Origin of the sequence: Kitasatospora sp. NPDC092286 (genome assembly GCF_044755565.1) — a bacterium.
Lineage (GTDB): Bacteria > Actinomycetota > Actinomycetes > Streptomycetales > Streptomycetaceae > Kitasatospora.
The window spans coordinates 1-56,256 of sequence record NZ_JBIVRD010000045.1; the positions used below are offsets into that span (position 1 = coordinate 1).

Genomic DNA, 56,256 nt, shown 5'->3' on the forward strand with positions numbered 1-56,256 from the left:
AGCTCCGAAGCCATGATCCACATCGCCTCGATCGACAACCTCGCCAAGCGCATAACGGACGAGACCACACCAACCTGGCGAGGGACTTACTAGGGCATAAAGGGCAATCCGTTCACATCAAACGCCCACTGAGTGCCTGACTGAAAACCGGTGACTGTGCAGATGGTCAGCGCCATTCGCCGACGACGAGGCCCGGGAGCGTCCAGGGAACTCCACCGCGCTGTACGGTCGGGCGAGTACCGCAGCTGTCGACACAGGAGCCGAGATGGGACCGGATCATGTTTCTGATTGGTTCTGGGAGGTCCTGGAAGCGACACGACCGCGTCTGTCTGCTCTGGAGTTGTGGTTGGAGTCCCACTCGCGGGAGGTGCTTGAAGCCTTCGCGCTCGCATACGAGTCCGCGGCGGAATCGCTGGCCGACTTCTCGGAAGGTGTGAGCGTGGATGGGGACGTCTGGTCCGAAGACAGCACCGAAGATCTGTGCATGTGGGTGGTCGGGCAGGGCTACGGGCTGTGGAGCTCGGTGGTTGTGGGAGAACTGCGGCTGGAAGAAGTCGCTCAGATGTATCTGGGCCGTGCTCCGCTGCTTCCAGAAGGCGTGGCGCCGTGGGACGGGGATGTCTCGGACCCTGAGCACAGGGGCTACCAGTCTCCCGGGGCCATCGTCCACGGCGTCTACCGGACGCGATTCGCCGAGGAGCTCCATGAACGGCTTGAGGGTATGTGAGGAGATTGCCCGGGCCGGGCGGGTAACGCGGGCGGGGCTCCTGGCGGATGCGGCGGCCCACTTCGGCCCGCTGCGGCAGTTCACCCTGGCCAACTCCCACCACCGCAGTCACCCCGCGCAAACCCAGGCACTGTACCGCTACCTGCGCTGGCGCAACACCAACGCCCGCCACCCCGACGTACTCGCCGCCCAACGCAAGGAACGTGCCCGCATCCGCAGCGAAAAGGGCATCCGCTGGGGCGGCGCCCCCTCAACACCGCAGCCTGACCAACCGCGAATAGCAGCCCCCGAACGCCGACGGGGCAGGTTCAGGAGAAGGACAAGCGACAGAAGGATGACTCAGGAGGCGAACGGCTCGATCTCCCCCGCAAAGACGATGACCTGGTCGATGAGGCTCCGCCGCAGATGGACGACATCCGTTCCCGCCAGGCGGGGGCCTCCATCGGGCGTGGTGAAGACCCACTGGTACCGGGCCCACTCGTCAGGCATGTCCACCGCTGAGCAGCGCAGCATCGTGCCGGTCCCCGCCGGGTGGCGCCGGATGTCCAGCACGAACCGCTCGACCGCCGCGATTCCTTCGATGCGGCCCAACGGCCCCCAGAAGACCACGTCTGAGGTCAGGGCCTGGGAGAGCAGGGCAGTCACATAGCTGTCGTCCGAGGCGTTGAACGCGGAGATGAACGTGTCGATCGCGGAGCGTGCGGTCTCTTCCTGCATGCCCCAGTAATACCAGCCGTTTCGCGTGCGCGCTCATCCCGCGAGCCGCCTTCCGATCACGGTGAACCATCCCGGTCACAGCACTAGGGCGGGTATCGGGTCGCGATCAATCTGTGGGAATCGCCCTCACGGCGAGGCCTGATCAGGTAGATCATGTCGCGTGACGCGAGTGCAACTGACGGATGCGGAATGGGAGTTCATCGAGCCGTACCTGCCGATCGGCGAGTACGGCCCGTACCCGGAGCGGCTGCGGCAGCAGTTCGGGGGCGTGATCTGGCGGTTCAGGACCGGAGGGCAGCGGCGGGAGATGCCGGCGGAGTTCGGCGCGTGGTCAACCGTCTCCGATCGCTTCCGGCAATGGCGTGACGCGGGCGTCTTCGAAGCCCTGCTGGAGGGCGCGATCGCGGAGGCCGCGAGGCGGGGCGAGAACGACGACGTGCCCGGCGGCGGCGCAGGCTCCGGCTGAAGGCCGCCCTGCCCGGACGCTCCGGAGGTGGGCAGACCGGCAGGATCCATGTCGCCGGTGAGCGGAAGTGCCGACCGCTGGTGTTCGTGCTGACCGAGGGACAGGCCGCCGACAGTCCGCAGTTCATCCCCGTGCTCAAGAAATTACGGGTTCACGGGCCGGTCGGCCGTCCCCGCACCCGGCCCGACGCGGTCGCCGGGGACAAGGCCTACTCGTCCTGCGGCAACCGCGCCCACCTGCGTCAACGCGCGATCAAGGCCGTCATCCCGGAGAAGGAGGACCAGGCCGTCAACCGGACGAGGAAGGGCAGCCGTGGCGGCCGGCCCGTCAGCCACGACGCCGACCTCTACAAGAGCGCAACACTGTCGAACGGCTGATCAACAAGTTGAAGGCCGGGCGAGGCATCGCCACCCGCTACGACAAGACGTCCGCCGGCTACCTCGCCGGCCTCCATCTCCGCGGCGCGATGATCTGGATCAAAGACCTCAACAGGATCATCCCTTGATCGCGACCAAATACGCTCCCTAGGCCGGTCGCATTTGCCAGGAGCTCCTTGTGTCCTTTGACCCTGCCGGGACTGGTGATGCCAACTCTGTCCCGGCTCCGGCGTGTTGTTGCGTGGCCTGCCGGTTCGGCCACGGTGGCGCGCACCCGCCGCGGCCGCGTCGGTATCCCTCGGACATGAGCGATGCGGAGTGGCTGGTCACGGAGCCGCTGCTGCCCCTGGCGGCGTGGCGGTGGGGGAAGGGCGGGCGTCCGGAAGAGCGCTGCCGCCGGGTGATCGTGGATGCGATCCGGTACGTGGTGGACAACGGCTGCAAGTGGCGGGCCCTGCCCGCGGACTTCCCGCCACACGCCACCGTCTACTCCTTCTTCGTTCGTTGGGAACGGGCCCAGGCCGTCGACGACCTGCACGATCGGCTCCGGGATCGGCTTCGCCGACGGGAGGGCCGCGATGCCGAGCCGAGCGCGGCGATCGTCGATTCGCAGTCGCTGCGGGCCGCCGAGACCGTGGCCACCACAGGCCGCGGCTGGGACGCAGGCCAGAAGGTGAACGGAACCAAGCGGCACGTCGCGGTGGACGCACGCCGCCCTCGCCCAGTACCCCGCCCACCCCGGCGACGAGGACGAGTCCGGGGATCAGGACGAGGACCAGGAGCACCAGCTGCTCGGCGACATCCGCACCCGGGTCCGGCGCCGGGCGGCCGGGCTCACCTGGCCGCGCCGCCGAGGCCGCCTACCAGGCCCGGCAGAGCGCCGATGCCGCGCACCGCCGACCCCCTCTACACGGCCCTCGGCCGCGCCGGCCTCCACACCCTCACGAGGTCTTCACGTTGGTCAGCGGTGTCGGGACGGTGTCGGTCACGGTGTAACCGCTGGAGTTACCGGGCCCGTTGTTCTTCACCGTCAGCGTGTACGTCACGGCCGCACCCGGCTTGACGATCTCCGGCCCAGGTGACACTGCCGGAGGCGCCGGTGATCGCCTTGTAGGGCCGGGTCGGCACGTCCTGCCCGATGAACACCTGCGGTTCGGCCGGATCGAACGGGTCACCGGCCGCCGCGTGCGACTGAGGCGCGATGACGACCGGGGCGCGAAGGCGCCTGCTCCGATGAGCAAGGCCATCAACAGCAGTCCTGTGAGCGAGCGGCGCGGGCGCCCTCTGTGCCGCCCTGAGCGGCGAACTATGGTGCTCATTCAGTACCTTCCGGTCTCTGTCGCGGTATCCCGCGAAGAACGTTTCGTGCTCGATGCAACTGCCCTCTGCCGGGCCACTCCGAGGCCTGCTCGGCGGCTGCGTCGGCAGAGGTCTCCGTTCGGCCGGAGGCCTCCGCGGGGACGGTCGTCGAAGACTCGGTGTCGTCCTGTGCCGCTTCCGGCGGCGGTGGCGTCGACGACGTGACGGGATCGGACATCGGCTGGACCGGCTCCGATACCTCCTCGGGTCGGCCTCGCCTGTCCGCGCCGGGCCGGGACTCCGGCTGCCGCGGTGGCGGTCTCTCCCCGGGTCCTTCGGCGCCAGCTCTCAACCACCGCTTCAACCAGCCCACTTACGGGACACCCTCCTGATAGGAAGCCACGGCGCGCGCAGCATCGGACCCCGTCCACGCACCGGAATCAGGCCGGCAAGCACCCGATTCTGAAGGGGAGTAAAGCACTGGTTTATTCAAACTTGTCGTATCTGCGCATGTTTTGCGTCTGCGTTTCGCCCCCCACTTGAGATCGCGGCGGGTTGAAACGATCCGCGTGTCATCGGCCGGCTGTCGAAAAGTGCCGAGGGGTGAGTGAACACCAATGGGGCACCGGGGAGTTCACCCCGCCGTGCGATCTCCGGCGACCGGTGCCGCCGTGCCCAGGGGGCAGGTGGGCGAACATGACGGCTGGCCGGTTTTTTCGGTTCTGCGTATGTTCCTTGGGGGGATCAGGGATGAGGAGGGCGATGTCATGGCTCGGCGTGATCGGCGTATGGGTCGCAATGAAGTACCCGGGGGGATCCAGAGGGCCGAGTCGGGGTGGCTCACTCGAAGGTCGGGTGGCCGGGCGCTCGTGATCCTCCTGCGACCAGGCAACGCCGGAGCGAACACCGCCGCCGACCACATCACGGTCGACGCCGCCCTCGCTCAGATCCCCGACGCCCACCGCCACGGCACCGAGATCCTCATCCGCGCCGACATCGCGGGCAGCGCCAAGGCATTCCCAACCCACCTGCGCACTCTCAGGCAGCGCGGCATCCCGACCACCTTCTCCCTCGGACGCGCCATCGCCGCCGAGTTCCGCAAAGCCATCCGCGCGCTGCCCGAGCAGCTCTGGCACCCCACCCTCGAACAGGACGGCTCCCTCCGCACCGGGGCCGAGGTCGCCGAACTGACCGGCATGGTCGACCTCGCCGGCCACCCGGACGGCACCCGGGCCATCGTGCGGCGCGAACGCCCCACCCCGGCGCCCAGCTCTCGCTCTTCGACTTGGACGAAGGGATGCGCCACCAGGTCTTCCTCGCCGACACACCCGCCGCCGGTGGAGGCTCGCCGCAACACCCGGAGGTCCGCCACCGCGCCCACGCCGGAGTCGAGGACCACATCCTCCCCCAGACTCCGTCCGGGGGACCCCCAGCGGCAAGACCACCGGCTTCGGGCGCCTCTCCTCACGCCACTTCGCCATCAACGCGGCCTGGCCGGAGCTCTCCCTGACCGCCATCGACCTGCTCGCCCGGGCGCGGACCCTGCTGCTGGACGGCGAGCCGGCCACCGCCGAGCCGAAGAAGCTCCGCTACCGGATCCTGCATACCGCCGCCCGGATCACCCGCGCCGCACGACGCATCCGCCTTCGAATCGCCTCCGCCTGGCCCTGGCGCCACGAGCTCACCCTCGCCTTCGCCCGCCTCGCAGCGCGGCCCCGCACGGTGACCTGACCCGACGACACCGCCACCGACCACCCACGACCCGAGGACCCAAGGAGCACCCGACCGCGCGTCGGGCCCTCGGCATGCCCACCCCGCCCCGAACAGGCCGAGCACCACCACCCCAAAGATCGACCCGGCTCGGCCAGCCCCAACCGAAACGCGAAGGCCAGGGCCGAACTCGGCCGAAAGAAGCAGAGGAAAGCAATAGTTGACGATCAGTCATACAGCTGTGGCGCGAGCCGCAGCGCGCCCGGCCACCCGGCCCGAGAAGAGGCAGCCGCCGAGGAAGGTGCCCTCCAGCGCGTTGTATCCGTGGACCCCGCCGCCCCCGAAACCGGCCACCTCACCCGCCGCGTACAGGCCTTCGACGGGCCGCCCGTTCGGGCCGAGGGCCCGGGAGTCGAGGTCGGTCTGGATGCCGCCGAGGGTCTTGCGAGTGAGGACGTGCAGCTTGACGCCGATCAGCGGGCCGGCCGCCGGGGCGAGGATGCGGTGCGGCGCGGCGGCGCGGCCGAGCCGGTCGTCGAGGTGGCGCCGGGCGTTGCGGATGCCCTGGACCTGCGAGTCCTTGCCGAAGGGGTTGGCCACCTGGAGGTCGCGCGCCTCGATCTGCCGGCGTAGCAGCGCCGCGTCGAGCAGGGGCTCGTCGGTGAGCGCGTTCATCCGCTCCACGAGCTCCTGCAGCGTGCGCGCGACCACGAAGTCCGCACCGCGCCGCTTGAACGCCTCGCCGCGCGCCGGCGCGCCCGTTGGGCCGGGCCGCGCGGGGATGGTTGAGTGTCCGCGTACCGGTGGCGGCGGTGTGGACGCGGGGTGGTGCGGGTGGCGGGCGAGGGCGGCTTCCCGTCGCGCGGGGTGTGGCGACGCCCCGCGCTGCGCTGGGTGGACGTGCTGGTGACGGCGGCCCTGCTCTCGCTGCTGTACGGACTGCTACGGCCGGCCTGTAGGGTTCCAAAAGTCCTGCACATGCGCTGAGCTGCGTGTTCGTCAGCTGCTCTGGTCTTCGTCAAGCGGTGTTGTGGTACTCGTGGATGAGTCCGTCGAGGACGTCGTGGCGCTGGATCCGCTGGGCTGGGAACGGGATGACGTCGGGGTTGTCGGCAGGAGCGCGAAGTTGCAGCGCTCGGTGCGGCCGGGCGGAGTTGTAGTGCCGGGCGTATTCGGCGAGCAGGTGCCGCAGGTGCTGCTCGTTGTAGATGAGCAGCCGGTCGGTGCACTCGGACCTGGCGGTGCGTATGAACCTCTCCGCGTGGGCGTTCATCCGTGGTGTCTGCGGCGCGCTCTTGAGGATTTCGATGCCGTCGGCGGTGAAGACGGCGTCGAATGCGTGGGTGTAGCGGCTGTCGCGGTACGAGGCGGGTAGCGGAAGCCTGCGGCCCGTTCGCCGAGGTCGGCGAGGAGGTTGCGGGCGAGCCGGGTGACCCGGGCGGCGGTCGGGTGGGCGCTCTGCCTGGCGCCGGTTGTTCGTTGAAGGTCTGTCGCGCGGTGCACGCCGGGTGCGCGATTCTCCGGCAGCGGGTGGTCTCGGTTCGTGCAGTCGGCGGCGCAAGTCGGTCGTCTGGGCGCCAGTTTCGAACATCGGCGGCTTTGCGGCGGGGGTGTGCGTTTCGCTCGTCCTCGTTGTCGTGATCCCGACCGAGGAGCTGACGGTGACGACAGGTGAGATCGGGACGGCCCGCCCGGGCGCGGCCCGCGGGCTGGAAGCGGTGGACGGGTTCGCGGCGGCCCGGGAGCGGGTGTGCGCGAGCCTGAGTGCGGCCGTCGGCCCGGACGGCGCGGTGCGCAGGCCGTGCACCAGCCGGACGCTGGAGTCGGCGCTGTTACTCGTACTGCTGCGCCGGCGCGGTGACCACCCGCGGCAGGAGCGGGAGCTCGCGGAGTTCCTGGCCGCCCCGCAGGCGCAGGCCGACGGGTTCGACGCGGCGTTGGTGCAGGCGGTCCTGCACGGCCGGACGGTCGGCGCCGATGTGGTCGGCGGTGAGCTGCTGGCCGGGTTCGACCACTTCTCGATGGCGCGCAAGCGGCTGCTGTTCGACGTCTGCCTGGCCGTGGCGGGTGCTGTGCCGTTCGACGCGTCGATGCTGTGCCCGCCACGCGCGGCGGACCGGGGCAGCGAGAACGGGGACAACACGGTCACCTGGGTCGAGATGATCATGCTGAGTGTGCGGGTCCTGGTCGCGCACGGTCTCGGTACGGGTGCGCAGGTCGACGCTGGGGAGCGCGAGCGCCTGCTGGAGCTGTTGGGCTCCAGCCGGGCGCCGGTGTGGGAGAACTACCCCGCCGCGCACCTGCTGGCGCTGCTGGCCGTCCAGGAGTTCGCCCCCGGCCACCGGCTGGTCGAAACCGGCGTGGCCGCGGTGCTGGTGTGCCGCAACCCGGACGGTGGGGTGCCGAGCATGTCGGACCTGGACGTGTTCAGCACCGCGCCCACCGGGATCGCCCTGACCCGGGCGGGAGCGGACCGCGCGCTGCTGCACCGCATGTGCGACTACCTGATCGGCCAGCAGATGCCGGACGGTGGCTGGGCGTTCGGTGAGCACATGCGGCACAACGACGTGGACGACACCTCCTACGTCGCGGCCTGCCTGGCAACCGTCGACCCGGTGCGCCACTGTGAGGCCCTGCTGCGCGCCGGCGGGTACCTGCGGGGCATCGTCGGACGGGACGGCGGGTTCCCGACCTACGTGAAGGGCGATCCGTCGGAGGTCGGCATGACCGCCGGCGCGGTCAGCGCGCTGGCATGGAACGGGACCGACCACGGCGACCTGCTGGACGGCGCGGCCCGCTGGCTGCTGGACTCCCAGCACGAGGACGGCACGTTCGAGCGCAGCTGGAGCCTGAGCGAGGCGAACACGATCTGGCGGGCGATGTGGGCGCTGCACTCGCTGCCCGAACCGACCCGCACCACCCTCCAGGAGCGCATCGCCGATGCGAGCGCCGCCTCCCACCGGTTCCTCGCCCGGGCGCAGAACGAGGACGGCGGCTGGGGCTACCGGCCCAAGGACCCCAGCGACACCACCAGCACCTGCTACTCGCTGATGGCCCTGGCCGCCATGGGCCGACGCCCGCAGGACGACGCCGTCGTGCGGGCGGGCGTGGCCCATCTGCTGTCCCGACAGGGACCCGACGGCGCTTTCACCGCACTGCCCGACCAGGTCGCCCCCCGCCCCCTGCTGTTCGACGCGCCCATCTTCACCGACACCTGGGTCCTGCTCGCCCTGACCGGCTGCGACAGCGACGAGACGCGGTGACCGGGCGCCCTGCACAGGCGAGTACCACCCGCGCACCGAGGCCCCTGCCCGTCGACCGCCCCTGCCCGCTGGACCCGCCCGCCGAACTCCAGTACCTGCGCACCGAACTGCCCGTGGCGCCGCTGGCCTTCCCCGACGGCCCACCGGGATGGCTGGTCACCCGCTACGACGACGTCCGCACCGCCCTCGCCGACCCCCGGCTCAGCTCGCGGCGCCCCCACCTCAACTCCCACATCCGGGCCAGCCTCATCACCCCCGCCGAAATGGCCGCACTGCGCCCCAGCGACCTGCTCACCAGCGACCCGCCCGAACACACCCGGCTGCGCCGCCTGGTCAACGGCCAGTTCACCACCCGCCGGATGGCCCTGCTGGCCCCGCGGATCCAGGACATCGTCGACCAGCACCTCGACGCCCTGGCCGCCGCCCCCCGCCCGGTGGACCTGATGACCACCGTCGCCCTGCCCGTCCCGTCCCTGGTGATCAGCGAACTCCTCGGCGTCCCCTACACCGACCGCGACCGCTACCAGCGCCTCACCGCCGAACTGCTCTCCCTCGACCGCACCCGCGAGCAACTCCTCTCCAGCAAGGCCGAGATGAAGGACTACCTGCTGCATCTGATCCGCACCAGACGCGCCGAGCCCGCCGACGACCTGCTCTCCGGCCTCCTCCAGGCCCAGGCCACCGACACCACGCTGACCGACGACGAGATCGCCGCCCTTGCCCAGCTCATCCTCATCGCCGGCCACGAGACCACCGCCAACGTCATCGGCCTCGCCACCCTCCTCCTGCTGCGCCCGCCCCGCCTGTGGGACACCGTCCGCCACCGACCCGACCTCGTCGACGGCGTCATCGAGGAAACCCTGCGCCACGCGACCGTCCTGCAGTTCGGCCTGCTCAGGGTCGCCCGCGAGCCCCTCACCCTCGCCGGACAGCCCATCGCGGCGGGCGAGCGGGTCGTCCTCCACCTGCCCGCCGCCAACCGCGACGGCGCCCGCTTCACCGACCCCGACCACTTCGACCCCCACCGCCCCGACGCCGCCAAGCACCTCAGCTTCGGCCACGGCCCCCACCACTGCATCGGCGACCAACTCGCCCGCACCGAACTGCGCACCCTGCTCACCACCATGCTGCACCGCTTCCCCGACCTGCGACTGGCCACCGACCCGGACGAGGTCGCCACCCACCGGCACCGGGTCGTCCACGGTCCGGCCCGCCTCCCGGTGGACTTCACCCCCTGACCCGTCACCCGCACAGCCGACCCACCAGGAAGGGACCACACGAACGGTGGCGACCACGACTCCTGCCGGCCACGACACGTACTCCGCCTACGCCTTCGACTTCGACGGCACCCTCGCGGACACGGCCGACATCAACCACGGCGCGGTACAGGCCTCACTCGCCGCCCACGGCATCACCGTCACCCTCACCTGGCTCGCCGCCGAACCCGCCTTCACCGCCGGCCAACTGCGCCGCCGCCTCGCCCTCCCACCCGCCGCCCTGCCCGAGGACACCTTCGTCCAGGCGGCCCGCGCCTACTGGTTCGCGAACACCGACCGGATCAAACCGATCTCCGCGGTCGCCACCGCCGCACGCACCGCCGCCGAACACGCCGCCCTCGCCGTCGTCTCCGCCAACTACAGCGACATCGTCCGCCACGGCCTGACCGTCATCGGACTCGACGACCTCCCCTGGACCATCGTCGGCCGCGACGACGTCGCCCAGCCCAAACCCGCCCCCGACGCCTACCTGCACGCCGCCCACCTGCTGCGAACCGAACCCGGTCACTGCCTCGCCCACGAGGACAGCGACGAGGGCATCACCGCCGCCACGGCCGCCGGCATGCGCGTCATCGACATCCGACACCGACCCTGGTGATGATCCCGGGCAAGTCCACCGGCCGGCAGGAGCATGCCTCGGCATGCAGCAGCTCATGCTCATGGTGCTCGTCGGCGTGCACCATGCTGGCTGCATAGGCCGGCGCCGGGGTTGGCTGGAAGCCTGCCACCCTCTCACCCACATGGCCCCACGCTGACGTGCAATGCGCGGCACACCTCTGCCAATGTGGCTGCGGCCAGATGGATCTTCAGGATCCTGATGATGACTGGAAGGACGCGCCATGACCGAAGCCGAGGCCAGGGAACTGTTCGCAAAGATCGACAGCGACTCCGACGGACAGATCAACGTCGTCGAACTCGCCAACCACTTCAAGAGCGAGGGCCACCAGGGGCAGCTCAAGGAGAAGGTCAAGGAGGCGATGGCGGCGGACAGCAACCGCGACCGCGTCCTCGACTTCGAGGAGTTCTACGCGCTGGTCAAGTAGCACGTGGGCGGACCGCCCCCGGGCGCAGGACAGGAACGAGTCCCGGGGTGATCGCCGGTTCCGCGCGCGGTCGGGTGCTGCTGATCGGGCCGGCAAGGCCGGCACGATCGCGGGGCACCTCCGTGCCGCCCGGGGGTGGTCCGTCGTGCGCCCTACTGGTGCACGTACTCGCGGCCTGGACGCACGTCAAGCACAGGTCAAGCCGCGGATCCGCGTGGACTCGCGGCCGAGCCACTGCTCGGCGCGTGCACCGGCCGCAACCCACGCCGAGTTCGCCGGCCTCCTGAGAGCGGCGGAAACCGCCCGGGACAGGTACATGGTGGCAATCACGGCCTGCTGCGCACCGCGCGTCGACCAGCTCGTGTCACTGATGCGCGAGGACACCCACTGCGTCCCGATCGGCCGGACCGTGCCGGGGCGCCCCTGTCTCCGGGGCCGCATCTCCGTCTGCGGAAGCGGGGCGGGCATCCGAAGGGCGCGGCCAACAAGAACCGCAGCATGGTCATCGTGCCCGTGCCGAGCGCGGTGGAGATGCTCTACGCCGACTGGCTGCGCGAGCGCGGACGGCGAAGACGGCGTCCTGCCACGATCCCCGCTCCTGCCACGTCATGGCCCCGTCGGTGCTCCGCTCGGCGGTGCACCGCAGGTTGACTCTCCGGGTCCTCCAGGCCGGCGACCCGCCCTGCGCCGATACGTCCAGGTCGACGACGTGGTTCCCGCTGCTGAACAGCCCTCCCGGTGCGTCCCAGTCGGGCCCGGTGACGGGCGCGGGGGCGCGGAGCAATCCCGTTTCGGTACCCGCCAGGACGGCTCCCTCGGCAACGGCCGGCGCCGTCACGGAGGCCGCGGCGACGCCGACGCGGTTGAAGGTTGACCTGCTCGGTGACGCGGTAGACGTCGTCGGCGACGATGTCGGCGAGGTTCACCGCGAAGGCCTCGCCGTTGCGCAGACCGCAGCCGCTCATCGGGTCGACCACCAGGAGGAAGGTGTCGTCGCCGGCGGTGCGTATCGCCTGGAGCTCGGCTGGGGAGGGTATGACGGCGCGCTTCGGGTCGTGCTGGGGCGGCTTGACGCCGTCGAACGGGTTCTCGTCGTGGAGGCCGAGGAGGTGGGCGTCGAGGAGGATCGACTTCAGCTTGTCGAAGGCGTTGGACTGGGTAGCGAGGCCGACGCCGTTGCGCTCCATGGTCTGGATGAAGGCCTCGACGACCTTGTGGTCGAAGGTGCCTATCCGGCGGCTGCGGAAGGCGGGGTAGAGGTGGCCGGTCCGGTGAGGAGGTCCAGCAGGCGCGGAGCGACTGGGAGACCCCCCGCTTCGGCGAGATGCACGGCTACGACGGTGCCCGACTGAGGGCTCCGGAGCTTCCCGACATCCCGCTGAAGGCGCGGGGTCGGGTGCGCTGAGCTGCGGTAGCGCCCGTATAGAGGTGCGCGTGTGAGGTTGCGGGTCTGGTCGCCCGGAGGTGCTGAGAGGCGGTCGCCCGGGTTGCCGTGCGGCCTTTCGGGCTCGGTTGGGATGGGTGTAGCAGGGTCACGTCGGAGGGGAGGTGGAGCTGCCCGGTGACGGTGGACGGGCCGTGGCCGGTCCGGGCGGCTGGCAGGGTGAGCGGCGGCAGGTCGTCGTCCTGGGCCGGCGAATGTCCGGTGCCGGATACGGGCGGCACGTATGGAGAAGCACGCGCGGGGCCGCGTCCGGAAAATGAACGCGGGATCGGATTGAGCGCGCTTCGGCAAGGAAGGGAATGGCCACATGACCGCAATGCAGGACGTCTGCGCCGACCTGGCGACGGAAGGGGCCGAACTCGCCCGGCTGGTGACGGGCCTGTCGCCCGACCAGTGGTCCGCGCCGAGCCCGGCCGCGGGCTGGACGGTCCGGCACCAGGTGGCGCACCTGGCGCTGGTCAGCCACCTGATCGACCTCGGGGTGCGCGACCCGGTCGCTTTCGAGGCCGAGACCGCGCCCATCCGGGAGGACTTCGGGACCGGCATGGCGGCCCGGCTCGCCGAAGGCCTCGCCGAGCCCGTCCCCGACCTGCTGCGCCGCTGGGCCGAGCAGAGGGCCGCCGCCGAGAAGGGGCTCGCCGCCGCTCCCCGGCGCGAACCGGTGCCGTGGCTGGCCGGTCCGCTGCCGGCCGGCGTGCTCGCCGCGGTCGCGTTGATGGAGCTGTTCGCGCACGGCCAGGACGTCCACGAGGCCCTGGGCGTCCCGTACGCCTTCACCGATCGGATCGGCCACATCGCCTTCCTCGGCACCAGGACCCGGGACCTGGCCTACCGGGCCCGCGGCCTGGAGCCCCCCGCCGAGCCGTTCCGGTTCGAGCTGACCGGCCCGTCCGGCGTCTCCTGGGCCTTCGGCCCCGAGGAGGCCGAGCAGCGGATCTGCGGCCCGGCCGCGGACTTCTGTCTGCTCGTCACCCGTCGCAGGCACCGCGACGACCTCGCGCTGACCGCCGTCGGCGCGGCGGCCGACCACTGGCTGGGCATCGCCCAGACCTACCTCGGCCCGCCCGGCGAGGGGCGCGGCCGCATTGGGCAATATCACGTATAGATCGGCCACTCGGCGGCTGGTTTCCTCGCTGTCGGGCCGGTTCGGCCCGCCCGCCACGAGGGACCGGGAGGCGCCGTGCCAGAACAACGGACGAGTCGGTGGCTGCCGGCCGGACGGGCCACGCCACGCTCCCGGCGGCCCGGCTCGCCGACGCCGTGCAGCGCTGGTGGGCCCGGCACATCCCGGCCGAGTTCGGCGCGGCCTGCACCTGCGTCCACGCGGTGCCCGCCGTGGCGGCCGCCACGGCCGGCGGCCCCGTGCCCCGGCCGGTCGAGGAGGCGGTGGCCGACACCGTCCACCGGCTGTACCGTACGGGTCTGCTGACGCGGCGCCAGGCGGGCGCCGCGGGCGAACTGACCACATCATGACGGCGGCGCCGCGCGACGCCCCGGAACCAGAGGAGACGACCGTGACAGCGGCGCAGACCCAGCACGATCCGGCCGAGCAGCACTTGGCCTACCGGCGCAGCCGGAAGGCGATCGCCACCCTGGTGGCCGGGCTGCCGGACCCGGCCGCCGTCGGTGTGTCCGCCTGTCCGAACTGGAGCGTGTGGGACCTGATCGGGCACCTGGTGCACATCTGCGAGTCGTTCGTCGCCCTGGAGGACAGCCAGATCGACCTGGGCCCGCTGGAGGGCGTCCCGGCGGCCGAACTGCTCGACCGCTGGGACGGGTTGGACGGCGCGCTGCTCGAGGCCCTGGGCCATACCCCGGAGCTGCGCCGGCGGATCCTGCTGCTCGACGTGTTCTCGCACGAGCTGGACCTGCGGCTGGGGCTGGACGCGCCCGCCGAGCCGACCGCGCACCCCGCGTTCGACGGTGCGCTGGACCTGAGCACCATGGGCTTCGGCCTGGCGGTGCACGGCGGCGGGCTGCCGGCGTTGCGGATCGAGACCCCCGGGCGGGCCTGGGTGGTGGGCGAGGGCGCCCCCGCCGCTACCGTGCGCGGGGTGGCGGTGGACGTGTTCCGGTCGCTGACCGGCCGCCGCACCTGGCCGCAGATCGAGGGCCTGGAGTGGTCCGGGGGATCGGCCGGGAAGTGGGCGGAGGCGTTCGCCTGGGGCCCGTTCGCGCCGCCCGCGGCCGAGGTGGAGCCGCTCGTCGGGCGCTGAGCGGGTCCGGCCGCCGCGCGCCGTGCGGCGGCCCCTCACGTCCCGGTCAGGGCGGGCTCGGGCACCGGTTCGGCGCCGACCCGGTCGACGGCCGCCGTGCCGCGGGCCGGCGCGTCGGCGATCCGCGGATCGGCCGCCGCCCGGTCCAGGTCCGGCGGCAGCGGCGCGGCCGGCAGCAGCGACAGCGACGTGCCCGGCGCGGCCGGCGCCCGGACGGACGCGCGCATCAGGCCGATCAGCACCCGGAGCACCGGGCCGAGCGCCTGGCCTGGCCTGGGCGTTCGGCGGCAGCGGGCCCAGGAAGATAGTGACGGAGGACATGCCGGTGCTGGAGGAGGCGCCAGTCAGCAGGACCGCGGGCGAGGGCCGCTCACCTGCCTTCCGCCAGGCGCTCCTCGGAGACGGTGGCGTCCTCCGGCTGCGAGGCGATCCGGCTGCGGGTCACCGAGTTGCCCAGGCCCAGGCCGTCCACCAGGCGGTTGATGAAGGCGAACAGGGCGGCGGTGAACACCGCCTCCAGCATCTCCTCGTTGCTCCAGCCGGCGGCCTCGGTCGCAGCCCAGTCCTCGTCGGTGATCCGGAAGGCGCCGGTGCCGACCTTGGTGACCAGGCGCATCAGCGCCTTGGTGCGCTCGTCGATCGGCAGCTCCTCCACCGAGGGGGAGTTCTCGATCGCGTCGGTCAGCTCCCGGGGGCCGCCGAACTGGGCCAGGAACCAGTTGTGGGTGCCGACGCAGTACGGGCAGCCGTTGACCTTGGAGCTCCAGGCGGAGATCATCTCGCGGGTCGCGCGCGGTAGCACCCCGTCGTTGAAGACTCCGCCGTATCCGGCGATCACGACCTCCAGCAGGTCGGGGCGGCTGGAGACCAGCCGGAACATGTCCGGCACGAAGGGGATGCCCATCCGCGACTTGATCGCGTCGTACAGCTCCTTCGTCCGGCCCTCGGCCTCGGCCTCCTCCACCAGCGGGACGCGAACCGTGCTCAGCACATTCGGATCGGTCATGGGTAATCGCCTTCCCTTTCGACGGTACGGGTCGCCCCGCAGGCCTTTCCGAATACCGGGGGGACGCGTGGAATTCCTGCCCGGCGGGCAACTTCGTGGTTCTCCCCATGGTGGCAGGAACACTGCGGGCTTCTCGTCTCTCAGATTGCCCTGGATGCGCCGGCCCCGGACGCTGTCCGCCCGGCCCGGCGGCACGGGACAGAGCCGCGGGGTCTCGGGATCGGGTCCGGTCGGCGGCCGGACCGGGGCCGGCGCATCCAGGGGCAACCGTCCCGTCGCCGAGGTGGGATACCGTGCACCGTCATCGAGGGGCGATACAGGGGTTTGTCATGGGACGACGGGTCGAGAGCGCGCAGCCGCAACTACGCCGTCAGCTGGGCGTGTTCGACGCGGTGGTTGTCGGGCTGGGGTCGATGATCGGCGCGGGGATCTTCGCCGCGCTGGCTCCGGCCGCCGCCGCGGCCGGGTCAGGCCTGCTGCTGGGACTGGCGCTCGCGGCGGTGGTGGCGTACTGCAACGCGACCTCCTCGGCGCGGCTGGCCGCCCGGTATCCGCAGTCCGGCGGGACGTACGTCTACGGGCGGGAGCGGCTGGGAGCGTTCTGGGGCTACCTGGCGGGCTGGGGGTTCGTCGTCGGCAAGACCGCGTCCTGCGCCGCGATGGCGCTGACGGTGGGCGGCTACGTGTGGCCCGGCCAGGCGCACGCGGTGGCGGTGGCCGCGGTGGTGGCGCTGACGGCGGTGAACTACGCGGGCGTGCAGAAGTCCGCATGGCTGACCCGGGTGATCGTCGCGATGGTGCTCGCGGTGCTCGCCGCCGTCGTGGCGGCCGCGCTGACTTCGGGCGGTGCGGACGCGGTCCGGCTGGACATCGGTGCGGACGCCACGGCGCACGGGGTGCTGCAGGCGGCCGGCCTGCTGTTCTTCGCGTTCGCCGGCTATGCCCGGATCGCCACCCTCGGGGAGGAGGTCCGCGACCCGGCCCGTACCATCCCCCGGGCCGTCCCGGTCGCGCTGGGCACGACGCTCGTCGTCTACGCCCTCGTCGCGGTCGCGGTCCTCCTGGTGCTCGGGTCCGAACGCCTGGCCGGCGCCGCTGCGCCGCTGGACGAGGCGGTGCGGGCGGCGGGCGCGGACTGGCTCACCCCGGTGGTACGGGCGGGGGCGGCCGTGGCCGCGCTCGGCTCGCTGCTCGCCCTGATCCTCGGGGTCTCCCGCACGACGCTCGCGATGGCCCGCGACCGGCACCTCCCGCACGCTCTGGCGGCGGTCCACCCCCGGTTCCAGGTGCCGTACCGTGCCGAGCTCGCGGTCGGCGCCGTCGTCGCGGTGGTGGCGGCGACCGCGGACGTGCGCGGGGCGATCGGGTTCTCGTCCTTCGGGGTGCTGACCTACTACGCCGTCGCGAACGCCTCGGCCTGGACGCTGACCCGGGCCGAGGGCCGCCCGCCGAGGCTGGTTCCCGTAGTCGGTCTGGCCGGCTGCCTGGTGCTGGCGTTCGCCCTGCCGGCGTCCGCGGTCGTCTCGGGCGCGGCTGTCCTGGCCGCAGGGGCCGCCGCCTACGCGGTGCGCCGGGGCGTCTCCTCGTAGGCCGGGGTCGTCGAGTGCGCCGGCCTGGGTTCCGGAGGCCGTCGCCCGGACGGTCGAGCTCCTCGGACGGCCCCGCCGCCGGGGCCGGACGGCCGCCCTGTGGGTGGGTCGCGCGGCCGAGCGGGTCTGGCCGTGAGGGGCACGTGAAAGGTGCGGTGGGGCGCCGGCATCGTTGCCGAGGCCGCCGCGGTCGCGACGGAGAGCCAACCCGGCCTCGATGAGTCGCCGGAGCCGGTCGTCGGTCGTCGGGCGTCGGGCGACCGTGTTCATCGGCGCGGGCCGGTCGCTCGGCCCGTCAGTCGGCGAAGAGGTGCGGGTTGAGCGGTACGGGCGCGGCGGGGGCCTCGTGCTCGTGGCGGAAGTGGTGGATCCGGGCGTCCGGGCCGGGGAAGTACTCCGTCACCCGGTCGCTGTCGGACCAGCGCACGTCGTACGGCGGGCTGCCGTCCGGGTGGTGCAGGCCGATGATCTCGCCGTCCCTCCTGGTGGCGCCCGGCCGGGTGCCCTGGACGATGATGCGGTCTCCCACGGCGGCTTTCATGCCGTCCTCCTGCGGTCGGTACGGGACGGGGCCGGCCGCCCGTACCTCCATGACACCACCGGAGGCCGGGCACGGCAGGGGCCGGAAGGTCCCGGGCCGGTGGCCCGTCCTCGCCTGGGACCTCGACGACGGCGGGCCACCGGCCGGCTGACCGCACCCCGGCCCACAGCGGAACGGCCGCCACCGGGCAGCGCGTGTGGCGGGGCAGCGCCGACAGGTCAGGACGGCGGGAACGGGGCGTTCGTGGCCGCGTCGGTGACACCGGCGCGGAGCAGTTGGTGTCCGAGGTCCACCAGGGCCCGCCCCGCCGCGTACTCGTCGCCGATCTCCGGTACGGGGTCGTCGTGGGGGTTGCGACGGGCCGTGGTCCGGCTCTCCAGCGTGTTGTCGCCGGTGTCGAGTACGGCGTGCACCTTGGTGACGTCCCCCTCCTCGAAGAGGTCCAGGCGAAGGGTCCACCGTTTGGTGCGGGCCGGCTGGGGTGCGGTGCCCTCGTTCATGTTCGCGTCCGTTCGTTCGGGGGCGGGCCACGCGGGCCCGTCCACGGGGACCGGTGCCGCCGGTGTGTCCGCGCGGCCCGCCGGGACGGGGGCGAGGCGTGTCCGGTACCTCCATCGTGGGACCACGGGCCGCGAGTCCGCGAGGGGAGCGGGCCCGGCGGCGGACGGACCGGCCGGGACCGCGACGCCGGTGGTCAGCGTCCGCCGCCCGGGGCGGAGGGCACCGTGACGACCGGGCAGTGGGCGCGGTGCAGCAGGCCGTGCGGGACGGACCCGAGCCGCATGCCGGTGAACCCGCCACGCCCACGACGCCCCACCACGACGGCGAGCGCGTGCTCGGAGGCTTTGGCGAGTTCCTCGACGGGGTGGCCGCGGATCACCTCGTGCGTGAGCGTGACATCGGGGTGGACGGCCCGGCGTCCGGCCGTGGTCTCGCCCAGCCGCCGCCGCAGGGTCTGGACGGTCGCGCCCTCGTCGACGTGGCCGTCCAGGTGCGACTGCCAGACCCAGACGGCGCGCAGCGCGGCCCGGCGGCTCGCGGCGAGACCGAAGGCGAAGTCCACGGCCGCCCCGGACGCCGGGCTGCCGTCCACACCGACCACCACGTACGGCGGCTCCTGGGTGACGTGCTCGGGTTCGCGGACGACCACCACCGGGCAGTGGGCCTGGGCGCTCACCGGGACGGTCACCGAGGACGTGCTCAGCACCTCCTCCAGCCGGTTCAGCCGGCGCGAGCCGAGGACGACGAGTGCGGCGTGGGCGGACTCCCGGCAGAGGAGCGGGGCGGGTGCCGCCTCCTTGACGGCGGTGGCCACCGACAGGTTCGGGTGCCGTCGGCGGGCGAAGGCCGCGGCATCGTCCAGGGCCCGGTCGCCGCGCTCCCGCAACTCCTTGAAGGCATGCGGATCCTCGGACACCGGCGGAAGGGCGTGGACCATCCGCAGAGAGAGTCTGCGGCGGTCGGCCTCGTCGGCCGCCCAGGCCACCACCATCCTCCCCGGGGTGAGGGTGTCCACGCCGAGGACGACCGGGCGGCGCTCGCTGGCGGATGTCATGGCTCCTCCACCGGATCGGCCGGCCGGTCCGTGACGACCGGCCCTGCTCCCACGGTAGGGAGACCGGGGCGTTCGGTGCGAGGGCCGTCCGGCCCCATGCGGGAGGGCCGGACCGCACGGGGCACCGGTTGTCCGGCCCGCAGCCGGTTCTCGATCAGCCGCCGGACGTCGCCGGTGTGCCGGCGCAGACGGCCGGAGACGGCCACGGCCGGCGGCTGCGGAGCGTTGATCCGACGTGCACCGGCGGGGAGCCGGGCCAGGTCGGTCGCGAAAGCGGCCCGGGCCCGGGCGAGCGGAGGCCGTGCGGCGGTCCGCTCACCGCCCGACATCACCGTCTCCAGCAGCGGGATGGTGTCCTCGGGCGCGGGCTCGTCCCGCAGTGCGACCGTGTTGGTGCCCCCGGCCCGCGATACACCTGCTCGGCCCCGGGCATCACCGCCAGTGGCGGACCGGACGAGTACGGCATCGACCGGCTGGTCCACGCCGGCGCACCGCACGTCGTACGGTGGACCGCTCCGGTCCGGCCGGCTCACAGAGTGAAGGTGTGTCTCTCACCGGGCCGGACGATGGTCGGCGCTCCCCGGAACCGGATCTGGACGGGCTCCTGGCGGCTCTGCCGCAGGCTCACCGTCACCGCCCGCCGGTCGGTGGCGATCACCACACCCCAGTGGCCGCGGTAGCGGAGTTCCAGCTCCAGGCGGCCAAGGGCGGACGGCAGACGGGGATCGAGCCAGAGTGCGTCCTCGCGGATCTCCAGGCCGGTGTAGCAGCGTTGCAGCAGGTCGACCGCGCCGGCCATCGCGCCGAGGTGGATGCCCTCGGCGGTGGTGCCGCCCTGGGCGTCCCGGAGGTCGGCCACCAGGGCGTCGCGGAAGTACCGCCAGGAGGCGCTGCGGTCGGAGCGGGTGAGCACCCAGGCATGCACCACGGAGCTGAGCGTCGAGCCGTGGACGGTACGCCGCAGGTAGTACCCGGTGGTGCGGCGCAGCAGCTCGTGCCCGGCAGGGTAGCCGAGCCGCCGGAGCAGGTCGCGGACCTCGCGGGCGGAGAACAGGTACCAGAGCATCAGCACGTCCGCCTGCTTGGACACCCGGTAGCGGTTGACGGTGTCGCCCTCGGCCTCCAGGATCCGGTCGAGCCGGCGCAGGTCGGGGTAGCGGCGCCGGTAGGCCGTCCAGTCGAGTTCGTCGAGCCGTTGGTAACCGTCGAACTGGCTGAGCACCCCGTCGTGGAAGGGGACGTGCAGACGCCGCCCGACGTCCTGCCAGCGGTCGAGCTCGGCGCTGTCCAGCGCCAGTCGTTCCAGCAGTTCGTCGCGGCGGTACTCCGGGAGGATCCGTACGGTGTCCAGGGCGCGGGCCAGCACCCAGGAGGCCAGCACATTGGTGTAGGCGTTGTCGTCCAGGCCGGGACCGGCCGCCCACGGGTAGGCGTCGTGGTACTCGTCCGGGCCGAGCACACCGCGGATCGAATAGCGTTTCCGCCGGGGGTCGTAGGTGGCGGTCGAGCACCAGAACCGGGCGATCTCCAACAGCATCTCGGCTCCGGCCTCGGCGAGGAAGTCCATGTCACCGGTGGCCTGGTAGTACTGCCAGACGTTGTAGGCGACCGCCGAGCCGACGTGCCGCTGGAGGTGGCTGCGGTCGGGCAGCCAGCGGCCGGAGAGCGGGTTCAGGTGCAGCCGCTGGGACTCCTCGCGGCCGTCGCTCGCGCTCTGCCACGGGTACATGGCGCCGCGCAGTCCTGCTTCGCGGGCGCTCTGCCGGGCGGCGCCCAGCCGCCGGTGGCGATAACGCAGGACGGCCCGGGCGAGTTCGGGGAAGCGCGGGTTGAGCAGTTGGAGGACGAACAGTTCGTCCCAGAAGACGTGGCCCCGGTACGCCTCGCCGTGCAGCCCGCGGGCCGGGATGCCGACGTCGAGGTCGGCGGAGTGCTCGGAGTACGTCTGGAGCAGGTGGAACAGGTTCAGGTGCAGCGGGCCGGCGCCGTCGAAGTCCGCCTCGATCCGGCAGCGGCCCCACAACTCCGCCCAGCGCACGGAGTGTTCGGTCAGCAGCCGGTCGAAGGCGGCGGCCTGCGCGGCCAGGAGCCGGGAGGCGGGCAGGGGCGCCTCGATCGCCGGGTCGCGGGAGGTGTGGACCGCGACGGTCTTCTCGATCGTCACCGGGCGGTTCCGCCGGATCTCCACCGCGAGGGTCTGGGCCGCCCGGCCGTCCCGGAACTCCTCGGTGCGGTGGGCCGGGACGGGCGCGCCGCCCGCGCGGTGCAGGCGGGTGCGGGCCGCGAGCGCGATGTGCAGCGGCGACCCGATGGCGGCGACCTCCAGCCAGAGCAGACCGTCCTCGTCCACGCCCTGGCCGACGGGGAGGAGGTGGCGGTCGGCCAGGCCGCGGTAGCGCGCGACTCCGGTGTTGGTGACGGTGCCGTCCAGCTCCGAGCGGATCTCCACCGGACCGGACCAGTTCTCCGCCGTCAGCGTGCACTGCAGGACGAGCAGGTGCGGTTGCGCCTGGCTGGCGATCCGCCGCTGGACAAGCCGGGTCCGGCGCCCGCCGGAGTCCACCACCAGGGCGGTCCGGGTCAGGACACCGCGCCGGAGGTCGAGCTCCAGGGCCTGCTCGGCGGGCGGGCCGGTGAACCACGTGCCGCCGACGGGGCGGAAGGTCAGGGGCAGCCAGTTCGGGGTGTTGATCAGGTCCTCGTTGGTGACCACCCGGCCCGCGACCGTCGAGGCGGCGCGGTCGTAACAGCCGGCCAGGTAGGTGCCCGGGTAGTGGACGCAGTCGGCGACCGACTCGGGTGCGGCGCCCCGGCTGACGAGGTAGCCGTTGCCGACCGCGCAGAGGACCTCCCGCAGCCCCTCCTCGGCCGGGTCGAAGCCCTGGTAGCACAGGGTCCACGGATCGGGCATCGCGGCGTTGGCCGCCGTCGTCGTGGCGGTGTCCGGTTCCACGCGCGGCCTCCGTGCTGTCGGCGTCCTTCCAGTCTGCGCAACGGGCCGTCGGGCCGCTCCCCGGCCGAGCCGAGCCGCTCGTCCACCGTTTCCGGTACCCGGTCGGGGCGGAGCCGGACGGCCGGTCCTTCTCCCCAGTGCGCTGCGGTGGTCCGGCGCGCAGAATCGGTGGGGAGAGGACACCAACACCCGGGGAGCCGGCGATGGACGTGACCGAGCCCGTGCAACCCGCCGAGTCCGCGGGGCCCGTGCGGGTGTTCCTGCTGGACGACCACGAGGTGGTCCGGCGTGGGGTGCGCGATCTGCTGGAAGCGGAAACCGACATCGAGGTCGTCGGTGAGGCCGGCAGCTGCGCGCAGGCGCTCGCCCGTATCCCGGCGCTGCGGCCGCAGGTCGCCGTCCTCGACGTCCGTCTGCCGGACGGTGACGGGGTCACCGTCTGCCGGGAGCTGCGCGACCGGATGCCGGATCTGGTCTGCCTGATGTTGACGTCCTTCGACGACGACGACGCCCTGCTGGACGCGATCATGGCGGGTGCCGCAGGCTATGTGCTGAAGCAGGTCAAGGGCGCCGACCTCGTGGGCGCGGTGCGGACGGTGGCCTCCGGTCAGTCCATGCTCGATCCGGCGACCACGCGCAAGCTCATGGAGAGTCTGCGCCACCACGAGGAGGCCGACACCGGGACGGTCCTGTCCCAGCTGACCCCGCGTGAGCGGGAGATCCTCGCCCTGGTGGGGGAGGGCAAGACCAATCGGCAGATCGGCCAGGAGCTCTACCTGGCCGAGAAGACCGTCAAGAACCACGTCTCGCGGCTGCTCGCCAAGCTGGGCGTGGAACGGCGTCTTCAGGCGGCGGTGCTCGCGGCCCACGCCGACCCGGAACACCGGTCCGACCGTTCGCGCTGAGGCCGACCGGCCCCGCCGACAGAGCCGGTCGGCCCAAGCGCGGAGCCGGGTCCGGGCAGCACGGTGGGGATGAGGCAACTGCCGGGGGACACCGTGCCCCGGCGGCGGACCGCCCTCCTGCTGACGGCACACCCCGGGAGACCGCCATGTCCACGCTCGCCCTCGACGCCACCGCCCTGGAGAAACTGGTCTCCGCCGCGGTCGCCGCCCCCTCGATCCACAACAGCCAGCCCTGGCACTTCCGGCTCCAGCCCGAAACCTCGATCCTGGAGGTGCGCGCCGTGCGGGAGCGTGCCGTGCCGGCCGCGGACCCCCAGGGGCGGGCGATGCACATCTCCGTCGGCGCGGCGGTACTCAATCTGCGGGTCGCCGCCCGCCACCTCGGCTGGGCACCCGTGGTGCGCCTGCTGCCCGACCCCGCCGAACCGGACCTGTTCGCCGGCGTCCGGCTGGACGAGGCGTCCCCCGTGCGGCTCCCCGGCACCGAGGAGCTGTACGACGCGATCTGGCACCGCCACTCCATCCGTACCCCGTTCACCGGACGGCCCGTCCCGGCGGACGTCCTGGACCAGTTGGTGGCGGCCGCGCGGGTGGAGGGGGCCACGCTCCAGCTGCCCGACCGGCAGGAGACGGCCCGGCTGCTGGAGATCACCACCGAGGCCGAGCGCCGCAGCACCACCGACCCCGCGCAGCGGGCCGAGAGCCGCAGCTGGATCCGGAGCGGGGACCAGCCGCCGTACGGAATCCCGGTCCACGCGCTGGGCCCGCAGGACCGGGCCGGCCGGCTGCCGATGCGGGACTTCTCCGCCATCCGTCCCACCGAGCACCAACCGTTCGCGTCGTTCGAACGCGAGCCGCGCATCGCGGTGCTCACCACCGAGCACGACCGCCCCGAGGACTGGCTGCGCACCGGGCTCGCCCTGGAGCACGTCCTGCTGACCGCCACCGTGCACGGTGTCCGGGCCTCGCTCCTGCACCAGGCGATGGAGTGGCCGCACCTGCGCTGGACCACCAGGGAGCCGCACCAGCGGCCGGGGCACGTGCAGATGCTGGTCCGGCTCGGCTACGGCCCCGAGGGCGCGCCCACGCCCCGCCTGGCGGCCGCCGATGTCCTGGACCGGGAAACCTAGGGCAGCGGGACGCGCCAGGCCAGTTCGGTGCCGCCGCCGGGCCGTGCCCGGGCGCTGAACGTGCCGCCGAGCTCGACGGCCCGTTCGGCCAGATTGGCCAGCCCGCTGCGTCGACCGTCCTCGGGGAGGCCCACGCCGTTGTCCGTGACGGTGAGTGTCAGGTCGGATCCTGCCGTCAGCGACACGTCGACCGCGCTCGCGACGGCATGCCGGGCGGCGTTGGACAGCGCCTCCTCCAGCACGGCGACCGTGCCCTCCACGATCCGCGGTGGCACCGTGACATCGAGCAGACCGGCCATCCGCAGACCCGGCGCGAAGCCGAGAGTCCGCGCCGCACGCTCGACCACCTGAACCACCTGGGAACGAAGCCCCTTCGACGCGGGGCCGGCTTCGCGGGCGCGCAGGCCGAAGATGGAGGCCCGGATGGTCTTCGCGGTCTCGTCGAGGTCGTCGATCGCCCGCAGGACCCGGTCGGCGGCCTCCGGGTGGTCGATGAAGCGGACGGCACCCTGGAGGGTCATCCCGGTGGCGAACAGCCGCTGGATGGCAAGGTCGTGCAGGTCGCGGGCGATCCTGTCACGCTCCTGGAGCAGCCCGACCTGTTCGGAGTCCCGACGCCGCTCACCCAGCTCCATGGCCACCGCAGCCTGGCCCGCGAAGCCCAGCAACGGCCCGGACTCGTCCTCACCGAACACGGGCGATCCTGTCGCGCGGGCCAGCATCAGCACCCCGCGCACCCCGTGCCCCGCAATGCCGATCGGTACCGCGACGGCGGGTCCCAAGCCCTCCCAACGCGGCGGACCGACGGTGATCCTCGGGTCGTTCCGTACATCGCAGCTCACCACGAGCCCGCCGGTCCGGGCGGCGGCGCCGACGAAGGAGCCGTCCAGCGGGAGGACCAGGTCGCGGTGCTGCTGTTCCCCGAGTCCGACGGCGGTCCGCACCTTCAGGTCGTCGGAGCCGGGCAGTGGCAGCGCGACCACCGCGAGGTCGGCGCCGGCGATCCCGGCCGCCCGGGCGAGCAGCAGGTCGAGCACCTGCTGCTCGGAACTTCCGGACAGCAGACTGCTGGTGATCTCCGCGTTGGCCGTCAGCCAGCGCTCGCGCAGCCTGGTCTGCGTGTACAGACGGGCGTTGTCGATCGCGACCCCGGCGGCCACGGCCAGAGTGGCGAGCACCGACTCGTCCTCGGCGTCGAACTCGCCGCCGCCCCGCTTCTCGGTCAGGTAGAGGTTGCCGAACACCTTGTCCCTGACCCGGATCGGCACCCCGAGGAAGCTCCGCATCGGCGGATGGTCGGCCGGGAACCCGTAGGACGACGGATGGTCCGAGATCCGGCCGAGCCGCAGTGGCACCGGGTTGCGGATCAGCTCGCCCAGGACCCCGTGACCGGACGGCAGCGCTCCGATCCGCTTCACCTGTTGGTCGGTCATACCGACCGGGATGAACTGGGAGAGCCGCTGGTCCTCACCGATCACCCCGAGTGCGCCGTACCCGGCGTCCACCAGGGTGACCGCCGCCTCGACGATGTGCTGCAGCGCCTGGGTCAGTTCCAGCTCCCGGCCCACCGCCAGGACCGCCTCCAGCAGGCTGTGCACCCGGTCCCGGGTGCCGCGCGCGGCGTTCAGCCTGGTCTGGAGCTCGTCCAGCAGGTCGTCCAGACGCAGGTGCGGCAGAGGAGTCGAACTCTCCGCTTCGCTGCCCACCGGTTCCTCCGAGACTCGCCGGGTGCCACTGCCCAGACTAGACGCGGCGGCCCGGGCGCGTCGTGTCCCGCTGGGCCACCAGGGCCCATCGGCCCCAGCCGCCGGCCCCGCCCGGCCCATGGCGATCACCCGTCGCCCGAGGAACGCTGGAAGGGAGGACGGGACGGCACCGCAGCCGTCGCGCTCCGGCAAGGTGCGACAGGAGTGACCAGGCCATGAAGGCGCTGACCTACCACGGACCGGGCCGTCGGACCTGGGGCGACGTCCCCGACCCCGCGGTGCGCGACCCCATCGAGGCGGTCGGCGTCCCCGCATCCTTCGAGCTGTGCACCCGCGCCTACGACATCTTCGCCGACGCGGACACCGACGGCGCCCTCAAGGTCGCACTCTTCCGGACGTGAACCCGACACCGGCGAGCCAAGGAGCACACGGTGAACCAGAACCTCCACAACGAAGCCGTCCGCCGCGTCGATCCCGCAGCCGTCGCGCGCAGGGTCGCCGATCGCTGTTCCCAACTCGGCCTGACCGATGAGGTGCTGGCGAACCAGGCGGCCATGGCGCCGCGCTACCTCAAGTACCTTCTGGAGACCGGACCGGACTTCGACCCGGGTGGCTTCCTGCGGATCGCCGCCGCCCTGCGGCTCACCTACCAGGAACTGGTCGAGGGGCGCGCCGACGCACCGCCGGGACAGCCGGACGCCGGGCCGCGTCCGCTGCTGGTCCACCTCACCACCGCCGAGTGCTGGGACAGGGTCGGTACCCACGGTGTGGGCCGGATCGCCCTGCCCGTCGAACCGGGCCCCGCGGTCTTCCCGGTCAACTACACCGTGGACGCCGCGACGATCGTCTACCGGACAGCCGCACAAGGCGCCGCGGCGCCGGACGACGGAGCCTCGGTAGCGTTCCAGGTCGACCGGATCGACGATCACCTGAGCCAGGGCTGGAGCGTCCTCATCCTCGGCAGAGCCGAGCACGTCGACGACCCCGACACCGTCCGTCACCTGCGGCGGCTGCCCGGCACCACGCCGTGGGCCGGCGGCGACCGACCGCTCTGGGTACGCGTCCGCACGGAGAAGATCACCGGCCGCCGGGTCGGCAGCGGCAGGTCGCCGACCCTGGCGGGCGACTTCTGACGCGCTGATTCGAAACGTCCGGGGAGACGTGGCGACCACCAGGGCGGGAACGGCAGCCCGGGAACGGGCGAGCGGGGACGACTCTCCGGTTACGGCCGACGCCGCCCCGGGCGCCGGTTCGCTCAGGCCTCAGGGACGGACAGCGCTGTCCCGCGCCGTCGAGGGGGGCACCCGGCACAGCGCGATCTCCGCCGCGATTCGGCCAGCGGTGCCACGACGGCCGCGACCGGTGCCGACAGACCGGTGCCCAAACTGCCGTCGGCTCCTTCGACGGCGCAGATGACGAGCTGCCGGGGGAGGCGGCCCAGCGCCCGGGCGAGTTCGACGGAGATACCCGACCCGCCAGGGCCGACCGGCCCACCCGTCCGGTACCGGCCAGCCCTGGCCGCAACGCCGGGCGCGGCGCTTCCCTGGGAGGCGAGAAGCATTCCGAGGGAGGCGCACCATGCCGCAGACCGAGGTCCCCTTCGAGCAGAGCCTGATGCACACCCGGAGCGGCCGTACGATCGCGATCTCCCGGTACGCCCCGGAAGTCCTGCCGTTGGACCAGGGCCGCATCGTCCTGGAAACCGCCTGTGAGCCGTACGACCGTGACGCGGTCTGGATCCTGTTGACCCCCGGCGAGGCCGGGGACCTGGCGTCGCTGCTGGTGCGGCAGGCCGCGGCCGTGTCGATCGCCCCGGAGCGGTAGCGATGCGGATCGCCGACGTGATGATCACCCCGCCGGTCACGGTGCCACCACGGGCGACCGCACGGCAGGCAGCGCGCCGGGTGGAGACCGAGGCGGTCGGCTGCGTGCTGGTCGCCGGTGACGACACCTTGCACGGCGTCGTCACCGGCCGGGACCTGGCCGTCCGGGTACTGTCCACGGGCACCGACCCGGAGACGCCGGTGTCGGAGTTCATGTCCGCACCTGCCGTCACGGTCGACGCGACCGACGATCTGGAAGCCGCCTACCGGGTCTTCCGCCGTACCGGGGTCAGGCGTCTGCCGGTACTCGACGGACACCGCCCGGTCGGCTTCTGTGGCTGACCGGACCACTTGGAGCACGTCGCCCCGACCGATGGCAGGCAGGCGCGGGGCACGCGAGTCTGGATGGTAGGAGCCATCGGCATGAGCGGCCCGGGACCGGCGACGTGGGCCCGTCGGCTCAGGAAAACCGGGCACTACGACGTTTCGCCACGACGATCTGGCAGGAGGAGCGATGAATGATCCGGTGATTGTGGGAGTGGACGGTTCCGGACGGAGCCTGCGCGCCCTCGTGTGGGCGGGAAACGAGGCGGTACTGCACGGCTGTCCGTTGCACATCGTGCATGTGCTGCCCGGCTGGGAGTTCGACGCCCCGTTCTTCCCGCCCGGACGCTCGCAGGGCCTCAGCCGACGGGGTGCGGGCATCCTGAAGGAGGCGGAGGCGATCATCAAGGAGAGCCATCCCGGTCTGGAGGTGGGGTCGGCCCAGTTCCCCGGTTCCCCCGCCGGGATCCTCCGCGCGATGTCCGAGCAGGCGCACAGTGTGGTGCTCGGCGCCCGGGGGGAGGGCGGTTTCTGGAACCTGCTGGTCGGTTCGGTCGGTCTGCAGGTCGCCGGGCCCGGTGGTGGTGGTCGGGCAGATCACCACGGGCCATCGCAGAGTGGTTGTCGGCACCGACGGTTCCCCGCATTCCGACAGCGCCCTGGAGTTCGGATTCGAGGAGGCGTCGCTGCGTGGGGCGCGTCTCCAGGTGTTGCGGGCGTGGAGCATGCCGAATCCGGCCGGCACCGACGGGGCCGAGGTCGACCCGGACGAGGAGGAGGCCCGGCAGCGGAGCGAAGTGGACGAACAGCTCGGCGACCTCGTCCAGCGGTTCCCCGATGTCGAGGTCGAGCGTGACGTGGTCCGCGGAGGAGCCGCGCCACTGCTGGTCCGTGCCTCCGACCGGGCCGATCTCGCGGTCGTCGGCTCGCGTGGCCGGGGCGGCTTCCACGGTCTTGCTCTCGGATCCGTCAGCCACGCTCTCCTGCACTACGGCATCTGCCCCGTGGCTGTCGTGCGCCCCCGCCCCCACAAGGTGCGGGAGTGACGGAGCGTCTGCGACAGGTTCAGGGCGACCCGATCGCCCGCTGACGTCCACCCGAGGGCTCCGGGTGGTGGGACGTTCCACCGTCCAGCCCCTGCCCGGGGCGCCGGCCGAGAGGTCGCTCCGGCGGCCGACCCGCGCTTGCACCCGCAGGATCGTCCTCCCGTGCCGGGTCGGCGTACGGACCCGGCAACGGTGACCGGATGTCCCGGGCCGGTGGGCCGACCGGCTCCGCCCGTCGCCCGCGCCGCCGACGGACCATGGGACGGGAGGCTCGAATGCATCGGATGATCGCACGCATGCTGGTTCCCGTTCTGCACGCGGCCGGAAAGTCCGGACCCGGGCCCGTGCGGCGGCCGTCGAAGCCTGGGCCGCCGACATCGGCGCCGCAGTCGCCGGGCTGGCGGCGATGGCTGCTGCCGGCCGTCCTCGCCGTCACGGTGCTGTCCCTCCTGCTGACGCACAGCCGTACCGGAACAGAACCCCGTTACGCCTACAGCGACTTCGCGGGCAGGGTGGACGCGGGCCAGGTCAAGACGGTCGACATCACCGACAAGGGCGCGATCACCGGCACGCTGAAGGACGGGACGAGGTTCACCACCCAGATCCCGACCGCACTGGACAACAGTCAGCTCACCAGACAGCTGCAGACCCAGCACGTCGCGATCACCGCGACCCAGAGCGGAGGCGGCTCGATCCTGTCGACGCTGTTCGTCTTCCTGCCGTTGATCGTCATCGCCGCGCTCTTCCTCTGGTCGGGGCGTGCGGTCTCAAGGACGATGACCGGTGGTCTGAGCGCGATCGGGCGGTCACGGGCGAAGATCATCGAGGCGGAACGGCCGAGTACCCGGTTCATCGATGTCGCGGGCTACGAGGGCGTCAAGCAGGAGGTCAGCGAGGTCGTGGACTTCCTGCGCAGCCCCGAGCGGTACGCCGCAGCCGGGGCCAAGGGACCCCGTGGCGTGATCATGGTCGGCCCGCCCGGCACCGGCAAGACCCTGCTCGCCCGCGCGGTCGCCGGAGAGGCCGAGGTCCCCTTCCTCTCGGTGACCGGCTCGGCTTTCGTCGAGATGTTCGTCGGCGTCGGGGCCTCCCGGGTCCGGGACCTGTTCGACGATGCCCGCAAGCGAGCCCCGTCGATCATCTTCATCGACGAGATCGACGCGGTCGGCGGTCGGCGCGGCGGCGGTAGCAGGCTGGGCGGCAACGACGAACGGGAGCAGACCCTCAACCAGCTGCTCGCCGAGATGGACGGCTTCGACCAGGGCACCGGCATCGTCGTCCTGGCCGCCACCAATCGCCCGGACGCGCTCGACCCGGCGCTGCTGCGGCCCGGCCGGTTCGACCGCCAGGTCACCGTGCCGCTGCCCAGCCAGGCCGAGCGGGCCGCGATCCTCGCGGTCCACGTCCACGGCAAGACGCTGGCCCCCGATGTCGACCTCGACCGCATCGCCCGCGGCACCCCCGGTTTCTCCGGCGCCGACCTGGCCAACCTGGTGAACGAGGCCGCCATCAACGCGGTACGCGCCGAGCGCGCCACCATCAGCGCGCAGGACCTCGACACCGCCCGCGACCGGGTGCTCCTCGGCCGCCGCGAGTCCTCCAACGCGCTGCTCCCGGAGGAACGCCGCTCGGTCGCCGTCCACGAGTCCGGGCACGCCCTGATGGCCGCGTTGTGCGCACACGCGGACCCGGTCGCCAAGGTGACCATCCTGCCCGCCGGCGTCACCCTCGGTGCCACCGAGCAGCTGCCCGAGGCGGAGCGGCACCTGTACAGCGAGAGCTACCTGACCGACCTGCTCACCGTCAAGCTCGGCGGCCGGGCCGCGGAACTGGTGGTCTTCGGGGAGGGATCGACCGGCGCGGCGAACGATCTGGCCAACGCCACCGCGCTCGCCACCCGGATGGTCCGCGAGTTCGGCCTGTCCAGCGAACTCGGGCCGGTGGGATACGCCATCACCACCCCGCAGCACCTCGGCGAGAGCCCGGAGGACCTGCTGCGCCGGCCCTACTCGGAGCAGACCCAGCGCACGGTCGACCAGGAGGTGGCCCGGCTGCTCCGGGAGGCCGAGGCACGGGCGGTCGGGCTGCTGCGCGGTCACCGCCGCGAGCTGGAGGAGCTGGCCGGGCTGCTGGTGGAGCAGGAGACGGTGGACGGCAAGGTCGTTCTCGGCATCGTGAACGGGAGCCCACGGCCGGCGCAGCCCCGCCGGCCGCAGGAAGGTCGGAGGTGACGGGCGGAGCGTCGACGGGCGGAGCGTCGACGGAGCAACGCCCGCAGTACTCGGTCCGCACGCAGGACCACCATGAGGGAGCGGCGCCCGCTGCCCGAGCCCCGGATTCCGCGAGACTCCCCTCGGGCGGCCCACGAGGGACCCTCGGCAGCCGTACGACGAGGTGCTCGCCTTCGCCTTCGAGGAGGCCTCGGTGTGTTCGGTGCCACTGCGGGTGGTCCATGCCTGGAGCCCGCCGGGTGGCAGGGCACACCTGTCCTTCGGAAGCGGCGGCGGCCAGGAGAAGGACTTGGCGGCTGCCGAGGAGCGGGCCCTCGCGCAGATGCCGGCACCCTGGCGCGAGCGCTGTCCGAACGTGGAGGTCGCGACAGCTTTGGTGTCCGGCAGTCCGGAGGTCGCTCTGGTGGAGTCGGCGTCGCGGGCCGGGCTCCTGGTGGTCGGCCGCCACGTCCGGCGCGTGCCCGTCGGACCGCACCTGGGTGCGGTCGCACATGCGGCGATCCACCATGCGCTCTGCCCCGTCGCGGTCGTGCCGTTCAGCTGACCTGACGCCGGGTTCTGCCGGTCGTTCGACCGGACCGGCATCCGCGCCGCGGTTGCCGGATCTGCCGGTCAACCGGTTGACCGGCGTCCCTGGTCCACAGGCCGCCGCGGCCGGCGGTGCCGATCGGACGGCCTTCCCCGGTCCGGGCGGTCCGCGGGTGGCGTGGTGCGCCGATTCACGCAGCCGAGGCCTCGGGCGCGGGCGGCACGACGACGACGGGAACGTGGGCGTGGTGGATGACCTCGGTGCTGGTCGAGCCGAGCGCGAGGCGACCCCAGATGCCGGCGCCCCGGGTGCCCACCACGAGCAGGCTCGCGTCCCGGCTCGCGTGCAGCAGGACCTGCGTGGGCCGGCCGCGCTCGCAGTGGACCTCGACCTCGACGAACGGCTCGCCGACCTGTCGGCGTAGCTCGTCGACCGAGTCCGTCACCTCGCGCGCGACGATGTCGTGCAGGTGCGTCGGAAACTCGCCGCTCGTGCGGGGCCAGGCAGCCCCGCCCAGATCCGACCGCCCGGTGTGGCTGGAGCCGTAGGCGCAGACGGCCCGCACGGTGACGCCGCGCACCTGTGCCTCGCGGAGGGCGAAGAGCACGGCGCGACGGGCGGGCTCCGAGCCGTCCGTACCGACCACTACCGGGCCGGCGGAACCGTGAGTGGAAACGTTGCCCATGGTGACCTCCGACGGTGTGCGGCCGGTGAGCGGGCCGGCGGACTCCGCGACTCCGGTAGGTCCGAGGGAGGGCGCGGTCGCCGACCTGTCCGCTGTCCTCCATGGTCCTCCGCCTGTCTCGCCGTGGCACGTCCGTCCCCGTCGTGAGCTCGTGCTCCGTCGGATCAGCGGCATCGGGACGGCTCCGAGGGCGCCGTCGTTCGCGCGTGCCCTTGAGGCTCTTGCCCGGCGCCTGCCCGGATCCGGGCACCTTGATCCGGGCACCTTGACAGACGTAGCACAAGCGCGGTGAACCCGGGGGGAACATCGAGCCCGTGCGTTCGTGGTCGTGCACTGACGCCTCCGTCGGTGGCCGACCCGTGTACGAGGGCCTGGGAGCACGAGGGCCTGGGAGCACGAGGACTTGGGCGCGGCGTTCAGGATCAGTGCCTGAGCGCCGCGCTCTTCCTTGACGGTGGAAGAGCCCGCCGCCGTTGGCCCGGGAGGTCGCCGTCGCGGCCATGTCGGCCCCCTGGGGGGTCAGTTCGACTTCGAGAGGCCGTCGGATCGGGGGAGCGGTTTTCTAGAGGCCCTGGGCGAGCAGGAGTTCGTGGGCCAGGCGGGCGCTGCGGGCGGCCTGCTCGGGGTCGGGTTCCTGGTCGGGGATCTCCTCCATCCCCTGGACGAGGGTGCGGATCGCCTGCCCGAGGGCCTGGACCTGGGACTCCAGCATCTCCACGCGCTCAATGGCGCTTTCGAGGTCTCGACCGGGCGGGTGGAGGCCGTCGCCGGGTGAGTCGCTGGTGGCGGGGTCGGTGGTGGGGTGGGTCGTCATCGGTTGCTCCTGCGGGGGTGGTTGTGTCGGGGGGCTTGCCCGGCGGGTGGATGAGGCCGTAGCAGCCGTCGTAGCGGTGGCGGACGGGACGGGCCCGGGCGCGGCGACCAGCTCCAGGGCCTTGGTGTCGACCTCGGTTCCGGTTCTCATACGAGCCCTCCTCGGGCGGAACCGTGGCTCTTCGGGGCTGCCACACCGTGATGCAGCGCGGTACACCCGGCTGGAGCGCGAGGCAGGTGCGGCTGCCCGTACGGCTGACGGCATCCGGCGTGCCCACTCGGCCCCGGTACGGTTGCGTCCCGGTTTCCCGGGCCGACCGTGGACCACTCCGTACCCGACGCTAGTCCGGTTCGCGCCCAGAAGCGATGGCCGCGCGGCCCCGCCCGGTGGTCTGCTCCCGGGAGATCGTCAATTTCCGGGCCGCGCCTTGCGCTCGCCGAGATTCTCCGTGCCGGGCGCGGGCCCGGATGTCAGTCGTGCGGGATGACGGCGACGGGGCAGACCGCGTGGTGGATCGCGGCGTGGGCCACCGGGCCGATGCGTGGTCCCAGGCCGGTGCGGTACCCGCCGCGCCCCACTACGAGAAGGCTTGCGCCGGGTGCGATGTCCACGACGGCCCGGCCCGGGCCGTCGTGGCTGAGGTGCTCCACCACGTGGACGGTGGGGAACTTCTCGTGCCATGGGAGCAGCGCCTCGTGCAGTGCCTGCTGGTCCGACTGTTGCAGAGACTCCTTGGGCGGCCGGTCCCAGCTGAGGGCCACTGGCCGGCGAGTGGTGGCGTGGACGGCGAGCAGGGGCGTGCGGCGTCTGGCGGCGGCGCCGAAGGCGAACCCGACCGCGCCCTCGTACCCGGAGCGGAGACTCATGCCAACGGCCACCGCGCCGGGCCGCGCGGCGGGTGTGCGGGTGCCCTCCGGTTCCTCGCAGGCGCGGACCAGCACCACGGGCCGTTCGAACCGGGCGACGGCGTGCAGGGCGAGCGAGCCGAGCAGGTAGCCCTGGACGCTGCCCAGCCCCTGCGAACCGAGCACCAGCATCTCCGCGTTGCGGGCGGCGGGCAGCAGTGCCGTCGGCGTGTCCACGGGCAGGACTTCGCTGATGACGGGTACGTCGGGGTAGCGCTTGAGCAGGTCGCTCTCCGCGTCCTGGAGGATGCGCTGCGCTGCCCGGGCCTGTGGGTGCTCACCGGGGACGTTCTGCGCCGTCATGGAGCGCAGGATCCACAGGTGCAGCAGCCGTACCGGTAGCCCGCGCAGTTGCGCCTCCTGGGCTGCCCAACGGGCGGCGGACAGGCTCTCGGGGGAGCCGTCGAGGCCGACGGTGATCTCCGGTTGCATGGTGGTTGCCTCCGTGTCGTCATTTCTGCCCGATCTCTGCCGGACCGGACGGGCCGTGGCAGCTCAGACGGTGGAGCCGGCTTTCCCGCCCGGTGGGACCATGACGGTCGCGGTGTGCCCCGTGTGGCCGTCGGCTCCTCGCGGTACTGCCGTCCGAGCGCCCCGTGACAGCCTCCCGCACTTCACGGCGGTACCACGTCCAGCCTGGACAACGGCGGCACCGGTCGCACTTCGGGCGGCCGGGGCAGCCGCCTGTGGGAACGGTGAGACTGGGAAGTGATGGACCACTGCACGGCGGTGGTGAAGACGGCGGAGCCGGCCGGCCCGCCGGGAACGGGAGTCGACCGATGGCTGGGAACGGGCGCGACGGACAACGCCGGCTGACCGGCGAGCCGGCCGAGCTGGTCCGGCTGGCGGGCGCGGCAATGAGCGAGGTCATGGACGGGCTGACCGGCTCGGCCGCCGTGGCGGAGGGGGCGACGGCTGCCGACAAGGCGCTGGCAGAGCTGCGTGAGCGGATCGAGGAGGACGCGGCAGGCGTGTTGCCGGGCAGGACCGCGCAGAGGTCGGACCGGCACACGATCGTCGTCGGCGTGCATGTGGGTACCGAGGTGGAATGCCTGGCGGATCTCGCTGAGCAGCTGCTGCGACTGGCCTGGTCGCGCCAGTCGGCCGAGCCGTGGCCGGAGCGGCTGAGGCTGCCCCTGCGCGGAATGGGCGAGGTCGTGCTGGTGATGCTCGCCAAGGCCGCTGACACGCTGGAGGCCGAGGCCGCCGAAGCCCGCGCGGATCTGCTCGCGGAGCAGCACGAGGTCGCCCAGCGGCAGCGCCTGTTGTACGAGCTGCTGCTGTCCGGGGCCGAACCTGCCGGGGCCGGAGACAGCGCCGACGCGACCCTGCTGGCGTGCTACTACCAGCGCTGTGCCGACCACGCCGTCTCCGTCGCGCGCCATGCGGTCCTGTTTTCGGCGGCCGGGGGCCGGTGAGGCGGGCGAGTCTGCCGACCGCCAGTGCCGCGGTGGTGACCGCCGTCAGCGCGGCCTCGTGACCGTGACCGGTGGCCACCGGGGAAGGCCGCCCGTGCCTCCCGTCCGCCGTGGTCGAGTTTCCGGTCATGCGGTGCCGGCGGGGGCGGTGGCGTCGAGGATCAGCTGCCAGGTGGCCTGGTTCAGGACGCTGCCGCGGTGGGTCACCAGCAGGGCGGCCTGGAGCGGGTCGGTCGGATCGATCGCCGGTGGGCCGCCGCCACGGGTCAGATGCCGGAGGAGCGCCGTGACGTTGTGTGCGAAGGCGGTCGATGCGGTGGCGGGTACCTGCGACGGGAGGTTGCCGGCGCCCATCACCGTGACTCCGTCACCGACCGGCGTCGTGGTGTCCGGTTCGGCGCCCTCGACGTTGCCGCCCAGCGGGCCGACTGCCAGGTCGACCACGACCGAGCCGGGGCGCATCGCGCGCACCGCGTCGCCGATCAGCAGCGTCGGTGGTGGCCTGTCGGGCGGGTCGACGGAGGCGAAGACCAGGTCGAAGCCGGGGAGCGCGGCGGCCAGCCCGTGGCGCAGCTCGTCCTGCTCGGTGTCGAGGGCCTGGGCCAGTCCCGCCGCGCCGGTCACCGGGGGAAGGTTCGGCAGGTCGAGCAGGGTGGCGCCGAGCGCGACGGCCTCCGCCCGCTCGCGGCGCCGCAGCTCATGGACGTGGACGAGCGCGCCGAGGCGGCGGGCCGTGTCGACCGCCTGCAGGCCTGCGGCCCCGGCGCCGACAACCAGGGCCCGGACGGGCTCGAAGGACGCGGTCGTCGAGCCCCAGGGCGGCAGGCAGCGGTCCAGCCGGTCGGCCGCGGTCAGCACGGCCCGGTAGCCGGCGATCCGGGCCTGCGAGGTGCGGGCATCCATGGGGTATCCGTCGCTCATCTTCTCCGGTACCAGGTCGAGACCGATCGCGGTGAGGCCCTGGTCGGCCCATTGGCGGACCAGGAAGGGGATCAGGGTCGGCCGGAGCAGGGCGATCAGCAGCTGACCCGGGCGAAAGCGGTGGGTGAGACCGAGGTTGGGGCTCTGTACGCCGAGCAGGATGTCCGCGCGGCGCAGCAGGTCGGTGCGCGGAACGAGACGCGCGCCGACGGCGGTGTAGGCATCGTCGGGGCACCAGGCGCGGGTGCCGGCGCCGGGCTCCACCAGGACGGTCAGGCCCAGCGCGCCGACGGTGCGGACCAGTTCGGGGACGAGAGCCACCCGCCGCTCACCGGGTGCCGTCTCCCGCAGGACCCCCGCCGTCATAGCCGTCACAGCCGTTGCCACCGCCCTTCGGAGCAGGCCGACATGCCCAGTATGTCGCGTTTTGAGAGGCTGGATCCCCCGGACGGACCACCGGCAGCCGAGGAGCGGACGACCGGACGAGCGGACGACCGGACGAGTGGAGGGAGCCGGCGGTGGCAGGCAGGGGCTGGCAGTTCTGGGTGGACCGGGGCGGTACCTTCACCGACGTGGTCGCGCTCAGCCCGGACGGGCGGGTGCTGACCCACAAGCTGCTCTCGCACGACCCGGCGAGATACCGCGATCCCGCCGTCGCCGGAATCCGCGCGCTGCTGGGTCGCGAGGGCGGCCGGGCCGGTGCCGATCGGATCGAGGCGGTCCGGATGGGCACGACGGTGGCGACCAACGCCCTGCTGGAGCGCAAGGGCGAGCCGACGGCGCTGGTGATCACCCGCGGCTTCGCGGACGCGCTGCGGATCGGCTACCAGAACCGGCCGCACATCTTCGACCGTGAGATCAAGCTGCCCGAGCCGCTGTACGGCCGGGTGATCGAGGTGGACGAGCGGATCACGGCCGAGGGCACCGTACTGCGCGCGCCCGATCTGGAACGGCTCGCCCACGATCTGCGCCGCTGCTACCGGGACGGCATCCGTGCGGTCGCGGTGGTGTGCCTGCACAGCTACCTGCACCCCGCGCACGAGCGGGCGGTTGGTCGGCTCGCCGAGGAGATCGGCTTCCCGCAGGTCTCGCTCTCCAGCGAGGCCAGCCCGCTGATGAAGCTGGTGCCGCGCGGCGACACCGCCGTGGTGGACGCCTACCTGTCGCCGGGGCTGCGCCGCTATGTGCGGGAGGTGGCCGAGGAACTGCGCGGCGTGCGGCTGATGTTCATGCAGTCCAACGGCGGCCTTGCCGAGGCCGGGCACTTCCGCGGCAAGGACGCGATCCTCTCCGGGCCGGCCGGCGGCATCGTCGGCATGGTGCGGATGTCGCAGCTGGCCGGCTTCGACCGGGTGATCGGCTTCGACATGGGCGGCACATCCACCGACGTCTCGCACTACGCGGGCGAGTACGAGCGGGTGCTCACCACCCAGGTGGCGGGCGTGCGACTGCGCGCGCCGATGCTGGCCATCCACACCGTGGCGGCCGGCGGCGGTTCCGTCCTGCACTTCGACGGCAGCCGGCTCCGGGTCGGCCCCGACTCGGCCGGGGCCGACCCGGGACCGGCCGGCTACCGCGGCGGCGGACCACTGACCGTCACCGACGCCAACCTGGAACTCGGGCGGATCCAGCCCGAGTACTTTCCACAGGTCTTCGGCCCCGATGGCGACCGGTCGCTCGACCTCGACCTGGTGCGGCGCCAGTTCGCGCAGCTGGCAGAGGAGATCGGCGCCGCCACCGGAGAACGGCGCTCACCCGAGCAGATCGCCGAGGGGTTCCTGCGGATCGCGGTGGGCAACATCGCCAACGCCGTCAAGCGGATCTCGGTGCAGCAGGGCCGCGACGTCACCCGGTACGCGCTGACCACCTTCGGCGGGGCAGGAGGGCAGCACGCCTGTGCGGTGGCCGACGCGCTGGGCATCCGTACGGTGCTGGTGCCGCCGATGTCCGGGGTGCTCTCCGCGCTGGGTATCGGCCTGGCCGACACCACGGTCCTGCGGGAACGAGCGGTGGAGCGTGCGCTCGAACCCGCCTCGATGCCGGCGGTCCGGGAGATCGCCGGAGAGCTGGAGGCAGCGGCCCGGACCGAACTGCTCGACCAGGGCGCCGCTACCGAGCGGATCCGGGTGACGCACCGGGCACGGCTGCGCTACGACGGTACTGACACCACGCTCGCGGTCGAGCTGGCCGGGCCCACCAGGATGGCCGCCGCGTTCGAGGCCGTGCACCGCGCCACCTACTCGTTCCTGATGGACCGTCCGATCGTCGTCGAGGCCCTGCTGGTGGAGGCCACCGGCCTCAGCGAGCAGCCCGATCTCGGCGCCCTGGGCACACCGGGCGGACTTCCCGGCGAGGCGCACACGGTGCGGCTGTACACCGGTGGCGCCTGGCGCGAGGTGCCGCTGCTGGAACGAGAGCGGATGCGTCCGGCACACACCGTCACCGGCCCGGCGGTCATCGCCGAGGCCAACGCCACCACCGTGGTCGACGAGGGCTGGCGGGCGACGCTGGCCCCGACCGGGCACCTGTTGGTGGAACGCTCCGGCGCCCGCGCCGAACCGGGCGTCGGCACCGCAGCCGACCCGGTGCTGCTGGAGATCTTCAACAACCTCTTCATGGCGATCGCCCAGCAGATGGGCGCCCGGCTGGAGTCGACCGCCCAGTCGGTCAACATCAAGGAGCGGCTGGACTTCTCCTGCGCGCTCTTCGACCCCGACGGCAACCTGGTCGCCAACGCCCCGCACATCCCGGTGCACCTGGGCTCGATGGGCACCACCGTGAAGGAGGTGATCCGCCGCCGGGCCGGCGCCATGAGGCCGGGTGACGCCTACGCGGTCAACGACCCGTACCACGGTGGCACCCACCTGCCCGACATCACCGTGGTGACACCGGTCTTCGACAGCGATCGCGACGAGATCCTCTTCTTCGTCGCCTCCCGGGGCCACCATGCCGAGCTCGGCGGAATCTCCCCCGGCTCGATGCCGGCGACCAGCCGGGAGATCCACCAGGAGGGCGTGCTCTTCGACAACTGGCTCCTGGTGGCGGACGGCAGACTCCGCGAGGCCGAGACCCGGAAGCTGCTCACGGAGGGACCCCACCCCTCCCGCGACCCCGCCACCAACCTCGCCGACCTGCGCGCGCAGGTCGCCGCCAACCAGAAGGGCGTGGACGAAGTCGCCGCGATGATCGAGCACTTCGGGCTGGACGTGGTGCAGGCTTACATGCGGCACGTGCAGGACAACGCCGAGGAGGCCGTGCGCCGGGTCATCGACTCCCTCCAGGACGGGCAGTACCGGTACGAGACGGACTCCGGCGCGGTGATCGCGGTGCGGGTCGAGGTCGATCGCGCACAGCGCAGCGCCACGATCGACTTCACCGGTACCGCCGCTCAGCTCGACTCCAACCTCAACGCACCGTCGGCCGTCGTCACCGCCGCCGTGCTGTACGTCTTCCGCACCCTGGTCGCCGACGACATCCCGCTCAACGACGGCTGCCTGCGCCCGCTGCGCATCGTCGTACCGCCCGGCTCGATGCTCGCGCCCGTCTACCCGGCGGCGGTGGTCGCGGGGAACGTCGAGACCTCGCAGGCGATCGTCGGCGCACTCTACGCCGCACTCGGCGTCCAGGCCGAGGGCTCCGGGACGATGAACAACGTCAGCTTCGGCAACGAGCAGCACCAGTACTACGAGACGGTCGCCTCCGGCTCGGGAGCGGGCGAGGGCTTCGACGGTGCGAGCGTGGTGCAGACACACATGACCAACTCCCGCCTCACCGACCCCGAGGTCCTCGAATGGCGCCTGCCGGTCCTGCTGGAGGAGTTCGCCGTGCGCCACGGCAGCGGTGGTGCGGGCCGTTGGCGCGGTGGCGACGGAGCGGTGCGGCGGATCCGGTTCCGCGAGCCGATGACCGTGAGCATCCTGTCCGGGCACCGGCGGGTACCGCCCTACGGCATGGCAGGCGGAAAGCCCGGCACCCTTGGCACCAACCGGGTGCGCCGGGCAGACGGCAGCACGGTCCGGCTGGCCGGCTGCGACAGCGCCGACCTCGCGGCAGGGGACGTCCTGGAGATCGAGACTCCCGGCGGGGGAGGTTACGGGCCGGCCTGACGCACCGCCCGGTCGGCGAAGGCGTGCCGGATTCGGGCTTCGCCCGGGGCTTTCTCGCGCCCGTCGTGGGCGAAGGGGTTCGCAGGTAGGTGTGCGGGCCGGGGAGGGGCGTGGTGACGCGGCCGACGTCTGATCAGACCACGTCTCACTGCGGGCGTCAGCCGTCGCCCGTTCGTCACGGCGGATGAGCTGATCCAGGCAGCTCGGGGCGCGCGGTTGCTCGTGATGGGCAGCCGGGGCCCGGGCGGCTTCGCCGGGACCGTACTCGGCTCGGTCAGCCGGGCCCGCGTGGAGCACGCGAGCTGAAGCCGCGGGGAAGGATGCGCTGACCCGCCGCCCCGACTACACGGGCGGCTCGGGGTAGTACTGGATGCCGTGGCGCACCTGGCGCGCGCGTTCCACCGAGTGCAGGCGCGTCACGAGGTGCAGTGCCATGTCGATGCCGGCCGAGATGCCGGCCGAGGTGATGACGTCGCCGTCGTCGACGAAGCGGGCGTCCCGGTGGACTTCGGCGGTGGGCTCCAGTTCGGCGAGCAGGTCGAGGGACGCCCAGTGCGTGGTGACGGAACGGCCTTGCAGCAGGCCCGCCTTGGCCAGGACGAGCGCCCCGGTGCAGACGCTGGTCGTCAGCGACGCCCGTGCGTCGAGCCGGCGGACCCAGTCGAGATGGTCCTCGTCCTCCAGCAACGGGCGGGTGCCTTGGCCGCCGGGGTGCAGGACGACGTCGGCGGCCGGCATCCCGTCCCGGGAGAAGTGCGGCAGGACGGTGAGGCCCTTCGCGCACTCCGCCGGAGCGCCGTCCCGGGAGACGCAGTTCACCTGCCAGCCGTCCTCGGGGAACTTGCGCGTCCAATAGGAGAGAACCTCCCAGGGCCCGATGGCGTCCAGCTCCTCGACCTCCGGGAAGAGCAGGATCGCGATCTGACGAAGCCTTCTGTCGCTCATGGGCGCCATCAAAGCAGAGGTCCCGGAGCCGTCGCCAGTGGTACGGGAGCGTTGCGGGACAAACCGGAAGCGCGGGGCGGACGGATTCACCCGGCTGGTCTTACCGGCTTCCTCTGTTGTGTGACGTAGCGTCAAATCTCCTGTGCTTCAAGGTTTCTGACGATATTACAGATCGTTGACTTTGGTATAGACCTCTGAATAGATTGTGCGCCGTGCGGACGGGGTCGCCGTGCGGACCCACCGCCGGGTGTCCCGGTGCCCGCAGGTCGTGACCTGCCCCGATACCGCCGGATGTTTCGCGCCTTTCGCCACCCCTTGTCTCCGACGGAGGATGCTTTCAGGTGCTCGACCAGGAAGAAGTTCACCGACGATCGTTCTCCGCACGGGGCGGAACCGCTCCGCTGACCTGGGGGCAGCTCGCGATCTGGAAGACCATCGCGTGGATGGGGGACGAAGCGCACTATTTCAATGTGCGCCGGCTGATCGACCTCCCCGACGGCACCACGGTGGACCGCGCGGTGGAGGCGGTCCGCGAACTCGTCGTCCGGCACGAGGCGTTGCGGACCCGCTGGGAGGAAGACGAGGAGGAACCCACGCAGACGGTGCGGGCCGAGGGCGCCGTCGAGATCCTGGTCGTGCCCGTACCCGAGGGGGACGTCCGCGAGGCGGCGGAGGCCCGCACCCTTGTCCAGGCCGCCGAGCGGCTCCCCGGCGCCGAGGGGATGCCGGGCCGCTTCACGGTCTTCACCCGCGGCACCGAGGCGATGTGCGTCGGCCTGGTGGTCACCCACCAGGCCGTGGACGGCTGGTCGATGCGAATCCTGGAACGCCAACTGCGCGCCCTCGCCGCGGGCGAGCAACTCGCCGCCGACCCGTGGCAGCCGCGCGACCAGGCCGGCGTCGAGCGATCACCGGCCGGGCTCGCCCGCAGCCGGGGCGCGCTGCGCTACTGGGAGCGGACCATCGAGAAGGCTCCCCCCGCGATGTTCGGGCCGTCCCCGCAGAGCGCTGCCGACCCGGAGCGCTTCGTCCGGCTGGGGATGGACTCGCCCGCGCTCGCGCTCGCCGCCACCGCACTGGCCGACCACTGCAGGACGTCCGTCTCCACGGTCCTGCTCGCCGCGACGGCCGCCGTCGTGAGCCGCTTCGCGGAGCGCACCTCCGTGGTGCTCCAACTGATCGCCTTCAACCGGGTCGACCCGCGCACCGACGACCTGGTGGGCTCCATGACGGAGAACGCGCTGTTCACCGTCGACGTGGACGCGGCCGACTTCCCCTCCCTCGTCCGCGCGACCCACGAACGAGCCGCCATCGCCTACCAGAACGCCCGCTACCACCCCGTCGATCTCGACCGGGTACTGGACGGTGTCGCGCAGCGCCGCGGCGCCCGCCCCGACCTGGGCTGCTTCTTCAACGACGCGCGGTTCCAGGACCGGTGGCCCGACACGCTCGGCACGCTGCCCACCGAGGCCGGCGCCGTCGAGCGGCTCCGGGCCCGCACCCGCCTCCACGTCGAGGGCGCCTGGGCGGCCCAGGACGCGACCTTCTTCGCCCACACCGCCTACTCGCCCGACTCGGTCCGCTTCTTCGTCATGGCGGACACCCTCCTGCTGCCCCGGCCCGTCATCGAGGAGTGCCTGCGCGAGACCGAGCGGGTGGTCCTCGACAGCGCGCTCCGGCTCGCGGCAGCGCCTGTGCCGGGCGGAGAGGGCGCATGACCCCCGGACACCGCAATCCGGTCGCGTCCGTGCGCACCCGGGCGGCCCGGTGGGTGGCCATCGCCCGCCTGCTGCCGGCGGCCGGAGGGCCGCTTGTGACGCTCGCCCTCGCCGTGAACCTCGCACTGGGCCTGCTGCCCGTCGCGTTCATGGTCGCGACGGCCGTCGCGATCTCGCGGCTCCCCCGGGCGGCCGCCGCCGGCGGTGCCTGGGGCGTGGTGCTGCCCGCACTGCTGGTCGGCCTGTCCGCCTTCGTCGTCGCGCAGACACTGCGCCCGTTCCAGACCGCCGTGGCCGAGTCCGTCACCCGGGCCGTGGACGGCTACTGCGTCGACCGGCTGCTGACGGCGACCACCATTGACGCGCCGCCCTCCTCGCTGGACCGGCCGGAGGCGCTGGACCGTCTGGCGGACGCCCGGTCGGCGTTCGACCGCGCCATGCCCAGCCCCGGCGACGCCGTCGCGGGTCTGGTCGGCCTCGTCGCACGCTACGCCCAGCTCGCCGCCGCGCTGGTGGTCCTCGCCGTGGTGCTCCGGCCGTGGGCCGCCGTGCTGGCCGCCGTCACCGCGATCGCCGTCCGCTTCGGTCAGCGCGGCTCCCTCGCCGCCTTCGTCGAGTACTGGAAGGGGATGGCGGGCGAGCGCCGGAAGTCCGCCTACCTGCGGACCGCCGCGATCGAGGCGTCCGGCGGCAAGGAGATCCGTCTGCTCGGCGCCCTGCCCTGGTTCCGCGACCGCTACCGGGCCGAGGCCGTCGGCTACCTGGCGCAACTCTGGAAGGAGCGCCGTCGCCTGCTGCTGCTGCCGTTCGTCGGCCTCGCGGCAGTGGCGGCCGTCGGCGGCGGAGGGGTCTTCCTCGCCCTCGCGACCGGAGTCCCCCGGGGTACCGACGGCGCTCTGGCGCTGGCGCTGACCGTGCAGTGCCTGCTCGTCCCGCTGCGCTTCGGCGTCTACTTCCCGGAGAGCGACGTGCAGACCCAGTACGGCATGCTGGCCCACCGGGCGCTCACCGACTTCGAGGCACAGACGGGCCACGAGGCACGGCCGGAGCGGGCCAGGCCGGTACCCCGGCTGAGCGAGGGCATCGCGTTCCGGAAGGTCTCCTTCGGCTACCCCGGCGCGGACCGTCGGGTCTACGAGGAACTCGACCTGTTCCTGCCCGCCAACCGTTCCACGGCCGTCATCGGCCTCAACGGCGCGGGCAAGACGACCCTGGTCAAGCTGCTGGCACGGGTGCACGAACCGGGCTCCGGCCGGATCGAGGCCGACGGCGTGCCGCTGACCGACCTCGAACCGGCCGAGTGGCGCCGCCGACTCGCCGTCGTCTTCCAGGACTTCAACCGCTACGACCTGACCCTCGCGGAGAACGTCGCGCTGGGCGCCGCGCACCGGCCGATGGACCGGGACGCCGTCACCGCGGCCCTCGTCCGGGCCGGCGCCCGGGAGATTCTGGACGCCGTCGGACCGGACACCGCCCTCTCCGCCGCCTACCAGGGCGGGCGGGACCTCAGCGGTGGGCAGTGGCAGCGAGTGGCCCTCGCCCGCGCCCTCTACGCCGTCGACGCCGGGGCCGAGGTACTCGTCCTCGACGAGCCGACCGCCCAGCTCGACATCCGGGCCGAGGTGGCCTTCTACGACCGCTTCCTCGAACTCACCCGGGGGATCACCAGCGTGGTGATCTCGCACCGGTTCTCCACCGTCCGGCGCGCCGACAACATCGTCGTCATCGAGGACGGCGCCGTGATCGAGAACGGCGACCACGACAGCCTGCTCCGGGCCGGCGGGCGGTACGCGGAACTGTTCCGCCTCCAGGCCGACCGGTTCGACCGGGCCCCGGACGACCCGCAGGCGGACAGCACCGGTGACGGCCGGCCGGACGAGACCGCCCCCGACCGCCAGGGAGCTCTGCGATGAAGGATCTGTGGCTCGCCGTCGCGCACTTCATCCGGTTGTCCTGGCGCATCGACCGGCGCCGGCTGATCACCGGCCTGGGGCTGCTGCTGCTCGGCTGCCTGGCGACACCCGCTCTCGCCGTCGCCCTCAAGCACCTGACCGAGGCGGTGCTGGACGGCCACGGCGGCCCGGCCGTCGGTTTCGCGCTGGCGGCCGCGCTCCTCCTCGTCGGGGAGCAGATGCTGGGCCACTTCGCCCACCTGCACTACTTCGAGCTCGGCGAACTGGAGGAGGTCGAACTCCAGAGCCGTCTGCTCGACGCCGCCGGTGCCCCGGGCACCCTGGAACGGGTGGGCACCCCGGAGTTCGCCGACACCCTGCACCTCGTCCGCGAGGACGTGGTCAGAACGAGGTCGGCGCTGGAGGCGGTGCTGCAACTGGTCACCATCGGTTTCCAGACCGTGCTCACCATGGTGCTCCTGGCCCAGGTCCAGCCCGTCCTGGCCCTGCTGCCACTGCTCGCCGTGCCGCCGGTGCTGGTCGGCCACCGGGCCCAGGAGGTCGTGGAGCGCGCCAAGAAGCACAGCGCCGAGGACTCCCGGCGCACCCGCGACCTGCTCAGGCTCGCCACCGCACCCGGGCCGGCCGGGGAGATCCGCCTCTCCGGCGCCGGTCCCGAACTCCGCCGCCGGCAGGCCGAGTCCTGGCGGGCGGTGAGCGCGGTCCTGAACCGCGCACAGTGGAGCGCCGCCGCCCTGCGCGCCGTCGGACAGCTTCTGTTCGCGGCCGCCTACGCCGCCGCGCTGCTGATCACCGTCGGCGCGGCCCTCGACGGGCGGATCGGGCTCGGCGACGTCATCCTGGTCATCACCCTGACGGTGCAGATCAGCACCCAGACGGCCACCTTCCTGGGGCTGTTCGGCACGCTCCAGGGGGCCGGCCGGACCGTCCGCCGACTGGCCCGGCTCGGCGCGGAGGGAGACCGGGCGCCGGGCCCCGCCGCCGCTGAAGCCCCCGCGGGCACGGCCGCGGAGCCCGGTCCGGCAGCGGGCGCCGACCCGGCCGGGGCGCCGGGAACGGCCCCGCCCGTCGCCCGGCCCGGCCCGTCGGTCCCCGCACGGCTGCACGGCGGCATCCGCTTCGAACACGTCTCCTTCAGCTACCCCGGGGCGGCCGAGCCCGTCCTGGACGACATCGACCTGGAGATCCCGGCCGGTTCCACCATCGCCCTGGTCGGCGAGAACGGAGCCGGGAAGAGCACCCTGGTCAAGCTGCTCTGCGGCCTCTACCGCCCGACCCGGGGCCGGATCCTGGTCGACGGCACCGACCTCGCCGAGCTCGACCCCGTGGCCTGGCGGGCCCGGGTCGCCGCCCTGCTCCAGGACTTCGCCCGCTACGAACTGCCCCTGCGGCAGACCGTCGGACTCGGCGACCTCCGTCCCGGAGCACAACCCGGCGACGACACCGCCGCCCTCGCCGCCGCGCTGCGCTCGGCAGACGCCGAGAGCGTCGCCGCCGCCCTGCCCCGAGGCGTCGACCACCTGCTCGGCAAGGGCTACGGGGACGGTGCCGAACTCTCCGGCGGTCAGTGGCAGAAGCTGGGCCTCGCCCGCACCCTGCTGCGCCCGGCCCCGCTGCTGCTCATCCTCGACGAGCCGGCCTCGGCCCTGGACGCCGAGGCCGAGCACCTCCTGTTCGACGGATACGGCGCCACCGCCCGAACCAGGGCCCGGGCCCACGGCTCCGTCACGGTCCTGGTCACCCACCGCTTCTCCACCGTGAGCCGCGCCGAGAGAATCCTCGTCCTCACGGAGGGCCGGGTACGCGAATGGGGCACCCATGAGGAGCTCATGGCCCGCCCCGGACTCTACGCGGAGCTCTACACCCTGCAAGCCGCCGCATACGCCTAGAAAGGCAGGTACCTTGCACACCCGTGACCCCATCCACCGGTTCGAAGACCCCGCGACCGCGGAGGACGGCACCGAACTCGCCCGGATCTGGGCCGACCTGATCGCGATCTCGGCCCGTCCCGCACTCGCTGACGACGCCGCACCGGGACCAGGTCTGGCCAGGGCCCTGGCCGTGGTCGACAACGGCATCCTCAGCAGGGGATCCGGCGGTATCCGGTCCGTCCCCTCGGCCGGCGCGATCTTCCCCTACGACGTCCTCGCCCTGGACCGATCCGGCCCGGGCCCCGCCGTCCTCTACCGGCTCGATCTCGACCGCCGGCTCTGCGTCCGCACCGCCGGTGGCGCACCACTGGACGAGATCCTGGCCGAGGACGCCGACGACGAACGGTCCGTTCTCGTCCTGCTCGCCGTCCGCCCCTGGCTGTCGATCCGCAAGTACGGTCCGCGGGGCTACCTCTACGCGCAGATCGACACCGGACACGCGGCGACCAACATGCTGGGTACCGCGCTCGACCACGGCACCGCCCGGTTACGCCTCGCGGTGTCCCGGCAGCGGCTGGCCGCGGCACTCGCCGACCTCCTGCCGTACCGCGAGATCCACTCCGTCCTGGAGCTGGGACTCCCGGAGTCGCCCGACGCGCCCGTCCCGGAGGGCTGGAGCTACCTGTGCCAGGACCGGCCGGTCCCGATGGAGAACACCGGTCACCTGGAGGCGGTCTGCTGGTCCGGCATCCCCGACCTGCTCGCCACCGGGCAGGAACGGGCCCCGGTGGCGGCCCGTACCGTCGTCGACGCCGGCCCGGTGCTCCCGGCCTCGGCGCGGATCCGGCCCGGGGAGTGGACCGGTCTGTCCCGCCGGCGGCGCTCCTCCAAGCACTTCGGGCGCCGACCGCTCGACCCTGCCGTCCTGCTCGACACCGTCGGCACCCTGACGACCACACTGCCCTGCGACTTCGCCGGCGCCGGCCTCGGCGTCACGGTGCTCACCCCGCACGGCCGCCTCCCCGCCGGCCGACCGGAGCACCACGGCGAACCGCGCTTCCTGGGCACCGACTTCGTCACCGACGCCGAGGCGATCGCCCGCGCCTGCATGGGACAGCACCACCTGGCGGGCGCGGACACCTTCGTCCTGCTGCACGCCGACCGCGCCGGCACCCTCGGCAAGGGCCCCGCCCTGCTGCGCGAGGCCATCTTCCGGTCCGCGGCCGCCGCCCACCTGCTCTACCTGGGCGCCGCGCGCAACGCCATCGGGGTCACCGGCGTCGGCGGGTTCGACGCCGCCCGGTGGCGGGCCGCCGCCGAGCTGGACGACACCCGGGAACTGCTCTACATCGTCGCCCTCGGCAGCGACCGCGACGCCGGCCGCAAGCTGGACCGCGCCGAGATCGCCTACGCCCAGGGGGAAGGATGACCGGCCTGCTGTGGGAGCGCCTGCGCGAATCCCTGCACACCCACCGTGACCGGCCCGCCGTCACCGATCCGGACGGGACCGCCAGCTACGGTGAAATCCTCACCAGGGCAGTCGAGTTGAGCGAGAGTCTCGGGCTCGGTATCCGGCCCGGCCAGGACCGCCCCAGGATCGCCCTGAGCGCCGGCAACTCCGCGCACTACCCCGTCGCGCTGCTCGCCGCTCTGGGGAGCGGAGCGGTGCCCTTCCTCTTCGACCCGCAGTGGGGGGAGACGGAGATCGCCTCCGCCATCCGCAGCTGCGGCATCGACCTGCTGCTCCACGACCGCCCGCTGCCCGCCGGGTCGGCCGGCCCGGCCCGCCCACTGGCCGGGCCGCTACAGGTCAGCGAGGCCACCGGACCGCGCGAGCGCCCGGAGCTGCTGCCGACCACCGAACTGTGCCGCTACACCACCGGGAGCACCGGGTACCCGAGCTGCGTGGAGTTCTCCGGCACCGCCGTGACCGGCGCCGCCACCAGCTGGCTCGCCGGCACCGGTCTGCGGCCCGACGACCGCATCCTCTGCTTCGCGGGCCTCGCCAACGGCCTGGCCTTCAACACCTCGCTCGTCCCCGGCCTGCTCGCGGGCTCCGTCCTCCACCTGGCCGGTGGCCTGCCGACCGCCGGGCACGTGCTGCGGTACGTCCGGCAGACCGGGCCCACCCGGCTGACCGGGTTCCCGGCGCTGTACGCCTCGCTGCTGCGCCGCACCGCCCCCGCCCCGGAGCTCGCCGGAATCCGGGTGGCGATCTCCTCGGGCGCTCCGCTGCCGCCGGACGACGCCCGTGCCCTGATCGACCGGTACGGCCTTCCCGTCGCCAACTACTACGGCATCGCCGAGACCGGTCCGCTCACCTTCGACCGCGAGCCGGCCCTGGAGCGCGGCCTCGGCGCACCGCTGCCCGGCGTCGAGTTCCGGATCCCGCCCGGCGCGCGGGCCGGGGAGCCCGCCCCGATCTCGGTCCGCTCCTCGTCCATGGGCTCCCGGTACCTCAACGCACCCGGCCTCCTCGAACACCGCCTCGACCAGGACGGGTTCTACCTCACGGGCGACGAGGGCCACCTGGAGTCCGGGCTGCTGCACCTGTCCGGCCGCTCCGGCAAGCACATCAACGTCGGTGGCCGCAAGGTCGATCCCCACGAGGTGGCGGAAGTCCTGCGCACCGTGCCCGGTGTGACCGACGCCCTGGTCCTGGAGGTCACCAGGTCCGACGGCGACAAGGCGCTCGGCGCCCTGGTGGCCGCGCCGGCGCACGTGGGGACCGATGCCGTGCGCGCCCACTGCCGGGGCCTGCTGGCCCCCTACAAGGTGCCCGAGCGCCTCGCCGTGGTGGACCGGATCCCTGCCTCCAGCATCGGCAAGCCCCGGCTGGCCGCCGCGCGCGCCCTGCTGGAGGGCTGAGACCGGCGCGCCGGGGCGCCGGCCGGCCCGGCCGCCGTCCCGCCGCCTTGTCCGCACGTCCTCGTCCGCACGTCCTCGTCCGTACGCCCTTGTCCGTACGTCCTCGTCCGCACGCCCTTGTTCGCACGTCCGACCAGACCGTCCCCGCGAAACGGAGTGTCATGACCAACCCGTCCCCGCAGCCCAGCGCCCTGCACGATCGCGTCGCCGATCTCGCGGTGACCGCCTCCGACGGCGGGCTTCCCCTGGACGCCGTCCTGGTCGGCAGCTCCTCCTTCGCGGAGCTCGGCATGTCCTCCCTGTCCTTCCTGCGCCTGATCGACTCCCTGGAGAACGAGTTCGGCGTCTACATCGACCTGGAGGAGGCGGCCGGCACCCTCGGCACCGTGCGCGGCCTCGTGCGGTACATGGAGGACCAGGGAGTCGGCCCCCATGCCGGGTGAGACGTTCCGGGTCGCCCTGGTCGGCGCCCGGGGAAGGCTCGGTACGGCGGTGGCCGAGGCGTGCCGGGACGCCGGACACCACGTGCTGCCGACCGGCCAAGGCGGCGAGCTGCCGACCGGCGGCCGCCCCGACGTCGTGGTGGACGCCGCCCCGGCGGCCGCCACCGAGCGGACCGTCGCCCAGTGCCGGAGCGCCGGCCTGCCGCTGCTCAGCTGCGCCTCGGGGCTGACCCCACGGCACTTCGACGCTCTGCGGACCCTGGCGGCCGAACGGCCGGTCCTGCGGGCCGCCAATCTCTCGCTCGGCCACTGGCTCCAGCGCCGGGCGATCGCCGTGCTGGCCGAGGCCCTGGCCGGACACACCGACCGGCCGGAGGCCGTGGTGCGCGAGCGGCACACGGCGGCCAAGAAGGACAGCCCCAGCGCCTCCGCGCTGGCCCTGGCCGAGCTGTGGACCGCCCGGACCGGCGAGCCACCGACCGAGGTCGCGGCTCTGCGTTCCGGCCTGCCGGTCAGCGACCACACTTTCCAACTCACCTTTGAACAGCAAATTCTGACAATCAATCACGAGATCAGGTCACTGGCCGCGGCCGGCGCCGGCGCCCTGCTCGGGGTGCGCTGGCTCGCGCGGGCGGACGCCGGGCTGTGGTCGATGGACGACGTCTACGAGGCCGCGGCCCGAAGGAGCAGGCATGCCGATCAGCACCGATGAGACCGCTGCGGCCACGCCCGCGACCACACCCGCGACCGCCGGCCCGCCGGCCCCGACGCCCGCGCTGCTGCGGCTGCGCGGACACCTGGCGATCGGCGCCCGGTCGCTGTCGCTCGGCGGGCACGACGACTTCAACCAGGGCCAGGTCTCGGCCCGCCTCCCCGGCGGCGGGTCCTTCCAGATCAAGGGCGCCCTCACCGGCTTCGACGAGTGCCGGCCCGAGGACATCGTCCCCGCCGAGGTGGACCCAGACGCGCCGCCGCACCGCCTCGCCCCGCCCGAACTCCCCCTGCACCAGGCGGTGTACGCCGCCCGCCCCGACATCAACGCCATCGTGCACAGCCACGCGCCGTACACCCTGGTGTTCGGCGCGACCGACCTGGCGCTGCGCCCCGTCTCCCACGACGGTGCCTGCTTCGAGGACCGGTTGTCCCGCTTCACGGTCACCAGCAACACGATTCTGTCCATCGCCACCGGCCGCGCGGTCGCCGCCGCACTCGGGCCCGACCCGGCGCTGCTGCTCCGCAACCACGGCGGGCTGGTGGTCGGCAAGTCGCTCAAGCACGCCATCGTCCTCGCCCACCTGCTCGAACGGGCCTGCCGGTTGCAGCTCCTGGCGGAGTCGGCGCCCGGGGGCTACCACAGCTCCTCCGCCACCGACGTCGAGGCCAAGCGCGAGTTCATCTACGGCGACCTCGCGGTCCGGTCCTACTGGGAGCACTCCGTACGCGCCGTCGTACGGGCCTGGCCGGAGGCGGCGGGATGGTAAAGGTCGAACGGTCGTTCGCCGACGACACCCAGCGGGAGCTGTTCGCGCTGGTGGAGGAGATCGCGGACAAGGAACTCGCGCCGCGCGCCGCCGCGGAGGAGCGCTCGGGACGCTTCCCGAGGGAGCTGGTCGAACTCCTCGGCCGGGCCGGGCTGGTCGGCCTGCCGTTCCCGGAGCGCTGGGGCGGCGGGGACCAGCCGTACACGCTCTACCTCCAGGTGCTGGAACGGCTCGCGTACCGCTGGTTCGCCGTGGCCGAATCCGTCCACCTCCAGGTCCTCGCCTCGCACGGACTGGCCCGGTTCGGCGGCGACGAGCAGCGGGACAGATGGCTTCCGCGGCTGCTGAGCGGCGAGGTGCTCGGCGCGAACGCGCTGTCCGAGGCCGACGCCGGCTCGGACCTGGAGGGCATCAGGACGGCCGCCGTCCGGGAGGAGGGCGGCTACCGGATCTCCGGCACCAAGTCCTGGGTCAGCCACGGCGGTGTCGCCGGCCTCTACAACGTCTACTGCCGAACCGGCGGCGCCGGCCTGGGCGGGCTGACCTGCCTCATGGTGGACGCGCAGACTCCGGGCGTGCTGCCCCAGCGGCCCGAGCGCAAGATGGCGCTGGCCACCCTGCCGACCGCCCAGGTCGTCCTCCAGGACGTCCGGGTGCCGGAGTCCATGCGGCTCGGCCGCGAGAACCGGGGCATGCTGGTCGCGGCCTCGGTCTTCGACCACGGGCGGCTGGGCATCGCGGCCTGCGCGGTCGGCCTCGCTCAGGCGGCGCTGGACTACGCCGCCGACTACGCCAAAGGGCGAGTCCAGTTCGGCTCGCCGATCATCTCCTTCCAGGGCGTCGGCTTCCTGCTGGCCGACATGGCGACCCAGGTCGCGGCGGCCCGCGCCCTGCTGCTGGAGGCGGCCCTGATCCGGGACTCCGGGCGGCCGTTCGCGACCCAGGCCGCACAGGCCAAGCTCTTCGCGACCGACACCGCCATGCGGGTCACCACCGATGCCGTCCAGGTGCTCGGCGGCCACGGCTACGTCCAGGACCACCCCGTGGAGCGGTGGATGCGGGAGGCGAAGCTCCTGCAGATCATCGAGGGCACCAACCAGATCCAGCGAGCGGCGATCGCAAGGTCGCTGTGACCTCGGCGGGAACCTGCCAGGACCGCACGAACCGACACAGAGGATCACCATGCGCTTCGGCTGTTTCATCTCCCCCCTGCACCCGATCGGAGAGGACCCGACCCTCCTGTACCAGCGCGACCTCGAATTCGCCCAGGTGGTGGACTCGTTGAACTACGAGGAGCTGTGGATCGGGGAGCACCACTCGGCGGGCTGGGGCACCATCCCCGCGCCGGAGCTCCTCATCGCGGCCGCGGCCGAGCGCACCCGGCGAATCAAGTTCGCCACCGGGGTCACCGCGCTGCCGTACCACCACCCCTTCCTGGTCGCCGAACGGGCGATGCACCTCGACCACATGACCCGCGGCCGGTTCATCCTGGGCGGCGGGGCCGGGTCGGTGATCTCGGACATGCACATGTTCGGGATCGCGCCCGAGGACACCCGCGAGCGCACCGCCCAGGCGATGGAGACGATCGTCGCGCTGCTCGCGGGCGAGACGGTCACCCGGGACGAGGGCTGGTTCAGGCTCGTCGACGCCCGGCTGCAGCTGGGTCCGTTCAGCCCGGGCGGCCCGGAGGTCACCGTCGCCAGCGCCGCCACCCCGTTCGGCGTCCAGCTGGCCGGCCGGCTCGGCATCAGCGTGCTGTCCCACGCCGCACCGCCGTGGGGCGCCGTCCGGGCCGGGCACAGCCTGGGCATCGAACGGTTGGCGGACCAGTGGCGCCACCACGAGGAGGCGGCGGCCGAGGCCGGCCGACAGGTGTCCCGGGACGACTGGCGACTGGTCATACCCGTCCACGTGGGGCGGACCAGGGAGGAGGCACTGGAGGACATCCGGGAGGGGTGGCTGCGCCAGCGCGACGAACTCTGGATCGACACCATCGGCCTCCCGATGTCGCGCAACCCGCAGAGCGGCGCCAAGGCCTTCGAGGCCACCGTGGCGGCCAACGGGATCATCGTCGGCGACGTGGAGGACGTCGTCGGCGCGATCACCAAGCTGCAGGAGGTCACCGGCGGGTTCGGCACCCTGCTCATCTCCTGCCAGGACTGGGCGCCGTGGCCGGCCCAACTGCTGAGTGTGGACCTCTTCGCGCGGTTCGTGGCGCCCCGCTTCCGGGGCACGACCGACCGGCTGCGCGCCTCGAACGCGTGGGCGGCGGCCAACCGTACCGCCATGCAGGAAGCCGGTTTCGCGGCGCGGAACAAGGCCATGGCCGAGCACGGTGCGCCGGACGGCGGGGGCCAGGGGGAGCGCGAGCGCGTCTGACGGCGGCTCCGGCACGTTGCGCGCGCTCCGGGACGCCGTCGGCCCGCCCCTCGCCCGCCCTGCGCCGGGCGGAAGCCCTGCGGCCCGGGGCGGGCGACGTGCGAACCCTGCAGGGCTGATGACCACGGGCCGGGTTGTACTCGTGCGCGGTCATGCAGTCCGGTTGCAAGCCCTCCAGGGCAGATGACCACCTGCGACCGCGTCGGCCAGATGTACGTGATGGACCTGGCGTTGCAAGCCCTCCAGGGCAGATGACCACCTGACCACCACGGCGCCCGAGGCGGACTGGACCGTGTTGCAAGCCCTCCAGGGCAGATGACCACACCGGCCGCATCTACGGCGCCCCGATCCCCGGCGCCCTGTTGCAAGCCCTCCAGGGCAGATGACCACTGACAACCCCGGCCAGCACCACGTCGTCATCACCGCGTTGCAAGCCCTCCAGGGCAGATGACCACGCGGTTGAGCACGGCGCTTGCTGTGCGCGCCGCACTGTTGCAAGCCTTCCAGGGCAGATGACCACCGGCGGCCGGCACCAGGGGCAGGACCTGCCCGGCGTCGTTGCAAGCCCTCCAGGGCAGATGACCACTCGAGAGTCTCCAGCAGCGCCTGAAAGAGACCGCGTTGCAAGCCCTCCAGGGCAGATGACCACAGCGTCCCGTCGGGGAGCTGGGCCCACTCCCGGCTGCGTTGCAAGCCCTCCAGGGTAGATGACCACCCCGGCGCGCACGGTGGTGCGGTGGTCGGGAGCTGGTTGCAAGCCCTTCAGGGCAGATGACCACTGCGTGCGATCCCGTCAATGGTGGGCGGCTGCGCGCGTTGCAAGCCCTTCAGGGCAGATGACCACGGCCACCACCTGCATCCGGCAGACCGGCCACGGCGGGTTGCAAGCCCTTCAGGGCAGATGACCACCCCGGCCCAGACTCAACACGCGCTGGTCAACGTGGCGTTGCAAGCCCTTCAGGGCAGATGACCACTTGGGCCCCGGGGGTGGACTCCCCGAGAAGAACCCCCGTTGCAAGCCCTTCAGGGCAGATGACCACCCGGCACCAAGTGGGTTTCTACGTTGTAGATCCCGTTGCAAGCCCTTCAGGGCAGATGACCACGTGGTGACCACCACCAGGTCCGCGAGCGACAGCACGTTGCAAGCCCTTCAGGGCAGATGACCACCTTCCAGTTGCCGGCTATCGCCATGGCGGTCTGTCGTTGCAAGCCCTTCAGGGCAGATGACCACCCTCGAAAACGCAGTGTTCGAGGACCGGTTCTTCGCGTTGCAAGCCCTTCAGGGCAGATGACCACCCGAGGGTAAAGCACCAGGTCGCCGGGTGTATCGGGTGTGTGAGTGGCAGCTGTCCTGCGGTGACCGGTCGGTAGTGCATCACCGCAGGTCAGGGCGTTTTAGAGCGGCCCTACCTGTGGGTGCACGCTGTTCATGGGCTTGGTGGCGTCGTGGGTGTCGGTGCGGCCCCGCGACGTGGCTGTTGGGCGATCCGCGATGACGGCGAAGGCTTCCGCCAGCCTGGAACCTATAGCACATATAGATAATTATTGGCGCAAATAATGAGAAATGGAACCATCACTGTTCGTGTCCAACTAGGCTGCGCGACCAGCACGTTGGACGAGATGGCCGGCATATGGGTCTACGGGAGAGTGCGGTGCGAGTGAGGGTGGATGTCACGCCGGATACGCCGACCATGCGGTGGGACGACCTGCACGGCGCGGCCCGTGGTGTGGTGTATCAGCTGCTCCGTGGCCAGGACGAGGCGCTGGCTCAGGCGTTGCACGACGGCGGGTGGCGGGGGAAGCCGCTGAAGCCGGTCGGTGTGGCGGGGCCGTTGTTCATGGGAGCACCGCACCGCAAGGGCGTCTACACCACGTCGCGCGATGGGTCGGTGTGGTTCGGGTCGCCGGTCCC

At 72.6% G+C, this 56,256-nt stretch carries 50 protein-coding genes, 7 pseudogenes and 1 CRISPR repeat array (1 of these 58 only partly in view); of the genes and pseudogenes, 40 read left to right on the plus strand and 17 right to left on the minus strand.

The features are described 5' to 3' along the window. From ACIQIB_RS32765 to ACIQIB_RS32775, 3 genes and pseudogenes are all read left to right on the plus strand, one after another. A pseudogene (locus ACIQIB_RS32765) lies at positions 1-93 on the plus strand (IS5/IS1182 family transposase); the annotation flags it as partial. Between the two features lie 172 nt (positions 94-265). After that, the gene (locus ACIQIB_RS32770) at positions 266-727 is read left to right on the plus strand and encodes a hypothetical protein (protein WP_148836477.1); all 462 of its coding nucleotides are present in this window, start codon (positions 266-268) and stop codon (positions 725-727) included. Positions 728-782: 55 nt separating this feature from the next. Next, a pseudogene (locus tag ACIQIB_RS32775) lies at positions 783-971 on the plus strand (IS630 family transposase); the annotation flags it as partial. A 95-nt stretch (positions 972-1,066) separates the two neighbouring features. Here the strand turns inward: ACIQIB_RS32775 and ACIQIB_RS32780 are convergent. Then, positions 1,067-1,444, minus strand: a complete 378-nt coding sequence (locus tag ACIQIB_RS32780; protein WP_363612767.1) for a nuclear transport factor 2 family protein — start codon at positions 1,442-1,444, stop codon at positions 1,067-1,069. A 160-nt stretch (positions 1,445-1,604) separates the two neighbouring features. Here ACIQIB_RS32780 and ACIQIB_RS32785 point away from each other — a divergent pair. Together ACIQIB_RS32785 and ACIQIB_RS32790 are read left to right on the plus strand one after the other, a co-directional pair. Further along, a pseudogene (locus ACIQIB_RS32785) lies at positions 1,605-2,415 on the plus strand (IS5 family transposase). 176 nt (positions 2,416-2,591) lie between these two features. Continuing rightward, a complete protein-coding gene (locus ACIQIB_RS32790; RefSeq protein ID WP_400762510.1) occupies positions 2,592-3,350 on the plus strand; it encodes a transposase in 759 nt (252 codons plus the stop codon). Here the strand turns inward: ACIQIB_RS32790 and ACIQIB_RS32795 are convergent. Continuing rightward, a pseudogene (locus ACIQIB_RS32795) lies at positions 3,244-3,606 on the minus strand (hypothetical protein); the annotation flags it as partial. The gene ACIQIB_RS32790 and the pseudogene ACIQIB_RS32795 sit on opposite strands and share 107 nt — an antisense overlap. 837 nt (positions 3,607-4,443) lie before the next feature. Between ACIQIB_RS32795 and ACIQIB_RS32800 the strand changes: the two are divergent. After that, a pseudogene (locus ACIQIB_RS32800) lies at positions 4,444-5,317 on the plus strand (transposase); the annotation flags it as partial. A gap of 210 nt (positions 5,318-5,527) precedes the next feature. Here the strand turns inward: ACIQIB_RS32800 and ACIQIB_RS32805 are convergent. Further along, a pseudogene (locus ACIQIB_RS32805) lies at positions 5,528-6,055 on the minus strand (FAD-binding protein); the annotation flags it as partial. A gap of 30 nt (positions 6,056-6,085) precedes the next feature. Here ACIQIB_RS32805 and ACIQIB_RS32810 point away from each other — a divergent pair. Further along, complete coding sequence (locus ACIQIB_RS32810) at positions 6,086-6,283, plus strand: hypothetical protein (RefSeq protein WP_400762449.1); 198 nt, start codon at positions 6,086-6,088, stop codon at positions 6,281-6,283. Between the two features lie 31 nt (positions 6,284-6,314). Here ACIQIB_RS32810 and ACIQIB_RS32815 read toward each other — a convergent pair whose 3' ends face one another. Further along, positions 6,315-6,569 carry an integrase core domain-containing protein gene (locus tag ACIQIB_RS32815; RefSeq protein ID WP_363612781.1) on the minus strand — a complete coding sequence of 85 codons (255 nt, stop codon included), beginning with the start codon at positions 6,567-6,569 and terminating at the stop codon, positions 6,315-6,317. A 388-nt stretch (positions 6,570-6,957) separates the two neighbouring features. On the opposite strand from ACIQIB_RS32815, the gene ACIQIB_RS32820 reads away from it, so the two are divergent. The 8 genes from ACIQIB_RS32820 to ACIQIB_RS32855 all read left to right on the plus strand — a co-directional run bounded on the left by ACIQIB_RS32820 (position 6,958) and on the right by ACIQIB_RS32855 (position 14,539). Beyond that, a complete protein-coding gene (locus ACIQIB_RS32820; protein ID WP_400762450.1) occupies positions 6,958-8,559 on the plus strand; it encodes a prenyltransferase/squalene oxidase repeat-containing protein in 1,602 nt (533 codons plus the stop codon). Beyond that, positions 8,556-9,797 (plus strand): cytochrome P450, encoded by a 1,242-nt coding sequence (locus tag ACIQIB_RS32825; protein WP_400762452.1) that lies wholly within the window; start codon positions 8,556-8,558, stop codon positions 9,795-9,797. The genes ACIQIB_RS32820 and ACIQIB_RS32825 overlap by 4 nt, the downstream gene beginning before the upstream one ends. Before the next feature lie 46 nt (positions 9,798-9,843). Further along, positions 9,844-10,434, plus strand: coding sequence for an HAD family phosphatase (locus ACIQIB_RS32830; protein WP_363612787.1), 591 nt, complete (start codon positions 9,844-9,846; stop codon positions 10,432-10,434). A gap of 241 nt (positions 10,435-10,675) precedes the next feature. Beyond that, on the plus strand, positions 10,676-10,879 hold the full coding sequence (locus ACIQIB_RS32835; RefSeq protein ID WP_363612789.1) for an EF-hand domain-containing protein: 204 nt from the start codon (positions 10,676-10,678) through the stop codon (positions 10,877-10,879). Between the two features lie 863 nt (positions 10,880-11,742). Beyond that, positions 11,743-12,231, plus strand: a complete 489-nt coding sequence (locus ACIQIB_RS32840; RefSeq protein ID WP_400762454.1) for a hypothetical protein — start codon at positions 11,743-11,745, stop codon at positions 12,229-12,231. A 399-nt stretch (positions 12,232-12,630) separates the two neighbouring features. Beyond that, the gene (locus tag ACIQIB_RS32845; protein ID WP_363612796.1) at positions 12,631-13,428 is read left to right on the plus strand and encodes a TIGR03084 family metal-binding protein; all 798 of its coding nucleotides are present in this window, start codon (positions 12,631-12,633) and stop codon (positions 13,426-13,428) included. A gap of 98 nt (positions 13,429-13,526) precedes the next feature. After that, a complete protein-coding gene (locus ACIQIB_RS32850; RefSeq protein WP_400762456.1) occupies positions 13,527-13,796 on the plus strand; it encodes a hypothetical protein in 270 nt (89 codons plus the stop codon). Positions 13,797-13,837: 41 nt separating this feature from the next. Beyond that, positions 13,838-14,539, plus strand: a complete 702-nt coding sequence (locus tag ACIQIB_RS32855; protein ID WP_400762457.1) for a maleylpyruvate isomerase family mycothiol-dependent enzyme — start codon at positions 13,838-13,840, stop codon at positions 14,537-14,539. A gap of 35 nt (positions 14,540-14,574) precedes the next feature. Here the strand turns inward: ACIQIB_RS32855 and ACIQIB_RS32860 are convergent, their stop codons facing one another. Next, positions 14,575-14,790: a hypothetical protein gene (locus ACIQIB_RS32860; protein WP_400762459.1), complete on the minus strand. Its 216-nt coding sequence runs from the start codon at positions 14,788-14,790 to the stop codon at positions 14,575-14,577. A gap of 119 nt (positions 14,791-14,909) precedes the next feature. Beyond that, positions 14,910-15,545 carry a carboxymuconolactone decarboxylase family protein gene (locus ACIQIB_RS32865; protein ID WP_400762460.1) on the minus strand — a complete coding sequence of 212 codons (636 nt, stop codon included), beginning with the start codon at positions 15,543-15,545 and terminating at the stop codon, positions 14,910-14,912. 329 nt (positions 15,546-15,874) lie between these two features. Here ACIQIB_RS32865 and ACIQIB_RS32870 point away from each other — a divergent pair, with 329 nt between their 5' ends. After that, positions 15,875-17,134 (plus strand): APC family permease, encoded by a 1,260-nt coding sequence (locus tag ACIQIB_RS32870; protein WP_400762461.1) that lies wholly within the window; start codon positions 15,875-15,877, stop codon positions 17,132-17,134. A gap of 295 nt (positions 17,135-17,429) precedes the next feature. Here ACIQIB_RS32870 and ACIQIB_RS32875 read toward each other — a convergent pair whose 3' ends face one another. From ACIQIB_RS32875 to ACIQIB_RS32895, 5 genes are all read right to left on the minus strand, one after another. After that, entirely contained in the window at positions 17,430-17,675 is a 246-nt protein-coding gene (locus ACIQIB_RS32875) for a DUF1918 domain-containing protein (RefSeq protein ID WP_363612808.1), read from the minus strand. 218 nt (positions 17,676-17,893) lie between these two features. Next, positions 17,894-18,175: a dsRBD fold-containing protein gene (locus tag ACIQIB_RS32880; RefSeq protein ID WP_363612810.1), complete on the minus strand. Its 282-nt coding sequence runs from the start codon at positions 18,173-18,175 to the stop codon at positions 17,894-17,896. Positions 18,176-18,369: 194 nt separating this feature from the next. Continuing rightward, complete coding sequence (locus ACIQIB_RS32885) at positions 18,370-19,230, minus strand: universal stress protein (protein WP_400762463.1); 861 nt, start codon at positions 19,228-19,230, stop codon at positions 18,370-18,372. Then, entirely contained in the window at positions 19,227-19,712 is a 486-nt protein-coding gene (locus tag ACIQIB_RS32890) for a hypothetical protein (RefSeq protein ID WP_400762464.1), read from the minus strand. The genes ACIQIB_RS32885 and ACIQIB_RS32890 overlap by 4 nt, the downstream gene beginning before the upstream one ends. A 47-nt stretch (positions 19,713-19,759) precedes the next feature. Further along, on the minus strand, positions 19,760-22,183 hold the full coding sequence (locus ACIQIB_RS32895) for a glycoside hydrolase family 65 protein (protein WP_400762466.1): 2,424 nt from the start codon (positions 22,181-22,183) through the stop codon (positions 19,760-19,762). A gap of 203 nt (positions 22,184-22,386) precedes the next feature. Here ACIQIB_RS32895 and ACIQIB_RS32900 point away from each other — a divergent pair, with 203 nt between their 5' ends. Then, on the plus strand, positions 22,387-23,088 hold the full coding sequence (locus tag ACIQIB_RS32900; RefSeq protein ID WP_400651043.1) for a response regulator: 702 nt from the start codon (positions 22,387-22,389) through the stop codon (positions 23,086-23,088). A gap of 146 nt (positions 23,089-23,234) precedes the next feature. After that, positions 23,235-24,218: an Acg family FMN-binding oxidoreductase gene (locus ACIQIB_RS32905; RefSeq protein ID WP_363612820.1), complete on the plus strand. Its 984-nt coding sequence runs from the start codon at positions 23,235-23,237 to the stop codon at positions 24,216-24,218. Here ACIQIB_RS32905 and ACIQIB_RS32910 read toward each other — a convergent pair. Next, positions 24,215-25,924, minus strand: a complete 1,710-nt coding sequence (locus ACIQIB_RS32910; RefSeq protein ID WP_400762468.1) for a GAF domain-containing protein — start codon at positions 25,922-25,924, stop codon at positions 24,215-24,217. The genes ACIQIB_RS32905 and ACIQIB_RS32910 overlap by 4 nt on opposite strands. 215 nt (positions 25,925-26,139) lie before the next feature. Between ACIQIB_RS32910 and ACIQIB_RS32915 the strand changes: the two genes are divergently transcribed. The 8 genes and pseudogenes from ACIQIB_RS32915 (at position 26,140) to ACIQIB_RS32950 (ending at position 31,892) form a co-directional block, all read left to right on the plus strand. Then, a complete protein-coding gene (locus ACIQIB_RS32915; protein WP_400762470.1) occupies positions 26,140-26,325 on the plus strand; it encodes a hypothetical protein in 186 nt (61 codons plus the stop codon). 30 nt (positions 26,326-26,355) lie between these two features. Further along, a complete protein-coding gene (locus ACIQIB_RS32920; protein ID WP_400651032.1) occupies positions 26,356-27,057 on the plus strand; it encodes a pyridoxamine 5'-phosphate oxidase family protein in 702 nt (233 codons plus the stop codon). A 445-nt stretch (positions 27,058-27,502) separates the two neighbouring features. After that, positions 27,503-27,748, plus strand: coding sequence for a hypothetical protein (locus ACIQIB_RS32925; protein WP_363612828.1), 246 nt, complete (start codon positions 27,503-27,505; stop codon positions 27,746-27,748). 2 nt (positions 27,749-27,750) lie between these two features. Next, entirely contained in the window at positions 27,751-28,089 is a 339-nt protein-coding gene (locus ACIQIB_RS32930) for a cyclic nucleotide-binding/CBS domain-containing protein (RefSeq protein WP_400762471.1), read from the plus strand. 172 nt (positions 28,090-28,261) lie between these two features. Further along, positions 28,262-28,630, plus strand: a pseudogene (locus ACIQIB_RS32935) (universal stress protein); the annotation flags it as partial. Positions 28,631-28,688: 58 nt separating this feature from the next. Beyond that, the gene (locus ACIQIB_RS32940; RefSeq protein ID WP_363612832.1) at positions 28,689-29,117 is read left to right on the plus strand and encodes a universal stress protein; all 429 of its coding nucleotides are present in this window, start codon (positions 28,689-28,691) and stop codon (positions 29,115-29,117) included. A gap of 296 nt (positions 29,118-29,413) precedes the next feature. Continuing rightward, entirely contained in the window at positions 29,414-31,348 is a 1,935-nt protein-coding gene (gene ftsH, locus ACIQIB_RS32945; RefSeq protein ID WP_400762474.1) for an ATP-dependent zinc metalloprotease FtsH, read from the plus strand. Between the two features lie 163 nt (positions 31,349-31,511). After that, positions 31,512-31,892, plus strand: coding sequence for a universal stress protein (locus tag ACIQIB_RS32950; RefSeq protein ID WP_400762476.1), 381 nt, complete (start codon positions 31,512-31,514; stop codon positions 31,890-31,892). Between the two features lie 175 nt (positions 31,893-32,067). On the opposite strand, the gene ACIQIB_RS32955 is transcribed toward ACIQIB_RS32950, so the two are convergent. The 3 genes from ACIQIB_RS32955 to ACIQIB_RS32965 all read right to left on the minus strand — a co-directional run bounded on the left by ACIQIB_RS32955 (position 32,068) and on the right by ACIQIB_RS32965 (position 34,713). Continuing rightward, entirely contained in the window at positions 32,068-32,562 is a 495-nt protein-coding gene (locus tag ACIQIB_RS32955) for a universal stress protein (RefSeq protein WP_363612838.1), read from the minus strand. 562 nt (positions 32,563-33,124) lie between these two features. After that, positions 33,125-33,526, minus strand: coding sequence for a hypothetical protein (locus ACIQIB_RS32960; protein WP_400762478.1), 402 nt, complete (start codon positions 33,524-33,526; stop codon positions 33,125-33,127). Between the two features lie 320 nt (positions 33,527-33,846). Further along, entirely contained in the window at positions 33,847-34,713 is an 867-nt protein-coding gene (locus tag ACIQIB_RS32965; protein WP_363612842.1) for a universal stress protein, read from the minus strand. Between the two features lie 347 nt (positions 34,714-35,060). Here ACIQIB_RS32965 and ACIQIB_RS32970 point away from each other — a divergent pair, with 347 nt between their 5' ends. Further along, on the plus strand, positions 35,061-35,699 hold the full coding sequence (locus tag ACIQIB_RS32970; protein ID WP_400762480.1) for a PhoU domain-containing protein: 639 nt from the start codon (positions 35,061-35,063) through the stop codon (positions 35,697-35,699). Between the two features lie 126 nt (positions 35,700-35,825). Here the strand turns inward: ACIQIB_RS32970 and ACIQIB_RS32975 are convergent, their stop codons facing one another. Then, positions 35,826-36,986: an NAD(P) transhydrogenase subunit alpha gene (locus ACIQIB_RS32975; protein ID WP_400762512.1), complete on the minus strand. Its 1,161-nt coding sequence runs from the start codon at positions 36,984-36,986 to the stop codon at positions 35,826-35,828. Between the two features lie 152 nt (positions 36,987-37,138). Here ACIQIB_RS32975 and ACIQIB_RS32980 point away from each other — a divergent pair, with 152 nt between their 5' ends. Then, positions 37,139-40,726, plus strand: coding sequence for a hydantoinase B/oxoprolinase family protein (locus ACIQIB_RS32980; protein ID WP_400762482.1), 3,588 nt, complete (start codon positions 37,139-37,141; stop codon positions 40,724-40,726). A 192-nt stretch (positions 40,727-40,918) separates the two neighbouring features. Continuing rightward, entirely contained in the window at positions 40,919-41,032 is a 114-nt protein-coding gene (locus tag ACIQIB_RS32985) for a universal stress protein (RefSeq protein ID WP_400762514.1), read from the plus strand. 36 nt (positions 41,033-41,068) lie between these two features. Here the strand turns inward: ACIQIB_RS32985 and ACIQIB_RS32990 are convergent, their stop codons facing one another. Beyond that, positions 41,069-41,671, minus strand: coding sequence for a DJ-1/PfpI family protein (locus ACIQIB_RS32990; RefSeq protein ID WP_400650983.1), 603 nt, complete (start codon positions 41,669-41,671; stop codon positions 41,069-41,071). 341 nt (positions 41,672-42,012) lie between these two features. Between ACIQIB_RS32990 and ACIQIB_RS32995 the strand changes: the two genes are divergently transcribed. The 11 genes from ACIQIB_RS32995 to cas6 form a co-directional block, all read left to right on the plus strand. After that, entirely contained in the window at positions 42,013-43,389 is a 1,377-nt protein-coding gene (locus tag ACIQIB_RS32995) for a condensation domain-containing protein (RefSeq protein ID WP_400762484.1), read from the plus strand. Then, positions 43,386-45,302 carry an ATP-binding cassette domain-containing protein gene (locus tag ACIQIB_RS33000; RefSeq protein WP_400762486.1) on the plus strand — a complete coding sequence of 639 codons (1,917 nt, stop codon included), beginning with the start codon at positions 43,386-43,388 and terminating at the stop codon, positions 45,300-45,302. The genes ACIQIB_RS32995 and ACIQIB_RS33000 overlap by 4 nt, the downstream gene beginning before the upstream one ends. Continuing rightward, positions 45,299-47,191 carry an ATP-binding cassette domain-containing protein gene (locus ACIQIB_RS33005; RefSeq protein ID WP_400650976.1) on the plus strand — a complete coding sequence of 631 codons (1,893 nt, stop codon included), beginning with the start codon at positions 45,299-45,301 and terminating at the stop codon, positions 47,189-47,191. Before ACIQIB_RS33000 ends, ACIQIB_RS33005 begins: the two co-directional genes overlap by 4 nt. Positions 47,192-47,204: 13 nt before the next feature. After that, the gene (locus tag ACIQIB_RS33010; RefSeq protein ID WP_400650974.1) at positions 47,205-48,602 is read left to right on the plus strand and encodes a hypothetical protein; all 1,398 of its coding nucleotides are present in this window, start codon (positions 47,205-47,207) and stop codon (positions 48,600-48,602) included. Continuing rightward, positions 48,599-50,041 carry a class I adenylate-forming enzyme family protein gene (locus tag ACIQIB_RS33015; protein WP_400762488.1) on the plus strand — a complete coding sequence of 481 codons (1,443 nt, stop codon included), beginning with the start codon at positions 48,599-48,601 and terminating at the stop codon, positions 50,039-50,041. The genes ACIQIB_RS33010 and ACIQIB_RS33015 overlap by 4 nt, the downstream gene beginning before the upstream one ends. A 161-nt stretch (positions 50,042-50,202) precedes the next feature. Then, the gene (locus ACIQIB_RS33020) at positions 50,203-50,484 is read left to right on the plus strand and encodes an acyl carrier protein (RefSeq protein WP_400650968.1); all 282 of its coding nucleotides are present in this window, start codon (positions 50,203-50,205) and stop codon (positions 50,482-50,484) included. Then, the gene (locus ACIQIB_RS33025) at positions 50,474-51,196 is read left to right on the plus strand and encodes a dihydrodipicolinate reductase C-terminal domain-containing protein (RefSeq protein WP_400762490.1); all 723 of its coding nucleotides are present in this window, start codon (positions 50,474-50,476) and stop codon (positions 51,194-51,196) included. The genes ACIQIB_RS33020 and ACIQIB_RS33025 overlap by 11 nt, the downstream gene beginning before the upstream one ends. Further along, the gene (locus tag ACIQIB_RS33030) at positions 51,177-51,965 is read left to right on the plus strand and encodes a class II aldolase/adducin family protein (protein ID WP_400762491.1); all 789 of its coding nucleotides are present in this window, start codon (positions 51,177-51,179) and stop codon (positions 51,963-51,965) included. The genes ACIQIB_RS33025 and ACIQIB_RS33030 overlap by 20 nt, the downstream gene beginning before the upstream one ends. Beyond that, positions 51,959-53,098: an acyl-CoA dehydrogenase family protein gene (locus ACIQIB_RS33035; RefSeq protein WP_400650961.1), complete on the plus strand. Its 1,140-nt coding sequence runs from the start codon at positions 51,959-51,961 to the stop codon at positions 53,096-53,098. Before ACIQIB_RS33030 ends, ACIQIB_RS33035 begins: the two co-directional genes overlap by 7 nt. 49 nt (positions 53,099-53,147) lie before the next feature. Beyond that, on the plus strand, positions 53,148-54,344 hold the full coding sequence (locus tag ACIQIB_RS33040; RefSeq protein WP_400762493.1) for an LLM class flavin-dependent oxidoreductase: 1,197 nt from the start codon (positions 53,148-53,150) through the stop codon (positions 54,342-54,344). Positions 54,345-54,441: 97 nt separating this feature from the next. Continuing rightward, positions 54,442-55,640: direct repeats of the CRISPR family, unit length 29 nt; unit sequence GTTGCAAGCCCTTCAGGGCAGATGACCAC. 368 nt (positions 55,641-56,008) lie between these two features. Then, positions 56,009-56,256, plus strand: the 5' end (the start) of a protein-coding gene (cas6, locus tag ACIQIB_RS33045) for a CRISPR-associated endoribonuclease Cas6 (protein WP_400762495.1). It continues 436 nt past the right edge of the window; 248 of the gene's 684 nt are visible here — the first part of the coding sequence; the start codon lies at positions 56,009-56,011; the stop codon falls past the right edge of the window.

What these genes read in the sequence shown, in the direction of transcription:
- ACIQIB_RS33015 (WP_400762488.1), top strand. Translation starts at nt 48,599, where the DNA reads ATGACCGGCCTGCTGTGGGAGCGCCTGCGCGAATCCCTGCACACCCAC.
- ACIQIB_RS32815 (WP_363612781.1), bottom strand. Translation starts at nt 6,569, where the DNA reads ATGAACGCCCACGCGGAGAGGTTCATACGCACCGCCAGGTCCGAGTGC.
- ACIQIB_RS32870 (WP_400762461.1), top strand. Translation starts at nt 15,875, where the DNA reads ATGGGACGACGGGTCGAGAGCGCGCAGCCGCAACTACGCCGTCAGCTG.
- ACIQIB_RS32970 (WP_400762480.1), top strand. Translation starts at nt 35,061, where the DNA reads ATGGCTGGGAACGGGCGCGACGGACAACGCCGGCTGACCGGCGAGCCG.
- ACIQIB_RS32900 (WP_400651043.1), top strand. Translation starts at nt 22,387, where the DNA reads ATGGACGTGACCGAGCCCGTGCAACCCGCCGAGTCCGCGGGGCCCGTG.
- ACIQIB_RS32790 (WP_400762510.1), top strand. Translation starts at nt 2,592, where the DNA reads ATGAGCGATGCGGAGTGGCTGGTCACGGAGCCGCTGCTGCCCCTGGCG.
- ACIQIB_RS32865 (WP_400762460.1), bottom strand. Translation starts at nt 15,545, where the DNA reads ATGACCGATCCGAATGTGCTGAGCACGGTTCGCGTCCCGCTGGTGGAG.
- ACIQIB_RS32915 (WP_400762470.1), top strand. Translation starts at nt 26,140, where the DNA reads ATGAAGGCGCTGACCTACCACGGACCGGGCCGTCGGACCTGGGGCGAC.
- ACIQIB_RS32885 (WP_400762463.1), bottom strand. Translation starts at nt 19,230, where the DNA reads ATGACATCCGCCAGCGAGCGCCGCCCGGTCGTCCTCGGCGTGGACACC.
- ACIQIB_RS32835 (WP_363612789.1), top strand. Translation starts at nt 10,676, where the DNA reads ATGACCGAAGCCGAGGCCAGGGAACTGTTCGCAAAGATCGACAGCGAC.
- ACIQIB_RS33025 (WP_400762490.1), top strand. Translation starts at nt 50,474, where the DNA reads ATGCCGGGTGAGACGTTCCGGGTCGCCCTGGTCGGCGCCCGGGGAAGG.
- ACIQIB_RS33005 (WP_400650976.1), top strand. Translation starts at nt 45,299, where the DNA reads ATGAAGGATCTGTGGCTCGCCGTCGCGCACTTCATCCGGTTGTCCTGG.
- ACIQIB_RS32875 (WP_363612808.1), bottom strand. Translation starts at nt 17,675, where the DNA reads ATGAAAGCCGCCGTGGGAGACCGCATCATCGTCCAGGGCACCCGGCCG.
- ACIQIB_RS32905 (WP_363612820.1), top strand. Translation starts at nt 23,235, where the DNA reads ATGTCCACGCTCGCCCTCGACGCCACCGCCCTGGAGAAACTGGTCTCC.
- ACIQIB_RS32770 (WP_148836477.1), top strand. Translation starts at nt 266, where the DNA reads ATGGGACCGGATCATGTTTCTGATTGGTTCTGGGAGGTCCTGGAAGCG.
- ACIQIB_RS32965 (WP_363612842.1), bottom strand. Translation starts at nt 34,713, where the DNA reads ATGCAACCGGAGATCACCGTCGGCCTCGACGGCTCCCCCGAGAGCCTG.
- ACIQIB_RS32925 (WP_363612828.1), top strand. Translation starts at nt 27,503, where the DNA reads ATGCCGCAGACCGAGGTCCCCTTCGAGCAGAGCCTGATGCACACCCGG.
- ACIQIB_RS32845 (WP_363612796.1), top strand. Translation starts at nt 12,631, where the DNA reads ATGACCGCAATGCAGGACGTCTGCGCCGACCTGGCGACGGAAGGGGCC.
- ACIQIB_RS33040 (WP_400762493.1), top strand. Translation starts at nt 53,148, where the DNA reads ATGCGCTTCGGCTGTTTCATCTCCCCCCTGCACCCGATCGGAGAGGAC.
- ACIQIB_RS32975 (WP_400762512.1), bottom strand. Translation starts at nt 36,986, where the DNA reads ATGACGGCGGGGGTCCTGCGGGAGACGGCACCCGGTGAGCGGCGGGTG.
- ACIQIB_RS33020 (WP_400650968.1), top strand. Translation starts at nt 50,203, where the DNA reads ATGACCAACCCGTCCCCGCAGCCCAGCGCCCTGCACGATCGCGTCGCC.
- ACIQIB_RS33000 (WP_400762486.1), top strand. Translation starts at nt 43,386, where the DNA reads ATGACCCCCGGACACCGCAATCCGGTCGCGTCCGTGCGCACCCGGGCG.
- ACIQIB_RS32990 (WP_400650983.1), bottom strand. Translation starts at nt 41,671, where the DNA reads ATGAGCGACAGAAGGCTTCGTCAGATCGCGATCCTGCTCTTCCCGGAG.
- ACIQIB_RS32930 (WP_400762471.1), top strand. Translation starts at nt 27,751, where the DNA reads ATGCGGATCGCCGACGTGATGATCACCCCGCCGGTCACGGTGCCACCA.
- ACIQIB_RS32960 (WP_400762478.1), bottom strand. Translation starts at nt 33,526, where the DNA reads ATGAGAACCGGAACCGAGGTCGACACCAAGGCCCTGGAGCTGGTCGCC.
- ACIQIB_RS33030 (WP_400762491.1), top strand. Translation starts at nt 51,177, where the DNA reads ATGCCGATCAGCACCGATGAGACCGCTGCGGCCACGCCCGCGACCACA.
- ACIQIB_RS32955 (WP_363612838.1), bottom strand. Translation starts at nt 32,562, where the DNA reads ATGGGCAACGTTTCCACTCACGGTTCCGCCGGCCCGGTAGTGGTCGGT.
- ACIQIB_RS33035 (WP_400650961.1), top strand. Translation starts at nt 51,959, where the DNA reads ATGGTAAAGGTCGAACGGTCGTTCGCCGACGACACCCAGCGGGAGCTG.
- ACIQIB_RS32780 (WP_363612767.1), bottom strand. Translation starts at nt 1,444, where the DNA reads ATGCAGGAAGAGACCGCACGCTCCGCGATCGACACGTTCATCTCCGCG.
- ftsH (WP_400762474.1), top strand. Translation starts at nt 29,414, where the DNA reads ATGCTGGTTCCCGTTCTGCACGCGGCCGGAAAGTCCGGACCCGGGCCC.
- ACIQIB_RS32880 (WP_363612810.1), bottom strand. Translation starts at nt 18,175, where the DNA reads ATGAACGAGGGCACCGCACCCCAGCCGGCCCGCACCAAACGGTGGACC.